General features: G+C 68.2%; 55 protein-coding genes and 1 tRNA gene (2 of these 56 running past the window's edge). 33 read left to right on the forward strand and 23 right to left on the reverse strand.

What is annotated here, in order from left to right; translation table 11 throughout:
- The 4 genes in view from dapF to ODR01_RS01035 are tightly spaced (at most 14 nt apart) and all read left to right on the forward strand, a layout consistent with a single transcriptional unit that may run on beyond the window.
- Positions 1 to 467: the 3' portion of a diaminopimelate epimerase gene (gene dapF / locus ODR01_RS01020; RefSeq protein ID WP_316975730.1), read on the forward strand. It extends 370 nt beyond the left edge of the window; the window shows 467 of its 837 coding nt (coding positions 371-837); its start codon lies beyond the left edge, outside the window; its stop codon occupies positions 465 to 467.
- Position 468: 1 nt separating this feature from the next.
- The gene (gene mtaB, locus ODR01_RS01025) at positions 469 to 1,728 is read left to right on the forward strand and encodes a tRNA (N(6)-L-threonylcarbamoyladenosine(37)-C(2))-methylthiotransferase MtaB (protein WP_316975731.1); all 1,260 of its coding nucleotides are present in this window, start codon (positions 469 to 471) and stop codon (positions 1,726 to 1,728) included.
- Positions 1,725 to 2,660 (forward strand): signal recognition particle-docking protein FtsY, encoded by a 936-nt coding sequence (ftsY, locus tag ODR01_RS01030; protein WP_316975732.1) that lies wholly within the window; start codon positions 1,725 to 1,727, stop codon positions 2,658 to 2,660. Before mtaB ends, ftsY begins: the two co-directional genes overlap by 4 nt.
- A 14-nt stretch (positions 2,661 to 2,674) precedes the next feature.
- On the forward strand, positions 2,675 to 3,523 hold the full coding sequence (locus tag ODR01_RS01035) for an EamA family transporter (protein WP_316975733.1): 849 nt from the start codon (positions 2,675 to 2,677) through the stop codon (positions 3,521 to 3,523).
- Between the two features lie 12 nt (positions 3,524 to 3,535).
- On the opposite strand, the gene ODR01_RS01040 is transcribed toward ODR01_RS01035, so the two are convergent.
- From ODR01_RS01040 to ODR01_RS01075, 8 genes are all read right to left on the reverse strand, one after another.
- Complete coding sequence (locus ODR01_RS01040; protein ID WP_316975734.1) at positions 3,536 to 3,727, reverse strand: hypothetical protein; 192 nt, start codon at positions 3,725 to 3,727, stop codon at positions 3,536 to 3,538.
- 76 nt (positions 3,728 to 3,803) lie between these two features.
- A complete protein-coding gene (locus tag ODR01_RS01045; protein ID WP_316975735.1) occupies positions 3,804 to 4,604 on the reverse strand; it encodes a YkgJ family cysteine cluster protein in 801 nt (266 codons plus the stop codon).
- A gap of 4 nt (positions 4,605 to 4,608) precedes the next feature.
- On the reverse strand, positions 4,609 to 5,091 hold the full coding sequence (locus tag ODR01_RS01050; protein WP_316975736.1) for a YchJ family protein: 483 nt from the start codon (positions 5,089 to 5,091) through the stop codon (positions 4,609 to 4,611).
- A 94-nt stretch (positions 5,092 to 5,185) separates the two neighbouring features.
- Positions 5,186 to 5,410, reverse strand: coding sequence for a hypothetical protein (locus tag ODR01_RS01055; RefSeq protein WP_316975737.1), 225 nt, complete (start codon positions 5,408 to 5,410; stop codon positions 5,186 to 5,188).
- A gap of 45 nt (positions 5,411 to 5,455) precedes the next feature.
- On the reverse strand, positions 5,456 to 5,995 hold the full coding sequence (locus tag ODR01_RS01060) for an NUDIX hydrolase (RefSeq protein WP_394356794.1): 540 nt from the start codon (positions 5,993 to 5,995) through the stop codon (positions 5,456 to 5,458).
- A gap of 58 nt (positions 5,996 to 6,053) precedes the next feature.
- Positions 6,054 to 7,157 carry an ABC transporter ATP-binding protein gene (locus tag ODR01_RS01065; protein WP_316975739.1) on the reverse strand — a complete coding sequence of 368 codons (1,104 nt, stop codon included), beginning with the start codon at positions 7,155 to 7,157 and terminating at the stop codon, positions 6,054 to 6,056.
- Positions 7,158 to 7,171: 14 nt separating this feature from the next.
- A complete protein-coding gene (locus tag ODR01_RS01070) occupies positions 7,172 to 8,902 on the reverse strand; it encodes an ABC transporter permease (RefSeq protein ID WP_316975740.1) in 1,731 nt (576 codons plus the stop codon).
- 78 nt (positions 8,903 to 8,980) lie between these two features.
- Positions 8,981 to 10,351: an ABC transporter substrate-binding protein gene (locus ODR01_RS01075; RefSeq protein WP_316975741.1), complete on the reverse strand. Its 1,371-nt coding sequence runs from the start codon at positions 10,349 to 10,351 to the stop codon at positions 8,981 to 8,983.
- Between the two features lie 241 nt (positions 10,352 to 10,592).
- Between ODR01_RS01075 and ODR01_RS01080 the strand changes: the two genes are divergently transcribed.
- Positions 10,593 to 12,485: a methyl-accepting chemotaxis protein gene (locus ODR01_RS01080; RefSeq protein ID WP_316975742.1), complete on the forward strand. Its 1,893-nt coding sequence runs from the start codon at positions 10,593 to 10,595 to the stop codon at positions 12,483 to 12,485.
- A gap of 16 nt (positions 12,486 to 12,501) precedes the next feature.
- Here ODR01_RS01080 and ODR01_RS01085 read toward each other — a convergent pair whose 3' ends face one another.
- Positions 12,502 to 13,698: a phosphoglycerate kinase gene (locus tag ODR01_RS01085; protein ID WP_316975743.1), complete on the reverse strand. Its 1,197-nt coding sequence runs from the start codon at positions 13,696 to 13,698 to the stop codon at positions 12,502 to 12,504.
- Positions 13,699 to 13,930: 232 nt separating this feature from the next.
- Here ODR01_RS01085 and ODR01_RS01090 point away from each other — a divergent pair, with 232 nt between their 5' ends.
- The 3 genes from ODR01_RS01090 to ODR01_RS01100 are packed head-to-tail and all read left to right on the forward strand — an operon-like array spanning position 13,931 to position 16,052.
- Positions 13,931 to 15,118, forward strand: a complete 1,188-nt coding sequence (locus ODR01_RS01090; protein ID WP_316975744.1) for a hypothetical protein — start codon at positions 13,931 to 13,933, stop codon at positions 15,116 to 15,118.
- The gene (locus ODR01_RS01095; RefSeq protein ID WP_316975745.1) at positions 15,096 to 15,482 is read left to right on the forward strand and encodes a hypothetical protein; all 387 of its coding nucleotides are present in this window, start codon (positions 15,096 to 15,098) and stop codon (positions 15,480 to 15,482) included. The genes ODR01_RS01090 and ODR01_RS01095 overlap by 23 nt, the downstream gene beginning before the upstream one ends.
- A gap of 51 nt (positions 15,483 to 15,533) precedes the next feature.
- A complete protein-coding gene (locus ODR01_RS01100) occupies positions 15,534 to 16,052 on the forward strand; it encodes a hypothetical protein (RefSeq protein WP_316975746.1) in 519 nt (172 codons plus the stop codon).
- Here ODR01_RS01100 and ODR01_RS01105 read toward each other — a convergent pair.
- Both ODR01_RS01105 and ODR01_RS01110 read right to left on the reverse strand, forming a co-directional pair.
- Positions 16,049 to 16,666 carry an indolepyruvate oxidoreductase subunit beta gene (locus ODR01_RS01105; protein WP_316975747.1) on the reverse strand — a complete coding sequence of 206 codons (618 nt, stop codon included), beginning with the start codon at positions 16,664 to 16,666 and terminating at the stop codon, positions 16,049 to 16,051. The genes ODR01_RS01100 and ODR01_RS01105 overlap by 4 nt on opposite strands.
- A complete protein-coding gene (locus ODR01_RS01110; protein WP_316975748.1) occupies positions 16,663 to 18,531 on the reverse strand; it encodes a thiamine pyrophosphate-dependent enzyme in 1,869 nt (622 codons plus the stop codon). Before ODR01_RS01110 ends, ODR01_RS01105 begins: the two co-directional genes overlap by 4 nt.
- Positions 18,532 to 18,736: 205 nt before the next feature.
- Between ODR01_RS01110 and ODR01_RS01115 the strand changes: the two genes are divergently transcribed.
- Positions 18,737 to 19,654, forward strand: coding sequence for a diguanylate cyclase (locus ODR01_RS01115; RefSeq protein WP_316975749.1), 918 nt, complete (start codon positions 18,737 to 18,739; stop codon positions 19,652 to 19,654).
- Positions 19,655 to 19,673: 19 nt separating this feature from the next.
- On the opposite strand, the gene ccmI is transcribed toward ODR01_RS01115, so the two are convergent.
- The 9 genes from ccmI to ccmA form a co-directional block, all read right to left on the reverse strand.
- Positions 19,674 to 20,813 (reverse strand): c-type cytochrome biogenesis protein CcmI, encoded by a 1,140-nt coding sequence (ccmI, locus tag ODR01_RS01120; protein ID WP_316975750.1) that lies wholly within the window; start codon positions 20,811 to 20,813, stop codon positions 19,674 to 19,676.
- Positions 20,810 to 21,283: a cytochrome c-type biogenesis protein gene (locus ODR01_RS01125; RefSeq protein ID WP_316975751.1), complete on the reverse strand. Its 474-nt coding sequence runs from the start codon at positions 21,281 to 21,283 to the stop codon at positions 20,810 to 20,812. The genes ccmI and ODR01_RS01125 overlap by 4 nt, the downstream gene beginning before the upstream one ends.
- On the reverse strand, positions 21,280 to 21,816 hold the full coding sequence (locus tag ODR01_RS01130; protein ID WP_316975752.1) for a DsbE family thiol:disulfide interchange protein: 537 nt from the start codon (positions 21,814 to 21,816) through the stop codon (positions 21,280 to 21,282). The genes ODR01_RS01125 and ODR01_RS01130 overlap by 4 nt, the downstream gene beginning before the upstream one ends.
- Positions 21,817 to 21,926: 110 nt before the next feature.
- Positions 21,927 to 23,915 carry a heme lyase CcmF/NrfE family subunit gene (locus tag ODR01_RS01135; protein WP_316975753.1) on the reverse strand — a complete coding sequence of 663 codons (1,989 nt, stop codon included), beginning with the start codon at positions 23,913 to 23,915 and terminating at the stop codon, positions 21,927 to 21,929.
- On the reverse strand, positions 23,912 to 24,394 hold the full coding sequence (gene ccmE, locus ODR01_RS01140) for a cytochrome c maturation protein CcmE (protein ID WP_316975754.1): 483 nt from the start codon (positions 24,392 to 24,394) through the stop codon (positions 23,912 to 23,914). The genes ODR01_RS01135 and ccmE overlap by 4 nt, the downstream gene beginning before the upstream one ends.
- On the reverse strand, positions 24,384 to 24,584 hold the full coding sequence (gene ccmD / locus ODR01_RS01145) for a heme exporter protein CcmD (protein ID WP_316975755.1): 201 nt from the start codon (positions 24,582 to 24,584) through the stop codon (positions 24,384 to 24,386). The genes ccmE and ccmD overlap by 11 nt, the downstream gene beginning before the upstream one ends.
- A 6-nt stretch (positions 24,585 to 24,590) precedes the next feature.
- Positions 24,591 to 25,358, reverse strand: coding sequence for a heme ABC transporter permease (locus ODR01_RS01150; protein ID WP_316975756.1), 768 nt, complete (start codon positions 25,356 to 25,358; stop codon positions 24,591 to 24,593).
- Between the two features lie 80 nt (positions 25,359 to 25,438).
- Entirely contained in the window at positions 25,439 to 26,104 is a 666-nt protein-coding gene (gene ccmB / locus ODR01_RS01155) for a heme exporter protein CcmB (RefSeq protein ID WP_316976198.1), read from the reverse strand.
- Positions 26,104 to 26,739 (reverse strand): heme ABC exporter ATP-binding protein CcmA, encoded by a 636-nt coding sequence (gene ccmA / locus ODR01_RS01160; RefSeq protein WP_316975757.1) that lies wholly within the window; start codon positions 26,737 to 26,739, stop codon positions 26,104 to 26,106. The genes ccmB and ccmA overlap by 1 nt, the downstream gene beginning before the upstream one ends.
- A 431-nt stretch (positions 26,740 to 27,170) precedes the next feature.
- Between ccmA and acnA the strand changes: the two genes are divergently transcribed.
- The 4 genes from acnA to ODR01_RS01180 all read left to right on the forward strand — a co-directional run bounded on the left by acnA (position 27,171) and on the right by ODR01_RS01180 (position 31,332).
- A complete protein-coding gene (gene acnA / locus ODR01_RS01165) occupies positions 27,171 to 29,867 on the forward strand; it encodes an aconitate hydratase AcnA (RefSeq protein WP_316975758.1) in 2,697 nt (898 codons plus the stop codon).
- A 103-nt stretch (positions 29,868 to 29,970) separates the two neighbouring features.
- On the forward strand, positions 29,971 to 30,219 hold the full coding sequence (locus ODR01_RS01170) for a type II toxin-antitoxin system ParD family antitoxin (RefSeq protein WP_316975759.1): 249 nt from the start codon (positions 29,971 to 29,973) through the stop codon (positions 30,217 to 30,219).
- A gap of 3 nt (positions 30,220 to 30,222) precedes the next feature.
- Entirely contained in the window at positions 30,223 to 30,528 is a 306-nt protein-coding gene (locus tag ODR01_RS01175) for a type II toxin-antitoxin system RelE/ParE family toxin (protein WP_316975760.1), read from the forward strand.
- A 78-nt stretch (positions 30,529 to 30,606) separates the two neighbouring features.
- On the forward strand, positions 30,607 to 31,332 hold the full coding sequence (locus ODR01_RS01180; protein WP_316975761.1) for a DUF1223 domain-containing protein: 726 nt from the start codon (positions 30,607 to 30,609) through the stop codon (positions 31,330 to 31,332).
- 4 nt (positions 31,333 to 31,336) lie between these two features.
- Here ODR01_RS01180 and htpG read toward each other — a convergent pair whose 3' ends face one another.
- Both htpG and ODR01_RS01190 read right to left on the reverse strand, forming a co-directional pair.
- Positions 31,337 to 33,244, reverse strand: a complete 1,908-nt coding sequence (gene htpG / locus ODR01_RS01185) for a molecular chaperone HtpG (protein ID WP_316975762.1) — start codon at positions 33,242 to 33,244, stop codon at positions 31,337 to 31,339.
- A gap of 112 nt (positions 33,245 to 33,356) precedes the next feature.
- On the reverse strand, positions 33,357 to 33,824 hold the full coding sequence (locus ODR01_RS01190; RefSeq protein WP_316975763.1) for a YbhB/YbcL family Raf kinase inhibitor-like protein: 468 nt from the start codon (positions 33,822 to 33,824) through the stop codon (positions 33,357 to 33,359).
- Between the two features lie 86 nt (positions 33,825 to 33,910).
- On the opposite strand from ODR01_RS01190, the gene ODR01_RS01195 reads away from it, so the two are divergent.
- From ODR01_RS01195 to ODR01_RS01255, 13 genes are all read left to right on the forward strand, one after another.
- Complete coding sequence (locus ODR01_RS01195; RefSeq protein WP_316975764.1) at positions 33,911 to 34,585, forward strand: protein-L-isoaspartate(D-aspartate) O-methyltransferase; 675 nt, start codon at positions 33,911 to 33,913, stop codon at positions 34,583 to 34,585.
- A 58-nt stretch (positions 34,586 to 34,643) separates the two neighbouring features.
- On the forward strand, positions 34,644 to 37,160 hold the full coding sequence (locus ODR01_RS01200; protein WP_316975765.1) for a helicase-related protein: 2,517 nt from the start codon (positions 34,644 to 34,646) through the stop codon (positions 37,158 to 37,160).
- Positions 37,157 to 37,540, forward strand: a complete 384-nt coding sequence (locus tag ODR01_RS01205; RefSeq protein ID WP_316975766.1) for an RNA-binding S4 domain-containing protein — start codon at positions 37,157 to 37,159, stop codon at positions 37,538 to 37,540. The genes ODR01_RS01200 and ODR01_RS01205 overlap by 4 nt, the downstream gene beginning before the upstream one ends.
- Positions 37,537 to 38,103, forward strand: a complete 567-nt coding sequence (locus ODR01_RS01210) for a hypothetical protein (protein WP_316975767.1) — start codon at positions 37,537 to 37,539, stop codon at positions 38,101 to 38,103. Before ODR01_RS01205 ends, ODR01_RS01210 begins: the two co-directional genes overlap by 4 nt.
- Before the next feature lie 37 nt (positions 38,104 to 38,140).
- Positions 38,141 to 38,608, forward strand: coding sequence for a tellurite resistance TerB family protein (locus tag ODR01_RS01215; RefSeq protein WP_316975768.1), 468 nt, complete (start codon positions 38,141 to 38,143; stop codon positions 38,606 to 38,608).
- 51 nt (positions 38,609 to 38,659) lie between these two features.
- A complete protein-coding gene (gene fdxA / locus ODR01_RS01220) occupies positions 38,660 to 39,001 on the forward strand; it encodes a ferredoxin FdxA (protein WP_316975769.1) in 342 nt (113 codons plus the stop codon).
- Positions 39,002 to 39,273: 272 nt separating this feature from the next.
- On the forward strand, positions 39,274 to 39,771 hold the full coding sequence (locus ODR01_RS01225; RefSeq protein WP_316975770.1) for a CarD family transcriptional regulator: 498 nt from the start codon (positions 39,274 to 39,276) through the stop codon (positions 39,769 to 39,771).
- Positions 39,772 to 39,872: 101 nt separating this feature from the next.
- The gene (locus ODR01_RS01230; RefSeq protein ID WP_316975771.1) at positions 39,873 to 40,673 is read left to right on the forward strand and encodes a metallophosphoesterase family protein; all 801 of its coding nucleotides are present in this window, start codon (positions 39,873 to 39,875) and stop codon (positions 40,671 to 40,673) included.
- A 127-nt stretch (positions 40,674 to 40,800) separates the two neighbouring features.
- A complete protein-coding gene (locus ODR01_RS01235; protein ID WP_316975772.1) occupies positions 40,801 to 41,934 on the forward strand; it encodes a DUF2336 domain-containing protein in 1,134 nt (377 codons plus the stop codon).
- Complete coding sequence (locus tag ODR01_RS01240) at positions 41,927 to 44,812, forward strand: EAL domain-containing protein (protein ID WP_316975773.1); 2,886 nt, start codon at positions 41,927 to 41,929, stop codon at positions 44,810 to 44,812. Before ODR01_RS01235 ends, ODR01_RS01240 begins: the two co-directional genes overlap by 8 nt.
- A complete protein-coding gene (gene pip, locus ODR01_RS01245; RefSeq protein WP_394356802.1) occupies positions 44,809 to 45,762 on the forward strand; it encodes a prolyl aminopeptidase in 954 nt (317 codons plus the stop codon). The genes ODR01_RS01240 and pip overlap by 4 nt, the downstream gene beginning before the upstream one ends.
- Before the next feature lie 97 nt (positions 45,763 to 45,859).
- Complete coding sequence (locus ODR01_RS01250; RefSeq protein WP_316975774.1) at positions 45,860 to 46,378, forward strand: acyloxyacyl hydrolase; 519 nt, start codon at positions 45,860 to 45,862, stop codon at positions 46,376 to 46,378.
- A 69-nt stretch (positions 46,379 to 46,447) separates the two neighbouring features.
- Positions 46,448 to 46,524, forward strand: a tRNA-Arg gene (locus ODR01_RS01255).
- Between the two features lie 54 nt (positions 46,525 to 46,578).
- On the opposite strand, the gene ODR01_RS01260 is transcribed toward ODR01_RS01255, so the two are convergent.
- On the reverse strand, positions 46,579 to 47,613 hold the full coding sequence (locus tag ODR01_RS01260) for an aldo/keto reductase (protein WP_316975775.1): 1,035 nt from the start codon (positions 47,611 to 47,613) through the stop codon (positions 46,579 to 46,581).
- Positions 47,614 to 48,012: 399 nt separating this feature from the next.
- On the opposite strand from ODR01_RS01260, the gene ccoN reads away from it, so the two are divergent.
- The 7 genes in view from ccoN to ODR01_RS01295 are tightly spaced (at most 27 nt apart) and all read left to right on the forward strand, a layout consistent with a single transcriptional unit that may run on beyond the window.
- A complete protein-coding gene (gene ccoN, locus ODR01_RS01265; protein ID WP_316975776.1) occupies positions 48,013 to 49,500 on the forward strand; it encodes a cytochrome-c oxidase, cbb3-type subunit I in 1,488 nt (495 codons plus the stop codon).
- Positions 49,501 to 49,511: 11 nt separating this feature from the next.
- Positions 49,512 to 50,234, forward strand: coding sequence for a cytochrome-c oxidase, cbb3-type subunit II (gene ccoO / locus ODR01_RS01270; RefSeq protein ID WP_316975777.1), 723 nt, complete (start codon positions 49,512 to 49,514; stop codon positions 50,232 to 50,234).
- 10 nt (positions 50,235 to 50,244) lie between these two features.
- The gene (locus ODR01_RS01275) at positions 50,245 to 50,406 is read left to right on the forward strand and encodes a cbb3-type cytochrome oxidase subunit 3 (RefSeq protein ID WP_316975778.1); all 162 of its coding nucleotides are present in this window, start codon (positions 50,245 to 50,247) and stop codon (positions 50,404 to 50,406) included.
- A gap of 3 nt (positions 50,407 to 50,409) precedes the next feature.
- Positions 50,410 to 51,267 carry a cytochrome-c oxidase, cbb3-type subunit III gene (gene ccoP, locus ODR01_RS01280; protein WP_316975779.1) on the forward strand — a complete coding sequence of 286 codons (858 nt, stop codon included), beginning with the start codon at positions 50,410 to 50,412 and terminating at the stop codon, positions 51,265 to 51,267.
- A 27-nt stretch (positions 51,268 to 51,294) separates the two neighbouring features.
- Positions 51,295 to 52,788: a cytochrome c oxidase accessory protein CcoG gene (gene ccoG, locus ODR01_RS01285; protein ID WP_316975780.1), complete on the forward strand. Its 1,494-nt coding sequence runs from the start codon at positions 51,295 to 51,297 to the stop codon at positions 52,786 to 52,788.
- Entirely contained in the window at positions 52,788 to 53,282 is a 495-nt protein-coding gene (locus ODR01_RS01290; protein WP_316975781.1) for a FixH family protein, read from the forward strand. Before ccoG ends, ODR01_RS01290 begins: the two co-directional genes overlap by 1 nt.
- A gap of 22 nt (positions 53,283 to 53,304) precedes the next feature.
- On the forward strand, positions 53,305 to 55,225 hold the 5' portion of the coding sequence (locus ODR01_RS01295) for a heavy metal translocating P-type ATPase (protein ID WP_316975782.1). 428 nt of this gene lie beyond the right edge of the window; only the first 1,921 of its 2,349 coding nucleotides appear in the window; it begins with the start codon at positions 53,305 to 53,307; its stop codon lies off the right edge, out of view.

The raw sequence follows: 55,225 nt of genomic DNA on the forward strand, positions 1-55,225 counted from the left end.
TGGAGTGGCAGCAGATCCCGCTGGCCGAGGCCCGCGATACCCTGCGCTTTGCCGTCGAGGCCGGGCCGCTTCACGAAGCCACGGCGGTCAACATGGGCAACCCGCACGCCGTCTTCTTCGTCGACGACGCCGAGGCGGTGGCGATGGAAACCTGGGGCCCGGTGGTCGAGCATCATCCGCTGTTCCCCGAGCGCACCAACGTCGAGGCGGTCGAGGTCATCGCGCCCGACCGCATCCGCATGCGGGTGTGGGAGCGCGGCACCGGCGTGACGCGGGCCTGCGGCACCGGCGCCTGCGCCTCGGTGGTGGCCGCCCACCGGCGCGGCTTCACCGGGCGCAAGGTTCATGTCGTGCTGGACGGCGGCACCCTGTTCATCGAATGGCGCGACGACGGGCGCGTGCGCATGACCGGCCCGGTGACGACCAGCTTCAAGGGCATGCTCGAACCCGCGCTGCTGGGGGGCTGACATGGCGCCGCCCAAGATCGTCACCCTGGGCTGCCGGCTCAACGCCTTCGAATCCGAGGTGATCCGCGAACGCGCGCTGGCCGCCGGAATTTCCAATACCGTCATCGTCAACACCTGCGCGGTGACCGCCGAGGCCGAACGCCAGGCCCGCCAGACCATCCGCAGGCTGCGCCGCGAGCATCCCGGCGCCCGCATCGTGGTCACCGGCTGCGCCGCGCAACTGGGCGCCGCCAAATTCGCCGCCATGCCCGAGGTCGACCAGGTGGTGGGCAACGCCGAGAAGCTCGATGCCGCCAACTTGGCCGAAGGCGCCGGGCGCATCCGCGTCACCGACATCATGACCATTCGCGAGACCGCCGGGCACCTGATCGACACCCCCCTGATCAGCGACTTCGGCGAGCGCACCCGGGCCTTCGTGCAGATCCAGCAGGGCTGCGATCACCGCTGCACCTTCTGCATCATCCCCTTCGCGCGCGGCCCCAACCGCTCGGTGCCGCCGGAGCGCATCGTCGAGCAGGTGCGGGCCTTGACCGCCCGCGGTTACGCCGAGGCGGTGCTGACCGGGGTCGACATCTGCTCCTATGGCGCCGACCTGCCGGAAGGGCCTAAGCTGGGCGACGCCGTGGCCGCCATCCTCGCCGAGGTGCCGGAGTTGAAGCGCCTGCGCCTCTCCTCGCTCGACCCCGCCGCCATGGACGACACCCTCTTCGCGCTGCTGGCCGGGGAGCCCCGGCTGATGCCGCACCTGCATCTCAGCCTCCAGGCCGCCGACGACCTGGTGCTCAAGCGCATGAAGCGGCGCCATTCGCGGGCCGGCGCCATATCGGTGTGCCAGCGGGCGCGGGCGGCCCGGCCCGACGTCGTCATCGGCGCCGACCTCATCGCCGGCTTCCCGACCGAGGACGAGGCGATGTTCGCAAATACCCTTTCCGCCGTCGCCGACATGGGCCTCACCTTCCTGCACGTCTTCCCGTTCTCGGCCCGCGCCGGCACGCCGGCCGCCCGCATGCCGCAGGTGCCGGGCGAGGTGCGCCGCGAGCGCGCCGCCCGCCTGCGCGAGGCCGGGGATGCCGCCTTGGCCGCCTATCTCGCCTCCCAGGTTGGCGGCACCGCCGAGGTGCTGGTCGAGAGCGGGGACGAGGGCCACACCCCCCATTACGCGAGGGTGCGCCTCGCCGGCGCGGCTCCGGCCGGCGCCGTCGTCGAGGTGCGCCTTGCCGAGGCCCGGGGCGATCACCTGCTGGGCGTTCCCCTGTCATGAGCGAGGCGGCCAACGGCGGCTGGCTCGGCCGCCTGAAAAAGGGTCTCAGCCGCTCGTCGTCGCGCCTCACCGGCGGCATCGCCGACCTGTTCACCAAGCGGCGCCTCGACGATGCGGCCATCGAGGAGCTGGAAGAGCTGCTGATCGGGGCCGACCTGGGGGTGACGACCGCCGCCCGCCTGGCCGCCGACTTCGCGCGCACCCGCTTCAACAAGGAAGTCGGCCCCGAGGAGGTCAAGGGCGCCCTGGCCGCCTCCATCGCCGAGGTGCTGGCCCCGGTGGCCCGCCCGCTCGCCATCGACGGCAGCCACCGGCCGCACGTCATCCTCATCTGCGGCGTCAACGGCAGCGGCAAGACCACCACCATCGCCAAGCTGGCCCGCCAGTTGCGCGGCGAGGGGAAATCCGTCTACCTCGCCGCCGCCGACACGTTTCGCGCCGCCGCCGTCGAGCAGTTGCAGGTGTGGGGCGAACGCACCGGCTGCCCGGTCATTTCCGGCGCCCCCGGGGCCGACGCCGCCGGGCTGGCCTATGGCGCCCTGGAGCGGGCCAGGGCCGAGGGGGCCGACGTGCTCGTCATCGACACCGCCGGGCGGCTGCAGAACAAGCAGGGGCTGATGGCCGAACTGCAGAAGATCGTGCGCGTGGTGAAAAAGCTCGACCCCGCGGCGCCGCACGACTGCCTGCTGGTCATGGACGCCACCGTCGGCCAGAACGCCCACAGCCAGGTCGAGACCTTCCGCGCCATGGTCGAGGTCAGCGGCCTGGTGGTCACCAAGCTGGACGGCTCGGCGAAGGGCGGCGTCGTGGTCGGTCTGGCCGAGCGCTTCGGCCTGCCGATCCACGCCATCGGCGTCGGCGAAGGCATGGACGACCTTAGGCCCTTCGAAGCCCAGGCCTTCGGCCGCGCCCTGATGGGCCTGGACGGCTAGGCGGGGCGGAACCCATGTCCCTTCAGCCGCACCTCGTGGTCCTGGTGCTGGCCGCCGCCCTCATGCACGCCTCCTGGAACGCGCTGGGCAAGGGCGGCGGCGACACGGTCGCCGTCTTCGCCGTCATCCAGGCGGCGGGAACGCTGGCCGGGGCCGCGGTGCTGCCCTTCCTGGCGCCGATGGCCGGCGAGGCGTGGCCCTTCGTGCTGGCCTCGGCGGTCATTCACAACGGCTATTTCTTCTTCCTGATGAAGGCCTATCAGAACGGCGACCTCGGCCACGTCTATCCGCTGGCCCGCGGTTCGGCGCCGCTGCTGGTGGCCGGGCTCACCGCGGCGTTGGCCGTCGAGACGCCAACCCTGGGCGGGATGGCCGGCATCGCGCTCATCTCGATCGGCATCGGCAGCCTCGCCCACACCGGGCGGCTGGCGCCGGGGGCCGGCCGAGCGGCGGTGCTGGCTTTCGTCACCGCGCTTTTCATCGCCGCCTATACCCTGGTCGACGGCTTGGGTGTGCGCGCCTCGGCGGCGCCGGTCACCTACGCGGCCTGGCTGTTTTTGCTGTCCGGCCTGCCGTTCGTCGCCATCACCGTCGCGTGGCGCCGCCATAGCCTCGGGCGCGATCTCGGCCTCGCCTGGCGGGCAGGTACCATGGCCGGCCTGCTGGCGGCGCTGGGCTACGCCATTGTGCTTTACGCCATGAGCCAGGGGGCGCTGGCCTACGTTGCGGCGCTGCGCGAAACCTCGGTGCTGTTTGCCGCGCTGATCGGCGCCATCGCTCTCAAGGAACCGTTCGGGGCGCGGCGCATCATTGCCGCGCTGGTCATCGCGGCCGGACTGATCGTCCTGCAAACGGCGGGATAGGCGGAAACGCCCTCAGTCGATGCCTTTGGCGTCGGGGTCGGTGCCGCCGGTCGGATCCTTGCTTACCAGTTCGGCCACCGTGTCGTAGGTGTCGGCGTTGGTCAGCATTTGCTCGCCGACTTCGGGATTCTGGGAAGCCACGTCGCGGAAGAACTTGGCCGCCGCCTTCAACAGGGTGGCGGCGATTTCAGCATGGGTGGGCATTCACGGGTTCCTGGCTCGGGTGGGTTCGCGGCCAGCCTAGCACGCCGGAACCGGCGGCGCCAAGGCGACGGCGCGGCTATTCGCCGCTGTTGCCGTTCGTTCCGGCTCCCTGGCTGTGCCGCGCAAGGAGCCGTTCCATTCCGGCGGCACTGTCGCGGTAATAGCGGTGAAACTCTCCGGCACCCGAAAGTCCGGCCGTCCTCGCCGCGAAGTCGCTCAACACCGGAAGCTGCCGGCGGGCGAAGGTGGCGACATCGATCTGCCCGAGCCGGGCCAGCACGGCGGAAAAACCGAGCACGACATAGCCGCCCTGCGGCTTGTTCGCGGCCTGCTCCAGCGCCGCCGTCACATTGGGCGCCATGGCCAGCAGCCTGTCGGCGTAGGCCTTGAGCACCGGCGCCTGCTCGACAAGATCTTGCCGTTCGCGGTCGAAGTCGCCACGGCCGACGATTTCATGATCCCGGTAGACGACGGGCGCCGCCTCCGAGGTGTCGCAGAGCCAGCCCGGCCGGGGCACCAGAAGGTCGGCCTGGTCCCGTTCCTCGCGGTAGGGATAAAACGGCATGGTCCGGCAGCGCAGCGGCTTTTCCGCGTGGATGGTGCAAAGAAGGCCGTCGGCGGCGAGCGCGGGACAGGCCATCAAGGGCGGCAAATAGGAAATGGGGGTGATCTGCACGGCGATCGGTTTGCGTTTTCCAAGCCTCACCTCCGTTCCGAGGCGGGCCGTCAGCGCAAAGGATTTCGCCCCCGGCCGGACGACCGTCCACAGCATTGCCAGGGGAAAGCGGCCGGCGTGGGCGAGCGCGTCCTTGAGGGTCAGCGGCAGCCGGCCGGAGCAACACTTGCCGCAGGCCGTGCACGCGAACCGCCGTTCCATCGCTTCAGACGCCGCAACACTTCTTGTACTTCTTGCCCGAACCGCACGGGCAGGGATCGTTGCGGCCGACCTTGACGACCTGGCGGGGCGGTTCTTTCGGATTCACCTCGCCGCCCGTACACCGCCACAGCCCACCCTCGCGGGCGAAGGTCGCCCGCTCGTGCTGCACGTGCTGCTGGCCGCGCAGGCTGAATCGCGCCATGAACTCCACCGTGCCGGCGTCGTCGGCCTCGCCGCCGCCGGTGACGGCTCGGATCTCCAGGCCCTGCCACTTCGCCGCGCCCGCCGTCTGTTCGGCCTCCACCTGATCGAACTCGTCGCGGATGTCGGCCGCCAGGGTTTCGGCGAGATAGCCGATGTCGCCCTTGACGTAGGCGGTATAGCGCGACCGCATCAAGGCCAGCGCCGTGGGCGCCGCGGCCCCGGCAAGAAAGGGCGCGCAACAGTCGTCGATGTCTTTGTGGGAACCGCAGGGGCACAGCGTCATGGAACGGGGTCCTTCTCAGGCGGCGACGTCGGGCCGACGCCGAATGCCGGCAGGGTACCCCCGTTTGCCGGAAGGCGAAACGGCCTTCGCTTGGCTAGACCAGGATGTTGACGTAGTAGCCGCGCGGCACCTCGCGGGTCAGCGGCTGGCCCGAGGTGAGCGCCTTGTCCAGGCGTTCGAGGGCGTTCTGCACGGCCGGCGAATCGCCGTTGCTGGCGACGCGGGCGCGGAAGCCGACTTCGCGGGCCTCGGCATAGACGCCGGGGCGTCTTCCCGAGGAGCTGACGGCGAGTCCGGAGAGGGTGGCGGCGTCTGTCATGGGCCACAGGCTAAGGGAAAAAGGTTAACGGACCGTCAAAGAAACTTAGTCGTCGAAGCCGCCATGCGGCCACGAATCGTCGGGGGCGACGGCCAGCGCGGGCCCGGCGCCGCTCGCCTGCTTCAGCGCCCAGACGACGCTGGGAAAGGCCAACTCGGCCCACGGCACGTCGTTCCAGGTAAACAGCGCCACCTCCTGGCTCTCGACGCCGGGGGCGAACTCGGGCGCCGCCAGCCGGGCGTGATAGAAGGCGTGAACCTGGCCGATGCGCGGCACCTCGTAGATGCCAAGCAGGCCGCTGATCTCGACCCGGGCGCAGGCCTCCTCCCAGGTTTCGCGCGCCGCGCCTTCGGCCATGCTCTCGCCCATCTCCAGGAAGCCGGCCGGCACCGTCCAGAAGCCGCGGCGGGGCTCGATGGCACGCCGGCACAGCAGCACCCGCTCGTCCAGCGTGCAGACGGCACCGACGACGACCTTGGGATTGTCATAGGCGATATAGCCGCAATCGGGGCACATCAGCCGTAGGCGGGTGTCGCCTTCGGGAACGCATTCGACCGAAGGCCCTGCTTTCCTCTGGGTTGGCATGGCGCCAGTGTGGCGCGGCCCCCTTTCGCGGGCAAGAATTAAAACGCCGGACAGCCGATCATTGCGTCAGGCCGATGATCAGGTCGTCGTTGAGGAAGAGATTGACCGGCGCCCCCTCCGCCATCGCCCCCTCGCCCCGCTGATGGGCCGAGTCGACCAGCACGAAATGGCCGCCGACGGCCACCCGGTAGCGCACGACCCCGCCCAGGAACTCGGCGTGATTCACGATGCCGGCCAGCCGGGTCATGCCGTCGGGAACCGGCGCGTCGGCGGGGCGGATCAACAGGTTCTGCGGACGGAAGACGATGTGGCTGGCGGCCCGGCCGGCCTCGCCGATCGGCACCCGGACGGCGCCGTCGCCGGACTTGAAAACCAGGCGCCCCGCCTCGTCGGCCACGGCGCCGGGCACGACGTTGGCGACGCCCAGGAAGTTGGCGACGAAAAGATTCGCCGGGTCGTCGTAAAGCTCGGTCGGCGAACCCACCTGCTGGACGATGCCGCTGTCGATGACGGCGATACGATCCGAGGTGGTGTTGGCTTCTTCCTGGTCGTGGGTGACGAAGATGGTGGTCAGCGACAGCTTGCGCTGCAGCTGGCGCAGCTCGCGGCGCATCTGCACGCGCAGCTTGGCGTCGAGGTTGGACAGCGGTTCGTCGAGCAGCAGCACCTGGGGCTCGATGACGATGGTGCGGGCCAGCGCCACCCGCTGCTGCTGGCCGCCCGACAGCTGCGACGGCCGTCGCTCGGCGTATTCCAGCAGGCCGACCAGTTCGAGCGCGGTATCCACACGCCGATTGATCTCGGCTCGCGGCACGCGCCGCTCCTCCAGCCCGAAGGCGACGTTCTTCCTCACCGTCATGTGCGGCCACAGGGCGTAGCTCTGGAACACCATGCCGACGTTGCGCCGCCACGGCGGCAGGTGGGCGACGTCGGCGCCGCCGATGACGACGCGCCCGGACTGGGCCGTTTCGAAGCCGGCGATCAGGCGCAAAAGGGTGGTCTTGCCGCAGCCCGAGGGACCGAGGAAGGCGAAGAACTCGCCGGGTTCGATGGCGAGATCGATGCCCTTCAGCACGTGGGTCTTGCCGAAGGACAGGTTGACGTCCTCGATCGTCACGCCTACCGCGGTTCCCCGTCCGGCCTGCTGCTGCGAGGTGGTCATCGTTCGATCCTCATTCATTTGGCGTGCGTCATGCCGAGCTTGCGCTGGCGACGATCGACGAAAAGGTGCGACAGGAAGGTACACAGGCCGACCACCAGCACGGCGAAGATGCCGAGCGCGGCGCCCGGTCCCCGTCCGGCGGCGCTTTGCATGTAGACGTAGATGCCGTAGGCGAGCGGGCCGTCGGAATGTTTCGACACCAGCATCAGGGTCATGCCCAGTTCCACCGCCGCGGTGGCGAAGCTGGTGACGAAGCCGGCCAGGATGCCGCCGGCCATCAGCGGCACGACGATGCGATAGACCGTCTTCATCTTGTTGGCGCCGAGGCTCTCGGCCGATTCCTCGAGCGACACGCTGACCTGCTGGAGCGCCGCCGAGCAGGCCCGCAGCGCATAGGGAAGGCGGCGGATCGCCAGCGCGATGACGATGGCCACCCACCAGGTGCCGAACGCCTGGCCGCCCAGGCCCGGCACCGGGACGTCGTAGAAGGCGCGCAGATAGCCGATGCCGATGACGAGGCCCGGTATCGCCACCGCCGACATCGCCAGATAGTCCAGCCACTGGCGGCCGGCGAGCTTGGTGCGCAGCACGATGTAGGCAATCGCGGTGCCCAGCACGACGTCGATCAGTCCGGCGAGCCCCGAGTAGAGCACGGTGTTGGTCATATACTCGGGCGTCTCGGCGAAGATCGCCCGGAAGTGGTTCAGCGTGAAGGCGTCGGGCACCACGCTGTAGGACCAGATGGTGCCGAAGGAAAGCAGCGTCAGCCCGAAATGCGGCGCCAACACCAGGGTCATGATCACCAGCACGATGATCCAGGCGAAGGCCATCTCGATGGGGCGCATCCGCCGCTTGGCGAGGCCGCCGCCACCCTTCTGCACGGTGGCGTAGTCCTTGCCGCGAAGCGCCAGGGTGGCCAGCCACATCGAGGCCAGCGCGATGACCACCAGGATGACCGAGATGACGTAGCCCATCGGGTCCTTGATGCCGATCGAGGCGATACGCAGGTAGGCCTGCGGCGCCAGCATCGAATTGACGTTGAGCAAGAGCGGCGTGCCCAAGTCGTCGAAGACCTTGAGGAAGACCAGCGAGGCCCCCGCCATGTAGCCCGGCATGGCCAGCGGCAGGACGATGCGGCGGTATAGACGGAGCCCCGAGCATCCCAGGTTCTGGGCCGATTCCTCCATGGCACGGTCGATGTTGTGGAGCGCCGCCGACAGGTTGATCAGGATGAACGGGAAGTAGTGCAGGCTTTCGACGAAGATGACGCCGTTGAGCCCCTCCATGAAAGGAATGTTGATGCCGAGATAGTCCTCGAGCAGCAGGTTGACGCTGCCGTTGCGCCCGAACAGCATCATCATGGCCACCGCGCCTACGAAGGGCGGCATGATCAGCGGGATGATGCCCAGGCCCTGGATGATGACGGCGCCGCGAAATTCGAAGCGCGAGGTAAAGTAGGCGAGCGGCATGGCAAAGGCCGAGGCCAATATCACCGACATGGCGCCAACGTAGATCGAATTCCAGAAGGATTCGCGAAACAGCGCGGTGTTGAAGAAGTCCTTGAAGTTGAGCAGGGTGAATTGGCCGGTGGAGGCGTCGAGGAAGGCGACGAACACCACCTGCACCACCGGCACCACCAGGAAGACCAGCAGGAACAGCGAGATCAGCGCCATCAGCGCCGCCTGGCCGGGATGCTTTCTGAACTCGGAAATCACGCCGAAGACCTCGCCCGACTGACGGCGCATGGACAGGACGCACCGCCGCTTCGCGCAGGCACCGGCCCGGCCCCCTCAGAGGGGCCGGGCCCGATGCCGGTGGTTGGCTTACTTCAGAAGGGCCAGTGCCTGTTCGGCCTTCTCCTTGGCGGCCTTGTAATTGGCCAGCGCGAAGGCGTCCCATTTCTCCTCGATCTCGGCCTGACGCGGCGGCACCTTGGTGTCCGCCTTCTTGCGCTCCTTGAAGGCGTCCGAGGTGAAGACGCCCGGGAATTTCTCATCGATCGCCTCGGCCTCGGAGATCGGCATCTTGTCCAACAATGCGCGGGCTTCCTTGACCAGGCCGGCGGCCTTGTCGTTCTTCTTCTTGGCCAGCGCCGCGTCGGCCGCGTGAATGGCCTTGGTGGCGGCGGTCAGATCGGCCAGCCGATAGGTGAACAACACGTCGAACAGGCTGTTGACGATGTTGTAGCGGGCCCCCGACTTGTCGACGTCGAACTTCACCGCGGCGCCGATCGACTTGTCGGCGAAGGGGTTGGGGAAACCGGCGGGCGCCTTGGCATAGGTCGCCGGGTTGACCGGCAGGCGCTGGATCGCCGGGTCGAGCAGCAGTTGCTGGCCGTCGACCGACAGCAGGTATTCGACGAAGGCCTCGGCCGCCTGGCCATGCGGCGGGTTCTTGATGATGCCGATGTTGGCGGGAACCAGGGTGGTTACCGTCGGGTAGACGAACTCCACCGGGAAGCCGGTGGCCTTCGACGAGAAGCCGAAGAAATCGATGACCAGCCCGATGCCGAAATCGCCGCTGTTGACCCCTTCGGGAACGCCGAAGCTGCGCTCGGTGACCATCTTGAAGTTGCCGGAGATTTCCTTCCAGGTGGCCCAGCCCTTGTCCCAGCCCTCGCCCTGCAGGACGGTCTCGACCGTCAGGTGGGTGGTGCCGGAACGCGACGGCGAGGACATGCCGACGTGCCCGAAATAGATGGCCTTCTTGAGGTCGTCCCATTCCTTGGCCACGGGCAGATCCTTGGCCTTGAGATACCGGGTATTCCACATGATGCCGTAGCCCGAAGCGGCGAAGCCCATGTAGAAGCCGTCGGGGTCATGGATCGGATAGGCCCCCACCTTGGCGGGGATGCCTTGCGCCTTGGGCGTGTACTTGGCCAGCAGCCCGGCCTTCTTCAGCACCTCGAAGGCATCGGGAGCCGACGCCCACATCAGGTCCACCGTGTTGCCCTTGGCGGTTTCCTGCAGATAGGTCACGGCCGCCGCGGTATTTTTCTGCAGAATCTCGACGGTCGTGCCGGGGAACTTGGCCTCGAACGCCTTCTTGTAGGGGCCGGTCAGGTCCTTGGGGAACGAGGTGACGATGACCACCTTGTCCTCCAGCGCAAGGGCCGGGCCGGGCGCCGCCAACACGCCTGCCGCGAAGCCGGCGGCCAGGAGAGCCGCGGCCGATTTCCACGCGAACCGTTTCATGGTCTTAGTCTCCCTGCTGTGTGAACCGTCCGTCCGGTTCACGGTCCCTGTGCCTCGTCTTTCGTTGCGAACGGAGTGTGTCGCGAGGCATGGATTCACGCTAGCCGGGGGCTCCCCACCGGTCAACTGAAATGGCGGCGCGAAAGCCGCGCCGTTCCGCGCCGCGCCGCGGTATGGTATGTGTGGACCCTGCGGCCGCTCGCCGCGGCCCGCCGGTTCCCGCAAGAAAGCCGTTTTACCCATGATCCACGCCGTTGCCTCGTTCTTCCGCGATCTCAGCGTCGGCACCCGGCTTTCCCTTCTGATCGGCTTCGGGCTGATGGCCATCGCCGCCGCCGCCGGCGTTTTCGCCGTCGCCGACGTGCGCACGCAGGCGGCCCTGGAACGCCGCGACGTCCTGGCCCGCATCCTTGATCTTTCCCACGAAACCGAAACCGCCCAAGCCCGGTTGCGGGCCCGCGCCTCGGTTTTCCTGATGCGTGGCGACCGCAGCTCGGCCGAGACCTATGCCCAGCAGTCGGCCCGCCTGCTGGCGGTGCTGGCCATGCTGGACGACATGCCGGAAACCGCCGTCATCCGCCGCCACATCCAGACGGTACGCGACGGCATCGCCGAGCATGCCAACGAATTCAGGAAAATCGCCGACCTCGAAGGGGACGGGCCGCCGATCCGTCTCGACAAGCTGACGACGGCCACCGAGGAAGCCCTGGCCGCCGTCGGCGCCACGCTTTCAGCCCCCGGGCGCGAGGCGCTGGCCGTCAAGTTGCTCGCCGTCAACCTGCACGCGCGACGGGTGCTGGCGGGAGACGCGCAGGCCGGGCTCGACATGGTGCAGGCCCGCCACGACGGGTTCGACCGCGAACTCGCCCAGGCCCGTCTCGGCGACTGGACGACGGTCGAGATCGCCGAGCGCATGAACGTCTACGTCTCGGCGATTCTCGACGAAGCGGCGGAACGCGGCCGGCAAAAGAGGGCGGCCGCCCGCCTCGACGAGATCCTCGACTACCTGCAGCCGGGCCTGGAGGCGATCGCCGCCTTCCGCGACGAGGCCGACGCCGCCATCGTCGAGGCCGTCGGCAAGCGGCAACAGGCGAGGCTTCTGATGTATGCGGGGGCGGCCGGCGCCGGCGCCGCCTTCCTCATCCTGGGCCTGCTGATGGCACTGGGCATCAGCCGGCCGCTGCGCAGCCTCGCCTTGGCCGGCCGCCGGCTGGCCGACGGCGATCGCGCCGCCTTCATCCCGATCAGCACGGCCGAAGACGAGGTGGGCGACCTGGCCCGGGCCTTGCGGGCGGTGCGCGACGCCGCCACCGAGACGGACACCCATCTCAGGGCCCGCGATCTGCGCGAGAAGGCCCTTCTGTTGCAGAGCCAAGCCAGCCGGAAGCTGCTGCTCGACGAAATCGAGACCCGCGTGCGCGACGCCGCCGCCGCCATCGCCGATGCCGCCGCCGAGATCCGCCGGCTGGCCGCGGCCGCCGGCCAGGCCGCCACCGATACCGGCCGGCACGCCGGCGACATCGCCGCCGCCTCCGGCGAAACCACCGCCAGCCTGCGCCGGCTGGCGACCGTCGCCTCCACGCTGCACGCCTCGGTCGCCGAAACCCACCGGCGGCTTAGCGTGCTCGAGCCTGCGGCCGGCGCCGAGGCCGGGCTGCCGGCCGACGCCGCCGCCGTTGGCCAGCGCGTCGCCTACATCGGCCGCCTCGCCCTGCGCACCCGTCTGATGGCGCTCAACAGCGTCATCGGCACCGCCCGCGCCGGCGAGCGCGACGCCGAGCCGGAGGTCGAGATGATCGCCGCCGAGATCGGCGCCCTGGCCCGGCAGGTTGCCGAAGAGAGCGCCGCCTTCGAGGCGCTCGGCACGGCGATGGAGGCGGTGCGCGCACCCTTCGGCATGGCGGCCCAATCGGGCCGCGACGAGAATGCCCTCACCCGCGACATCCTGCGCAACGCCGAAGGCGCGGTGGCCGCCATCCTGACGCTGTCGAACGCCATCTCGCGGATCACCCGGACGGCCGGCGAAACCGGCCGCGTCGCCGAAGCCATGCGCGCCACCGCCGAGGCGGCCGCCGAGCGGTCGGACCGCCTGCGCAACGACATCGACGGGCTGCTCGCCCGCCTGCGCCAATAGAACTGAGGCTGCGGGCTCAGCCGGCCCGCAGCACGGCGACGCCCGGCAGGTCCTTGCCTTCCAGCCATTCGAGGAAGGCCCCCCCGGCGGTCGAGACGTAGGAGAAGTCCTCCTCGACGCCGGCCTTGGCCAGCGCCGCCACGGTATCGCCGCCGCCAGCCACCGACAGCAGCTTGCCGGCCTTGGTCAGCTTCGCCGCCTCGCCGGCCACCGCGTTGGTGCCGGCGTCGAACGGCGCCACCTCGAAGGCGCCGAGCGGCCCGTTCCACACCAGCGTCTTCATGCCGGCCAGCAGCGCCTTCAAATCGGCCGTCGATTTCGGGCCGATATCGAGGATCATGGCGCCGTCCGGCACCTTGTCGATGGCCACCGTCTCGGTCTTGACGCCCTCGGCCAGCCGATCGGCGATGACGGCGTCGACCGGCAGCACGATCTCGCAGCCGTTGCCGGAGGCCGCCGCCATGATGGCGCGCGCGCTGTCGGCCATGTCGCGCTCGCACAGCGACTTGCCGACGTTGACCCCCTTGGCGTTGAGGAAGGTGTTGGCCATGCCGCCGCCGATGACCAGCTTGTCGACCTTCTTCGTCAGGTTGCCGAGAAGGTCGAGCTTGGTCGAGATCTTGGCGCCGCCGACCAGGGCGACCACAGGGTGCTTGGGGTGATCGAGCGCGGCGGTCAGGGCCTCCAGTTCGGCCTGCATCAGGCGGCCGGCGGCGGCCGGCAGCAGGCGGGCCACCGCCTCGGTCGAGGCATGCGCCCGGTGGGCACAGGAAAAGGCGTCGGTTACATAGACGTCGGCCAAGGCCGCCAGCTTCTTGGCGAATTCGAGGTCGTTCTTCTCCTCCTCGGCGTGGAAGCGCAGGTTCTCCAGCATCGCGATGTCGCCGGCCTTCATGGCAGCCACCAGACGCTCCGCCTCCGGGCCGACGCAGTCGCCGGCGAAAGCGACCGGGCGCTTGCAGGCCCTGGCCAGAGCCTCGGCCACCGGCTTCAGCGAGAACTCCGGCGCCACCTTGCCCTTGGGGCGGCCCAGGTGGGTGACGACGACGACCCGCGCGCCCTTGTCCGCCAGCTCGATTAGCGTGGGAACCGTGCGCTCGATGCGCGTCGCGTCGGTGACCTTGCCGTCCTTCATGGGAACGTTGAGGTCGGCCCGCACCAGGACCCGTTTTCCGGACACGTCGAAACCGTCAAGCGTCTTGTACTTTGCCATTTCGGACTTCCATTGGCTTGAGAACCGGAGAAGCGGGACGACCAAGCGGAGGCCCGCCCCGAGCCCAACCGTTATGCAATCGGCCGAACGGGAAGGCAAGGGAGGATTGACGGCCGTCTGGCAGGAAAAGAACAAAGAACGAACATTTTTGTTGAGGGCGGGCAAAAATAGGTATATAAGCATATCCTGGAATCGACCCATTGCGATGTCCCTGCCCGGAGAGACGGTTTCCATGCCTGATTTCTTCCGACTGAAGAACGCCATCGGCCCCGCCCGCGAAATCGCCCCCGAGGATGCCGTCGCCGCCAAGACGGCGCTAGCCGAACTGGGCCACTACCAGATCCCGGATTTCGGGATGACGCCCTATCCCGACGGCGCGCTTTTCGAAGGGGTGAGAAAGTTCCAGCGCGAAGAGGGGCTGGAAGTGGACGGCCTGATGAACCCCAACGGCCCCACCGCCCAACGTCTGGATGCCGTGCTGGCGGAACGGCAAGCCGCGGCCCGGACGGCGGCCCCGGCAAGGTCCGAACCCCCTGACGCGCGGCCTGCCGCCACGGCGGAGCAGGCGGCGGCCAACACGCGCACCCTCGACGGCCTGCTGAAATCCACCGACGACGGCGCCCTGGCACAACTTTTCGCCCGGGCGCTGGCGGAAGGAGGCCCTTCCTCCCGCGCCGAATACGACGACTTCCTGCGCCAGCTTTCGGCCCGCGCCCCGGAGCGCCTGGACCGCTTTCGGAAGACGGTGATGAGCGCCGTTCCCGACGAAACGCGGCAAACGCCTGCCGCACCGACCGCCGAAAAGATACCCGCATCGCGCCACAATGACGCCACAAACACAACCGAAGATCGACCCACCATTAACGAGGAAAAGGCGCGAATTCAGAATATCATCGAGGATAAGCCGGCGCGCTTCCAGATCCGCCGAAACCCGGAGGCCGATGGCAGGTGGCGTCTTCATGAAGACCCGGTACTCGGTTCGGAGGCAGTCATGGAACGTGATCCCATCATCCGCGAGATGGCCGAGAAACACGGTGTCGATCCAGACCTGATCCGCGCCGTCATGTGGGCGGAGAACGCCAGGGGAAACAAGGGCGGAGTCAATGCTCTAGCTGACCTCGTTGGGAAGTCCAACTCGCCGCTGCCCATGAACATGAACAAAGAAACCGGTGCCAAGCTGCTGGGAAAGCAGCCCGAAGACCTTTACGACGCCCGCAACAATATCGAGGCGGCGACGATCTTCCTGAAACGCATCCGCGGCCGCATCGACGCCCCCAATCCGACGCCCGCCCAGATCGGCTCCATGTGGCTGTTCACGGGGAGCGAACAAACAAACGACTGGGGCGAGTTCATTCAACGAGTTTACGATGAGAAACCCTGGGAAAGAAAGTTGCGTCATGCACCCGGAGAACACTTCTGAATCGCCGGAATCTTCCGGCAGAACCAAGCCGAAGAAGGCGGGTTCGTCGTACACCCCGGTAAAGTACGCCGCCATGCTGCTCGGCGGGCTGTGGCTGTACATCACCGCGTTGGCCCTCTATGACCCGATCGGCCACAATCCCCAGGGAGAATACTGCGACCCTGTCGAACCCGGCGAGCCCTATCACTTGGTCCATGACGGGTATCCCTGTCGGCTGACCTCGCAGCTGTTTCTCGAACTCGGCCTCGGCCTGTCACTCACGGCAGCCTTCCTCCAGATCCCGACCTTGATTCTCTGGGCCACCATCGCCCACCGGAACTGGCGGCGAAAGAATGGGCAGGGAGGAGGAGCGGTGGTTGAGTAACCGCCCTCGCCAGGTCCGTCCGACGAAGAAACCCGCGGATGAGAGCACGCAATGACGACGCCCGGCGCGACCCAACCTACAGACACGGACGACACGGACGACAACCGCCGCTCGCCCTATCGGCCGGCGAAGATGTTGGGGATCGCCATCTTCGCCATGACTTTTTGGTGGGTGGCGGTGGGCACCTATCTTGGGTTCGTCGAGAACACCAATCAGGAATACTGCGACTACGTCGGCCCCGGCGAACCCTATCACCTTGTCATTTACGATATGCCGTGCCGAATCACGTGGACAGCGGTCATCGAACCGTTCCTGTTTCTGATCGCCGCCAACATCCCGCTCCAGTCCCCGACGCTGATTCTGTGGGTTACAATTGCCGGTCGGGAGCGAAGGAAAAGACGCCAACAATCCATGGCGAACGCCGCGGCCCATGCCGGGAATTTCGCAGAATTCATCCGGACTCTGCGACACGGGAGTCCAGGAGAAGAAGGAGAGACGGAAGGCGGGCAGGCCCCGCCGGCCAGCGAGGAAGAGTCCCCGGCTGCACCCGACGCCGCGGCTCGGCCCTAAGCCGGCACGGCCGCCTTCGAGGCGGCGCGGCCGGCCTCGAAGGCCCGCGCGTTGAGGTCGGCCACGGCGGGCTTCCTGGCCCTGAAACCCGCGACGATGATCTCCTTCAGCGTTTCCGCCGGGAACGGCAGGAAGCCGGCGATGGCCCCCAGCATGATGGTGTTGACCAGGCGCGGCTCGCCCATCTCCTTGGCAATCGTACCGGCGTCGAAATCGAACACCTTGACGCCGGCGGCGCGCATCGCGCCGATGGGATCGTCCGGGTATTTGTAGAGGCCCATGTTGACCACCGGCGGCGGCTGGCGCAGCGTGTTGACCATGGCCACGCCTTCCCGGCGCAGATAGCCGCACCAGCGCAGCGCCTCGGCCGGCTCGAAGCCGACCAGGATGTCGGCCTCGCCCTGGGCGATGGAAGAAGACAGCACCTTCGGCCCGAAGCGCAGATGCGAGGTGACGACCCCGCCCCGCTGGGCCATGCCGGCCACTTCGGTCTTCTTGACGTCATAGCCCAGCGACAGCGCCGCCTGGGCCAGAATCTCGGAGGCCGTCATCACTCCCTGGCCGCCCATGCCGACGACCATGATGTTGGTGATCGCCTTCGTTGCGCCGTTCATCGTGCCGCTCCCGCGCCCGGACCTGCCACCACGTTGCCCGCCCTGACGATGGCGCCCGGGCCGCAGGTCGATTGGCACAGGCCGCAGCCGGTGCAGGCGGCGGTGTCGATCTTCACCCACTTGCGCTCGATGTCCTTGCCCTTGCCCGATTTCTCGACGCCGGTGCGGATGACCTGGATGGCCGGGCAACCGACGTTGAGGCAGTTGGAGCAGCCGGTGCAGTCTTCCTCGACCACCCGGAAGGGGGTGTCCTTGCAGAAGCAGTCGATCAGCGTGCACGGCCGGTTGGTGATGATCACCGAGGGCTCCGGCGTGGCGATCTCCTCCTTCAGTGTCTTGAAAAGGACCGGCATCTCGGCGGGATCGACCCGGCGGATGCGCTCCGGCTTCACGCCGAAGGCCTCGACCAGCTTGCCGAAGTCGACGCGCGGCGCGGCGTCGCCCCTGAGGTTGTGGCCGGTGCCGGGATGCTCCTGGCCGCCGGTCATGCCGGTGGCCCGGTTGTCCAGGATCAGCACGGTGACGTTGCCGCCCTCGTAGACGATGTTGAGCAATCCGGGCATGCCCATGTGCAGGAAGGTCGAATCGCCGATCACGGCAACGATGCCCCTGTCCTTGTCGGTCTCGCCGCGCCCGAGGTCCATGCCCAGCGCCATGCCCATGGACCCGCCCATGCAGGTGCAGGTGTCGAGCGCGTTCCACGGATGGCCGGCGCCCAGCGTGTAGCAGCCGATGTCGCCGGCGATGTTGACCTGCTTCTTGAGGCGCGACAGGCAGTAATAGACCGCGAGATGTGGGCAGCCGACGCACATGGTCGGCGGCCTAGGAAAGACGTCGGCCTTGAGCGGAGCCACGGTTTCAACCGCCTCGCCCAGGAAGCGGCGCACCGCCGGGCCGACAACGTTGGGCGTCAGCTCGTCGGTGGCCGGCAGGATGTCCTTGCCGTGCGCCGCGATGCCGGCCGCCCGCAGTTCCTTCTCGATCAGCGGTTCGGTCTCCTCGGCGACGATCAGCGCATCGACGGTGGCGGCGAACGCCCGGATGCGCTCGATAGGCAGCGGATAGCCAAGGCCCAGCTTGAAGACCGGGGCGTCGGGAAAGGCCTCGCGCAGATGCAGGTAGGCCGGGCCCGAGGTGACGAAGCCGACCCGCCTGTCGGCGCCCGCCTCGACGCGGTTGAAATCGCAGGTCTCGGCGTAGGCGGCGAGTTGGCGATCGCGCACCGCCTGATCGCCCAGGCGGCGCTTGGCGACGGCGGGCACCAGCACCCAGCGGGCCGGGTTCTTCTCGAAGCCCTTGGCCGCGTGTTCGATCCGCTCGCCGACGGTGACGACGCTTTTGACGTGGCTGACCCGGGTGGTGACGCGCAGCAGCACCGGCACCTGGAACCGTTCGGAAAGATCGAAGGCCGCCTTGGCCATCTCGTAGGCTTCCTGCGAATCGCAGGGTTCCAGGATGGGCAAGTGGGCGAAGCGGCCCCAGTAGCGTGAATCCTGCTCGTTCTGCGAAGACGACAGGCCGACGTCGTCGGCCACCGCGATGACCAAGCCGCCGGCCACGCCGGCCAGGGTCTGCGACATCAGGGCGTCGGAGGCGACGTTGACGCCGACGTGCTTCATCGCCGAGAAGGCCCGCGAGCCGGCCAGAGAGGCGCCGATGGCGATTTCCAGCGAAACCTTCTCGTTGACCGCCCAGTTGGCCCGAATGCCGGGGTAGCGGGCGAGGCTTTCGAGGATTTCTGTGGACGGCGTGCCGGGATAGGCGGCGGCCACCCGGGCACCCGCTTCCCACACGCCGCGGGCCACCGCGTCGTTTCCCGAGAGCAACTGCGGCCGGTTTTCCCCGGCTTCGGCTAGGCGTTTCACGCGTCTTCGTCCCTTCGAAAAGAAAGACGCTTCCGACCGTGCGGAAGCGCCGCGATGCGATCGGCGCCAGCATAAGCCAAGAGGCGCGAGATTGCCAAGCGGCGGCACCGCCGCCGGGACCATATTCAATCGCCCTTTGTTTTGCCGGCGATTCGGGGCATTCTAGGTGGTACGGATCGGGCCTCGACAATAAGGGGGGGGTAGGGTGCCTGACGATCTGGAGTTGCCGCCGATAACCGTGACCGCCGCCGAGACGGTGGTCTACGACCTGGAACGGGCGCTGGACGCGCACCGTACCTGGCTTCGCCGCTTCATGGCCACGCTGGTCTGCCGCACGCGGCCGCGGCCGGCCGATCTTTCCGAGAAAAGCCACCTGAAGGACGAGTTCGGGCACTGGTACTACCAGGACAGCAACGACTATCTGCGTCCCCATCCCGACTTCGTGGCGGTCGGCCGCTATCACCAGGAAATGCACGTGGCCTCGCGCCGGCTGGCGGCCATCGTCGCCACCGGCGAGCGCATCACGCCAGCCCGCTTCCGCGCCTTCCAGCGCCGCATCCAGCGGTTCCGCGAGCGCGTCGGCGCCCTCATCGACGAGGCCCAGAAGCTTTTGCGCTATACCGATCCCTTGACCGGCATCTCGACGCGCTTCGCCATGCTGCCCAGGCTGGAGCAGGAGCGCGAACGGGCCGCCCGATCGACCGAGCCCTGCAGCGTCGGCATGGTCGACCTCGACCACTTCAAGGCGGTCAACGACACCCACGGCCACAACGCCGGGGACGTGGTGCTGCGTGAGGTGGCGCGCTATCTGCTCAAGAACGTGCGCCAGTACGACCAGATCTGCCGCTACGGCGGCGAGGAATTCCTGATGTTGCTGCCCGGCACCGATCCCCAGCGCGCCAAGTACGTGCTCGACCGCCTGCGGCGCGGCCTCAAGCGCCGTCGCATCGACATCGGCAACGGCAAGACGATCTCGGTCAGCGCCTCGTTCGGCATCGCGGCGCTCGATCCCGAGCAGTCGGTGACGGTCGCCATCGACCACGCCGATCAGGCGATGTATGCCGCCAAGAAGGCCGGCCGCAACCGGGTGTGCATCTGGGCCGGCGACGATCGCCAGGCATAAGCGCCCCCCGCAGTCCGGATCAGGGCTTGGCCTTCTTCTCCGCCGCCTCGGCTTGGGTCAGGGCTTCCTTGGCTTTCTCGGGTTCGCCCAACACTTCGTAGGCCCGCGCCAGGCGCCGCCAGCCGTCGGCGTCGTCGGGCTGGGCCTTGAGCCGTTCGGCCAGCCCTTCCACCATGCCGCGGATCATGGCGTCGCGCTCGGCCGGCGACATCTCGGCCGCCGCCTTGGCGTCCTCGGCGCTGGGGCCGTGCGCCGCCGGAGCGGAAAGGCCGGTCGTCGGCGCGAGGGTTTTGGCGTCTATCCCGGCCGCCGCGGCGACGCCCTGGATCTCACGGCGGATGTCGGTGAGCCAGGGGGCGTCGGGCGGCGATACGGCGATGAGGTCGACCCAGTCCTGCAGCGCGGCGCGGGGATCGCCCTGCTGGGCCTTGGCCAAACCCAGGTAATAGCGGGCGCGCGGCTCGGCGGGGACGGCCTTTAGCGTCTCCTCGAACACCCGCCGGGCCGGCTCGGCGACCCGACCGCCGTGGGCGAGGACCAGGAGTTCGCCGTATTCAGACAGCACGTCGGGGGCCCGCCCAGTCAGCGCCAGCGCCCGTTCGAAGGCCCGCATCGCCTCATCATAGTTGGCGATGGTGCGCAGCGACCGGCCGAGAAGCAGCCAGCCGTCGACGCGATCGGGCTGTTTTTCCATCTGCTGGGCCAGGCGCGCCGTCAGGCGTTCCATCTCGGCCCGCTCCTGGGCCGCCGTCCGGGTGGCGACGGAACGCGCGGCCAGCGGCTGATCGGGCACGGTGGGCGAGCCCACCAGCAGATAAAGGCCGATGGAGGCCGCCGGCACCAGCACCACCATGAGGGCCAGCATGGCGCCGCGCCAGGCCGGTGCCACCGTGCCCGCCGCCGGCGCCACCGTTTGCGAGTCCGCACCGCCTGCCGCCGCCAGCATCCGCCGCTTGATTTCCAGGCGCGTCGCCTCGGCCAGGTCGGAAGCCAGAATGCCGCGCTCGACATCGCGCTCGACCTCGTCCAGCTGGCTGCGGTAGACGGCAAGGTCGTAATCGCCCCGCGCCACCGCCGACGGCCGGGCGCGCAGGAACGCACCCAGCAGGGCGGCAAGGGTGAGCGCGATCAGCCCGCCGGCGGCGATCCACAGCGTCATGCCCGCCCGTCCCCGTCCAGCAACCGCTCGAGGCGGCGGCTTTCCTCGGCCGACAACGGCACCGGCGCGGCCTCGGACAGGCCGGCGCGACGCCGGTAGAAGGCGAAGACGGCCAGCAGGCCGCCCGCGAAAATGACCGCCGGGCCGATCCACAGCGCATAGGTCGAGAGCTTGAAGGGCGGCTTCAGCAGCACGAAGTCGCCATAGCGCGACACCACGTAGTCGACGACTTCCTCGTTCGTGCTGCCGGCAGCCAGCCGTTGGCGTACCAGGACCCGAAGGTCGCGGGCCAATTGCGCGTCCGAATCGTCGATCGACTGGTTCTGGCAGACCAGGCAGCGCAGGTCCTTGCTGATGTCGCGCGCCCGCGCCTCCAGCGCCGGGTCGGCCAGCATCTCGCCGGGATCGACGGCGGCGGCCGGCATGGCCCAGGCCAGCAGCAGCAGGACGAGGGCGGCGAGCCTTCTCATTGCCGGCGCAACTCCTCGATCATCGGGCCGATGGTCCGCTCCCAGGCTTCCGGCGTCAACGGCCCGATGTGCTTGTAGCGAATGAAGCCGCGCTTATCGACGACGAAGGTCTCGGGCGCCCCGGTGACGCCGAAGGCGATGGCCGCCACGCTGCGCGGATCGTCGCCGATCAGGGTATAGGGATCGCCGAAGCGGGCCAGCCAGGCGGGGCCGGCCTCGGGGCTTTCTTCCCGCCAGTCGATGCCGTGCAAGGGGACCCTGCCCTCCTCCTTGATGCGCATGAGGAAGGGGTGCTCGATGCGGCAGGCGACGCACCACGAGCCGAAGATGTTGACCAGCGACACCTGGCCCGGCAGGTCGTCGCGCCGGAACCCCGCCTCGCGGCCCCTGATCGGCGGCAGGTCGAACGGCGGCACCTCCTGGTCGATCAGCACCGAGGGCAGCACGTGCGGGTCCTTGGTCAGGCCGAGGGCCAGGTAGCCGGCCAGCACGACGAAGGCGAAAAGCGGCAGCAGGAAGAGAAGGCGTTTCACCGGCAATCTTCCCCGCGGTAATTAGTAGACATTGCCCCTCTCCGCCCCCGGGGGCGGAGAGGGGGTGATTGAACGCGCGCAATTCCCTGTCGAGCCATCAAGGCACCCCGCTAGGCCTCGGCCGTCGCCGCGTCGGCGGCGAGCGGACGCCGGCCGGGGGCGCCGATGCGATGGCGGCGATCGGACAGGCTGGCGACGCCGCCCGCCACCATCAGCAGGATGCCGGCCCAGATCCATGGCACCAGGGGATTGAAATAGAGCCGCGTCACGAAGCCACCCTCCTTGCCGTCGGCGTCGCCGATGACGGCGTAGAGGTCGCCCAGGAAGGTGGAGTGGATGGCCGCCTCGGTGGTCGGCCGCTGCTGAACCGGGTAGAGCCGCTTCTCGGGTTCGAGCACGACGAAGGGCTTGCCGTCGCTGGTCACTGTGAAACGGCCGCGGACGGCCGAGTAATTGGGCCCCTGCACGTCGCGCGCCCCTTCGAAGCGATACGCATAGCCGGCCACCTCGACGGTGTCGCCGGGCCGCATGGTCTGGATCTTCTCGATCTTCCAGGCGCTCGACGCCGTCACCCCGGCGACCAGCACGGCCAGGCCCAGGTGCGCCAGCGTCATGCCCCAGGCGGCACGCGGCAGGCCGAGAAGCCGGCGCAGGCTCGCCACCGGCGCCATCCTTAGCAGGTGGATGCGCCCGGCGATCTCGACCAGGACGCCGACGGCCAACCAGGCCGCCAAGCCCAATCCCAGCACCGCCAGTACCGAGCCGCGGTCGACGACGAACCAGATCCCCAAAACCACCGCCGCAGCCAGCCCGAAGGCCAGCTTGAGGCGCCCCAGCGCGCCGGCCAGGTCGCCGCGCTTCCACGGCAACAGCGGGCCCACCGCCAGGGCGGCGATGAGCGGCACCATCAGGGGCACGAACACGGAATCGAAGAAAGGCGGACCGACCGACACCTTGGCGCCGCCAACCGCGTCGATGAACAGCGGATAGAGGGTGCCCAACAGGACCACCGCCGCCGCCGTCGCCAGCAGCAGATTGTTGAGCAGGAGCGCGCCTTCCCGCGACACCGGGCGGAACAGGCCGCCAGGCATCAGCGCCGGGCCCCGCCAGGCGAACAGCGCGAACGAGCCGCCGATGGCGACCAGCAGCAGGACCAGGATAAAGACGCCGCGCGCCGGATCGACGGCAAAGGCGTGCACCGAGGTCAGCACGCCCGAGCGCACCAGGAAGGTGCCGAGCAGGCTCAGCGAAAAGGCGACGATGGCAAGGAAGATGGTCCAGCCCTTCAGCGTGTCGCGCTTCTCGACAACCACCGCCGAATGCAGAAGGGCGGTGCCGGCCAGCCATGGCATGAACGAGGCATTCTCGACCGGGTCCCAGTACCACCAGCCGCCCCAGCCCAGTTCGTAATAGGCCCACCACGAGCCCAGCCCGATGCCGGCGGTCAGGAACGTCCAGGCGGCCAGCGTCCACGGCCGCACCCAGCGCGCCCAGGCGGCGTCGACCCGGCCTTCCAGCAGGGCGGCGATGGCGAACGAGAAGGCCACCGAGAAACCGACGTAGCCGAGATAGAGGAACGGCGGATGGAAGGCGAGGCCGGGGTCCTGCAGCAGCGGGTTGAGGTCGCGCCCGTCGGCCGGCGGCGCCACCACCCGCTCGAACGGGTTGGAGGTGAAGACGATGAACAGCAGGAAGCCGCAGGCGATCAAGGCTTGCACCGAAAGAGCCCGGGCGGCGAGCCCCGGCGGCAGATGGCGCCCGAAGACGGCGACCGCCGAGCCGAAGGCGGCGAGGATGAGGACCCACAGCAGCATCGAGCCCTCGTGGTTCCCCCACACGCCGGAAATCTTGTAGATCAGCGGCTTGGTCGAATGGGAGTTGTTGACGACGTTGAGCACCGAGAAGTCCGACGTCACGTAGGCGTGCATCAGGGCTCCGAAGGCCAGCGCCACCAGCACCGCCTGGGTCAGCGCGGCGGGGCGCGCCACGGCCATCCAAAGGACGTCCCCCCGATGGGCCCCGATCAGCGGCACGGTGCCCTGCACGAAGGCGACCACCAGGGCCAGGACGAGGGCGAAGTGGCCGATCTCGACGATCATTTCGCCGCTTCCCCGGGGATCTGGCCGGCGCCCTGCATGGCGTCCTTCATGTGCTCCCACTGGCCGGACTTCTTCAGCGCGTCGGCCACCTCGGGCGGCATGTAGTTCTCGTCGTGCTTGGCCAGCACCTCGTCGGCCTTGAGCACGCCGTCCTGAAAGCGCCCCTGTGCGACCACGCCCTGCCCCTCGCGGAAGAGGTCGGGCAGGATGCCGGTGTAGGTGACGGCGATGGTCTCCGCGAGGTCGGTGATCCGAAAGGTGACCGTACCGCCGCCGGTGGTCTTTTCCAGGCTGCCCTCCTCGACCAGGCCGCCGACCCGGATGCGCTGCTCGGCCGGCAACGCCTTGGCGTGGATTTCGGTGGGGCTGTAGAAAAAGACGATGGAATCGCGGAAGGCCGCCAGCACCAGGGCGGCGGCGACGCCCAGCAGGCCCATGCCGATGAGCACGAAGGTAAGGCGCCGGCGCTTAGGCTTCATCGGCCGTATCCGCCGGGTCGAAGCGGCCGGGCGCGGCCGATTGCAGCGCCGCCAGTTCGGCCTCGGCCCCCTTGAGCGCGCGCCAACTGACGATCAGCAACCCGACCAGCACGACCGCGGTGAGCCCGAAGCTCGGCCACACGAAGCGGGCGTAGCCACCCATGTCGAGGAATTGGGCGAAGCTTTCCATGGCCCTCTATCCTTCCGCCCCCAGCGGCGCGGCGCCCGACGGCTGGGCGGGGGCGCCGGAGCGCACCTGGCGCAGGCGCAGGGCGCGCACCTTGGCGGCGACGATCTCGGTGCGCAGGCGCAGCATCAGCACCCACAGGAAATAGACGGTGAAGCCCGCCCCCATCAGCAGCAGCGGCGCCAGCATGCTGGGGTCGATCGCGGGTCCGTCCGCCTTGAACACGCTGGCCGGCTGATGGAGCGTGTTCCACCAATCGACCGAGAACTTGATGATCGGTACGTTGACGAAGCCGACCAGGGCCAGGATGGCCGCCGCCTTGAGCCCCCGCGTCGGGTCGTCGAAGGCGTTGATCAGCGCGATGTAGCCGAGATAGAGAAAGAAGAGGACCAATACCGAGGTGAGGCGGGCGTCCCACACCCACCAGGCGCCCCACATCGGCTTGCCCCACAAGGACCCGGTGACCAGGGCCAGCAGGGTGAAGCAGGCGCCGACCGGCGCCGTCGCCTTGGCCGCCAGATCGGCCAGCGGGTGCTTCCAGATCAGGCCGACGGCGCTGGCCGCCGCCATGACGGTATAGCAGAACATGGCCATCCACGCCGACGGCACGTGAACGTACATGATGCGCACGCTTTCGCCCTGCTGATAGTCGGCCGGCGAGCCCAGCAGCGCCAGGTAGAGGCCGGCCGCGATCAATGCCACGGCGGTGCCGGCCGTCCACGGCAGCAGGGCCGCGCTCAAGCGCATGAAGCGGGTCGGGTTGGCGAAGCGATGCATCGTGTTTCCTGTCCGGCGCCCCTCTATTTATCTCTCGACCCCGTCATTTTCCATAGCGGGCCTGTATTTTCGTCCCCGCCTCAGCCCAACGCCTGGCGAAGCGCCGCCCCGCTGGCCCACGGACAGAGCGCCAGTGCGGCCAGCAGCATGCCGCCCAGGATCAGCAGCGGCGAGCGGAAGGCGAAACCGGCGATCGCCCCGTCCACCGCGGCTACCCCGAACACCAGCACCGGGATGAAGAGCGGCAGCACCAGCAGCGACAGCAGCACACCGCCGCGCCGCGAGCCCAGCACCAAGCCCGCCCCGACGGCGCCGATCAGGCTCAGCGTCGGGGTACCGATCAGTAGCGCCGCCACCAAAACGGCGAAGCCCGCCCCGTTCATGTTGAGCAGCACGGCCAGCAGCGGCGCCGCCACGATCAGCGGCAGCCCGGTGGTCAGCCAGTGGGCCGCCACCTTGGCCAGCACCACCAGTTCCAGCGGCAACGGCGCCAGCAACAGCAGTTCCAGCGAGCCGTCCTCGTAGTCGGTCTGGAACAGCCGTTCGAGCGACAGCATCGAGGCCAAGAGCGCCGCCACCCAGATGACGCCGGCGGCGATGCGGGCCAGGATGTTGGGTTCGGGGCCGACACCGAAGGGAAACAGCACCACGGCGATGATGAAGAAGACCACCGCCAGCAGGCTGTCGAAGCCGTGGCGCTGGGCCAGGTGGAGATCGCGGCCGAGAAGGCTCAAGAAGCGGGCCATCATGCTGCCGCCTCCGTCTCGAAGGCGCCGAGGTCGAGGGTTTGGGCGCCACCCAGGGCCAGCGGCGCATGAGTCGCCGCCACCACCATGCCGCCCGCCTGGCGGTGACGCGCCATTGCCGCCTCGAGTGCGGCGATGGCGGCGCGATCGAGCGCCGTGGTCGGCTCGTCCAGCAGCCACAGCGGCGCTGGGGCCGCCAGGATGCGGGCCAGGTTGACACGGCGGCGCTGGCCGGCCGACAGGAACCGCCCCGGCACCCCCGCCAAGTGCGCGATCCCGAAGGCGGCGAGCGCGTCGTGCGCCGCCGCCCGTCCGCCGCCCGGCCTCAAGGTGGCCCAGAAAGCCACGTTTTCGAGCACGCTCAGCACCGGCTTGACGGCATCCAGATGGCCGACGTAGTGCAGCCGCCCGCCATGCGCCTCGCGGTCCGCCGCCACCGCCTCGCCGTTCCAGGCGAGCGTGCCGGCCGCCGGGGACAGCAAGCCGGCCATCAGGCGCAGCAGGCTGGACTTGCCGCTGCCGTTGGGGCCGGCGAGCACGAGGGCGCCGCCCGATTCGAGCGTGAAGCCGAGCCCGGAAAAGACCAGCCGCTCGCCGCGGATGCAGGTGAGATCGTGCCCGATGAAACGATCCATGCTTGCCGACGCCCCTGCCGCCCTTGCGAATCCGCCTGCGACCGTATCGCAACGATCCCCAAAAAAGAAGAGCCGGAAGAAGCGGCGGACCCGGCCATAAAGAAACGGCCGGATGGTCCATATGGATCACCCGGCCGCGGAGCCCGGCAACAGTGCCGGTCAGGGGACCAGAGGCGTTGGGGGGGGATGGTGCCTCTGGCTATAAACGAGGGGGTTTGTTTATGGGTTTGATTTAAGCCCCCAATTGTGGCGATTTTATGCCCAAAATCGCTTTTATCGCGTCGCAGTCTCGTTTTTCGGCTGGCAAAGTGGCCGGCTGCGTTTATCTAATGGAAGCTCGATTCGCGGTCGGGTTCCGCAAGGGATAGCCAGAACCTCAGGGGGAGGAGGCGGCCCGCGACGGGTTTGTTTGCCAGGTGAGGAGGATAGCCGTGTCTCGTTCCGGTCACGATAGTCTGAACGCGCGCCGCACGCTTGCCGTCGGCGGCCAGAGCTATGAGTATTTCAGCCTTCCGGCCGCCGCCGCGGCCGGGCTGGGCGACGTCTCGCGCCTTCCGTATTCGCTGAAGGTGCTGCTGGAGAACCTGCTGCGCCACATCGACGGCCGCTCGGTGACGGCGGACGACTGCAAGGCGCTGGCCGCCTGGCTTGACGAGCGGCGCTCCGACCGCGAGATCGCCTTCCGCCCGGCCCGCGTGCTGATGCAGGACTTCACCGGCGTGCCGGCGGTGGTCGATCTGGCGGCCATGCGCGACGCCATGGTCAAGCTGGGCGGCGATCCCAAGAAGATCAACCCGCTGTCCCCGGTCGACCTGGTCATCGACCATTCGGTGACGGTCGACTTTTCGGCCACCGGCGACGCCATGCGCCGCAACACCGACCTGGAATTCAAGCGCAACATGGAGCGCTACAAATTTTTGCGCTGGGGCCAAAAAGCCTTCGACAACTTCCGGGTGGTACCGCCGGGCACCGGCATTTGCCACCAGGTGAACCTCGAATACCTTTCGCAGGTGGTCTGGCGGGGCGGCAAGGACGGGCGCACGATCTATCCCGACACCGTGGTCGGCACCGACAGCCACACCACCATGGTCAATGGCCTGGGCGTGCTGGGCTGGGGTGTGGGCGGCATCGAGGCCGAGGCCGCCATGCTGGGCCAGCCCATTTCGATGCTGATCCCCGAAGTGGTCGGCTTCCACTTGACCGGCAAGATGACCGAGGGAACCACCGCCACCGACCTGGTGCTGACCGTTGTGCAGATGCTGCGCGCCAAGGGGGTGGTCGGCAAGTTCGTCGAATTCTATGGCCCCGGCCTCGAGAACCTGTCGCTGCCGGACCGTGCCACCATCGCCAACATGGGTCCCGAGTACGGCGCCACCTGCGGCATCTTCCCGATCGACGCCGAGACGCTGCGCTATCTGGCCTTCACCGGCCGCGAGCCCGAACAGGTCGCCCTGGTCGAGGCCTACGCCAAGGAACAGGGCATGTGGCACGATGCCAGCAGCGTCGATCCGGTATTCAGCGACACGCTGGAACTCGACATCTCGACGGTGGAGCCCAGCCTGGCCGGGCCAAAGCGCCCGCAGGACCGCATCGCGCTGTCGGCCGCTACCAAGACTTTCGCCAAGGTGCTGCCGAACCTGGCCGCCGGCGTCGACAAGCCGCGCGAGGTCGAGACGTCGGGCGCCGACTACGGCCTCAGGGACGGCGATGTGGTGATCGCCGCCATCACCAGCTGCACCAACACCTCGAACCCCAGCGTGCTGATCGCCGCCGGGCTGGTGGCCCGCAACGCCCACGCCAAGGGCCTGACCGTCAAGCCGTGGGTCAAGACTTCGCTGGCCCCCGGTTCGCAGGTGGTCGAGGACTACCTGCGCGAGGCCGGCCTGCAGCCCCATCTCGACGCGCTCGGCTTCAACATCGCCGGCTTCGGCTGCACCACCTGCATCGGCAACTCCGGGCCGCTGAAGCCGCCGGTCGCCAAGGCGGTGGAGGACAACGACCTGGTGGTCGCCGCCGTGCTGTCGGGCAACCGCAACTTCGAGGGCCGCGTCCACGCCCAGGTCAAGGCCAATTTCCTGGCCTCGCCGCCGCTGGTGGTGGCCTATGCGCTGGCCGGTTCGATGACCGTCGACCTCTATACCGACCCGTTGGGCACCGACACGGACGGCAAGCCGGTCTTCCTCAAGGACATCTGGCCCACCAACGCCGAAATCCAGGAAACCATCGCCCGGGTGGTGACGCCCGAGATGTTCCGCGCCCGCTACGCCAACGTCTTCGAGGGACCGGCCGAATGGAAGTCGGTCGAGGCCACGGCCGATGTCACCTACAAGTGGAACATCGGTTCCACCTACGTGCAGAACCCACCCTATTTCCACGGCCTGGGCGACCTCGCCGCCGAGGCGCGGCCGATCGTCGACATCAGGGGCGCGCGGCCGCTGGCGCAGCTGGGCGATTCCGTGACCACCGACCACATCTCGCCGGCCGGCTCGATCAAGGAGAAGGGGCCGGCGGGCGAATACCTGATCGGCCATCAGGTGCCGGTGCGCGAGTTCAACTCCTACGGCAGCCGGCGCGGCAACCACCAGGTGATGATGCGCGGCACCTTCGCCAACATCCGCATCAAGAACGAGATGGCGCCCGGCACCGAGGGCGGCGTCACCCGCCACATGCCGGACGGCACGGTGATGCCGATCTACGACGCCGCCATGAAATACCAGGCCGAGGGCGTGCCGCTGATCGTCATCGGCGGCAAGGAGTACGGCACCGGCTCGTCGCGCGACTGGGCGGCCAAGGGGGTCCTGCTCCTGGGCGTCAAGGCGGTGGTGGTGGAAACCTTCGAGCGCATCCACCGCTCCAACCTGGTCGGCATGGGCGTCCTGCCCCTGGAGTTCCAGGAAGGAACCAACCGCAAGTCCTTGAAGCTCGACGGCACAGAAACCTTCGACATCCTGGGCCTCTCCGAAGGCATCAAGCCCGGCATGACGCTGCGCCTGGTCATCCACCGCGCCGACGGCTCGGTGGGCGAGGTGCCGGTGATCTGCCGCATCGATACGCTGGACGAGGTCGAATACTTCAAGGCCGGCGGCATCCTGCAATACGTGCTCAAGAATCTGAAGGACGCGGCGTAGGGTCGGAAGCCGCGCCGCTTCACGCGGCGCGGCTGGCCCGCTTGCTTTTGCCGTGGGCCTCGCCTATCTTCCATATGTCAATCTTTGACATATGGAGGCCGCGGTGGCAACCAACGTACATCTCACACCCGACCTGGAACGCTTCGCCCGTCAATGCGTCGAGGGCGGGCGCTACAACAACATGAGCGAAGTCGTCCGCTCGGGCCTGCGGCTGTTGCAGGAGGCGGAGGATCGTCGCCTGCGATTCCAGGCGATGCTGCATGCCACCGAGGCGGAGGCCGACCGCGAGGGCACCTTCCCCCTCGACGAGGTCGTGGCGGAGATCGACGGCATTATCGACGCCAGCCGGTAAGCGATGACAAAAGCGGTCTTGTCGCCCCAGGCCCGGCGCGACCTGCTTGACGCCATTCGCTGGATCGCAAAAGACAATCCTGCTGCGGCGCGAGCCTTGCGCGACGGCGTGGCAACGGCGGCGACGCGCATCGGCAAGCATGGCCATATAGGCTCGCTCCGCCCCGAGTTGGCCGATGAGCCCTACCGGTTCGTCACCTTGACCGGCTTTAATTATGTCATCGTTTACAATGCCGAACGTCGGCCGCCGCTGATCGTGCGAATTCTGCACGGCGCCCGCGATCTGCCGGAGGTGTTGAGGGAGTCCTGACCGACTGGATCGGACCGCGCGCCCGCCTCACCGCCATGTGATTGGCGCGCGAGCGGGCGCCGGGCTTATGTGGAGGACATGCGCAAAATCCTCAAAACCCTCGTTTCCGCCTGTGCCGTAATGGCCGTTGTCCAGCCGGCCGCGCGCGCCGATCAACTCATCGTGGTCGAGTTGTTCACCTCGCAGGGCTGTTCGTCGTGCCCGCCGGCCGATGCGCTGCTGACCGAGCTTTCCCAGCGGGACGACGTGCTGGCGCTGTCGTTGCACGTCAACTATTGGGACTACATCGGCTGGAAGGATCCCTTCGCCAGCGTCGCCGCCACCGAGCGCCAGCGCGGCTACACCCGTCCCTTCGGTCTCGGCTACGTCTACACCCCGCAGATGGTGATCCAGGGGCGCCGCCAGATGACCGGATCGGACCGCCGGGGGGTGCTGGAAGCCATCGACCGCGAAGCCGCCGTGGCGCGCATGACGGTGAAGATCGAAGGCGACGCCGGTACCGCCACGGCGGTATTGCCGGCCCGCGACGGCGCCGAAGCATCGACGCTGTGGGCCGTCGCCTTCGACTCCGCGCACACCACCCGCGTCGAGCGCGGCGAGAACGGCGGCCGGACGCTTGCCTATTCCAACGTGGTGCGCGACATCCGCAAGATCGGCGCCTGGCGCGGCGAGGCCACCCGGGTGCCGCTGCCGATGGGCGAATTGGCCCCCGGCCACGACGCCGTCGCCCTCCTGGTGCAGGCCGATACCAGCGGCGCCATCCTCGGCGCCGCCGTGCTCGACTTGGCCCGCCGCAGGCCGTAGCGCTTCAGCCCGCGAAGCCCCTTTCCATCACGCTAGACAGGCGTTTAGCGAAGGCGGCGGGGTCGGCCACCGGCTCACCCTCCTGGATGCGCGCCTGATCAAGCAGCAGCAGGGCGGCGTCCTTGATGACGTCGGCCCCGGCGGCACCGGTATCCTTGACCTGTTCCGCCAGACGGCCGATCAGCGGGTGCTTGGGGTTCACCTCGAGCACCCGGGTCGGGACGGCCTCGGCGCCGTGGCGGGCTTGGCGCAGCATGCGCTCCAGGCGCAGGTCGACGTCGCCCTCGGCGGCAACCAGGCACACCGCGCTGTCGGTCAGACGGGCCGACGCCCGGACGTCCTTCACCGTATCACCCAGCGCCACCTTGAAGGCGGCGACCAACTGGTCGATGGCCGGCGCATCGGCCGGCTTGGCGGCATCCTCGCCTTTGTCGCCATCGGCCAACGGGATCTTGTCGAGGTCGGCGGCACCCCGCGTCACCGACTTGAACGGCTTGTCGCGGTGGCGGCCGATCGAGGGTAGCCAGAACTCGTCAATGGCGTCCGTGAGCAGCAACACGTCAAGGCCGCGCGCCTTGTAGCCTTCGATCTGCGGGCTGGCCCGCAACACATCGATGTCCTCGCCGCTGATGTAGTAGATGGCCTCCTGGCCCTCCTTCATGGCGTCGACATAGGCGTCCAGCGTGATCAGCCCATCGCCGGCGGTGCTGCGGAAGCGGCAGAGCGGCAACAGGGATTCGCGGCTGGCGAAATCCTCGTAGAGGCCTTCCTTGAGGACGGCGCCGAAGTTTTCCCAGAACTTGGCGTAACCCTCCGGCTCCTTTTCCGCCGCCTTCTTGAGGTCGCCCAACACGCGCTTGACGAGACCGGCCTTGATTCTGGCCAGCTTGGGGTCCTTCTGAAGCATCTCGCGGCTGACGTTGAGCGACAGGTCCTCGGAATCGACGATACCGCGCACGAAGCGCAGGTAGGACGGCAGCAGCGCCTCGCTGTCGTCGGTGATAAAGACGCGCTTGACGTAAAGCTTGGCTCTGGGCTTGCGATCGGGATCGAACAGGTCGAAGGGCCGCGACGAGGGAATGAACAACAGGTTGGTATAGGAGAGCACCCCTTCGACGCGGTTGTGCAGCACCTTCCACGGTTCGTCGAAGACGTGGCCGACGTGGTGGTAGAACTCCTTGTACTGCTCGGGGGTGATGCCTTTGGCCGGCCGTGTCCACAGGGCCGAGCCGTCGTTTATCGTCTCGTCCTTGCCGTCGTGCACCAGAACGATCGGCACCCCGATGTGGTCGGAATAGGTCTTGACGATGGTGCGCAACCGGAAGGGGTCGAGATACTCGTCCTCTCCCTTGTTCACGTGCAGCACAACCGACGTGCCCGCGGCCTCGCGCGTGGCGTCCGTGATGGTGAATTCGCCCCTGCCGTCGGAGCGCCATGTCCAGGCGGCATCCTCGCCGGCCCGTCGGCTGGTCACCTCGACCCGATCCGCCACCATGAAGGCCGAATAGAAGCCGACCCCGAACTGGCCGATCAGCGCCACGTCGCCGTTGCCGCTCTTGTCCTTGCCGTCGCCGCCCTTGGCCTTGACCTGCTCGACGAACGCCTGGGTCCCCGAACGGGCGATGGTGCCAAGGTTGTCGGCCAGTTCCTGGCGGTTCATGCCGATGCCGTTGTCGGCAACCGTCAGCGTACGGGCCTTCTTGTCGATGTCGAGCGTGATGCGGAAGCCGCCGCCGCCGTCGCCGATCAGATTAGGCTCCGTCAGGGCCGCGTAGCGCAGGCGGTCGCAGGCATCCGAGGCGTTGGAGATCAGTTCCCGAAGAAAGATCTCCTTGTGGCTGTAGAGCGAGTGGGCAACGATGTCGAGGAGCTTGCTGACCTCGGCCTGGAAGGCGAATTTTTCCTCCGTCATGGCGTCATCCGTTTCCGTTCGTTGAACCGTCCGCGATTGGACCGGGCTGATATGCGTCGACGCGCGCGCGGCTGCAAGCCCCGAAACGGCGCGCGCGGCGGCAAAGCGGTATTCAGTCCCGGGAATAGACGCCGGTCAGCGTGCATTCCGCCAGCAGGTGGCGGCCGGCCTCGGCCTCGACGTCGCGGCAGTCGGGCGAGGCGGCGACGACCAAACGCTCGACATCCACCGCCATCAGCCGGAAGCGATAGTGATGCGTCCCGTGGCCGCGCGGCGGGCACGGCCCGCCATATCCGGTGCGCCGGAAATCGGTGACCGCTTGGCGGATATCGCCGACCCGGCCATCGGTGGGAAAGTCCTCATCCAGGCGGCGGGTGACCGCCGGGATGTCGAAGACGGCCCAGTGATACCAGGTGCCGACCGGCGCGTCGGGATCGCTGCAGACGAGGGTGAAGGCGCGGGTTCCCGGCGGCGCGCCGTCCCAGGCCAGCAGCGGCGAGGCGTCGCCGCCCTCGCAGGTGTGTCGGGTGGGGATGCGCCCCCCTTCGGCGAAGGCGGGGCTGGTCAGACTGAACGCCATGGCACCTCCTCGTTCGCTGGGAGCGATGACGACAAGCTTGACGCAATCGGCCGCCCTTCGCAAGTTACCCTAAAGGGAAGGGTCCGATGGACGACGCATCATTCGCCAAGGCGCGCCGGCGGCTCATGACCGAGATCGAGGTGGAGGCGCGCGAGACCCACTTCTGGACCGGCCGCGCCCACTTTTCCGAACGCGTGATGGCGGCCCTCGAAAAGGTGCCGCGCCACGAATTCGTGCTGCCCGAGGATCAGCCCCACGCCTACGTCAACCGGCCGCGCGGCATCGGCCACGGCCAGACCATCTCGCAGCCCTACATCGTCGCCCTGATGACCGATCTGCTCGATCTCGAACCGGCCCACCGGGTGCTGGAGATCGGCAGCGGGTGCGGCTATCAGGCGGCAGTACTGGCCGAACTCGCCGGCCGCGTCTTCACCGTCGAAACCTTCGAGGAACTGGCCCACACCGCCGCCGCCCGCCTGGCCCGCCTCGGCTATCGCAACGTCGAGGTTCGCCACGGCGAGGGTTACGAAGGCTGGCCCGAGGAAGCGCCGTTCGACGCCATCATCGTCACCGCGGCGCCGATCGCCGTGCCGCCGGCCCTATTGGACCAACTGGCGACGGGCGGCCGCATGGTGGTTCCGGTCGGCAAGCCCGGAGACACCCAGATCCTGACCCTCTGCCGCAAGGACGCGGAAGGACACGTCGAGCGCGACGGTCTGCTGCCGGTTTCCTTCGTGCCGATGGTCCGCCGCGACCGCTGACATCTGGATTCGGCGGGCGGCAGTTGCAATCGCCCGCCAAAGCCGCGATCTTCCCCCTATGCAGATCTCGTCGGCCAAGCCCCGCGTCGTCGCCGTTCTCGGCCCTACCAACACCGGCAAGACGCACCTCGCCATGGAGCGGATGCTCGGGCACGATTCGGGCATGATCGGCTTTCCGTTGCGCCTGCTGGCGCGCGAGAACTACGACCGGGCGGTGCGCATCCGCGGCGCCGGCCAGGTGGCGCTGATCACCGGCGAGGAAAAGATCGTCCCGCCCCACGCCCGCTATTTCCTGTGCACCGTCGAATCGATGCCGCTGGAGCGCAGCGTGTCGTTCCTGGGCGTCGACGAGATCCAGATGTGCGCCGACCCCGACCGCGGCCACATCTTCACGGAACGCCTGCTTTCCGCCCGCGGCGGTTCGGAAACCATGTTCATGGGGGCCGAGACCATCAAGCCGATGATCCGTCGGCTGGTCCCGGGAACGGAATTCATGACGCGGCCGCGCTTCTCGACGCTGCGCTACATCGGCAGCCAGAAGATCACCCGCCTGCCGGCCCGTTCGGCCATCGTCGCCTTCTCGGCCGCCGACGTCTACGCCATCGCCGAACTGGTGCGTCGGCACCGCGGCGGCGCGGCGGTTGTGCTGGGGGCGCTTTCCCCCCGCACCCGCAACGCCCAGGTCGCCATGTACCAGGCCGGCGAGGTCGACTACCTGGTGGCCACCGACGCCATCGGCATGGGGCTCAACATGGACGTCGACCATGTCGCCTTCGCTCAGACCCGCAAGTTCGACGGCCGGGTGCCACGCGCCCTGACGCCGGCCGAGATGGCCCAGATCGCCGGACGGGCCGGCCGCCACATGAACAACGGCACCTTCGGCACCACCACTGACGTCGCCCCCTTCGACCCCGAACTGGTTGCCCGCATCGAGAACCACGACTTCGAGATGCTGCGCGCGCTGTACTGGCGCAACGCCCGCCTGCGTTTCACGTCGCTGGCGGCGCTCAGGGCCAGCCTGAGCCAACCATCCACCGAAGCCGGCCTGGTGCGGGCCCGCACCGCCGACGACGAGATGGCCCTGGAGACCCTGGCCAAGGATCCCGTCATCGCCGCCCTGGCCACGTCGCCCGCCGCCGTCTCCCTGCTGTGGCACGTCTGCCAGGTGCCTGATTTCGGCAAGGTGCTGAGCGACGCCCACACCCGGTTGCTGGGGCGCATCTACACCTACCTGATGACCAAGGACGGTCGGCTGCCGGAAGACTGGATCGCCGCCCAGGTCGAGCGGGTGGACCGCACCGACGGCGACATCGACACCCTGGCCCAGCGCATCGCCAACGTCCGCACCTGGACCTACGTGTCGTTCCAGGCCCAATGGCTGGACGATCCTGCCGGCTGGCAGGAGCGCACGCGCGCCGTCGAGGACCGGCTGTCGGACGCTCTCCACGAGCGCCTGACCCGGCGCTTCGTCGACAGGCGAACCGCCGTGCTGGTGCGGCGCATGAAGGACAGCGCCGAGATGACGGCCGCGGTGACCCGCAAGGGCGAGGTCGTGGTCGAGGGCCAGTTCGTCGGCCGCCTGGCCGGCTTCCGCTTCGCCGCCGACGCCGAGGAGACCGATCCCAATGCCCGGCGCGCCGTCACCAGCGCGGCGCTCAGGGCCCTGCGCGGCGAAACCGACAGCCGGGTCGCCCGCGTCGAGGGCGAAGCCGACGCCGCCTTCGCGCTCGATCCGGCCACCGCCCGCATCCTGTGGCAGGGCGACCCGGTGGCCCAGCTCACGGCCGGCGCCGGCATCCTGGCCCCGGCCGTCGAGCCGTTGGCCAGCGACCTGCTGGAAACCGCCCAGCGCGAGCGCATCCGGGTCCGCCTGAAGACCTGGCTGGACGGCCGCATCGAGGCCGGTTTGGGCGCCCTGATGAAGGTCCGCCGGGCCGATCTGCCGGGTCCCGCCCGCGGCCTGGTCTTTCAGGTGAGCGAGACGCTGGGCTCGGCGCCCCGCCTGGACCTCGAGCCGCAGATCCAGGCGCTTGACGCCGCCAGCCGGCGGTCGCTGCGACGCTTAGGGTTCCGTCTGGGCCGCGTCGGCGTCTTCCTGCCCGCCCTACTGCGGCCGGCCGCCGTCGAATTGCGGGCCGTGCTGTGGACCGTTCATGCCGGCCTCGACGCGCCGCCGATCGTGGTGCCGCCGGGCCGCGTCTCGGTACCGCTGGAAGCCGCGGCGCCGGCCGCCTTCTACCGCGCCATCGGCTACTGGCCGGCCGGCGGCCTGGCGGTACGCATCGACATGCTGGAGCGGGTGGCGGAGGAGGCCTGGAAGCGGCTGGCCGACGGCCCCTTCCAGCCCGGCCCCGACATGCTGGCCCTGGCCGGCTGCAGCGCCGAGGACATGGCCGGCATCCTCGACTCCCTGGGATTCCGCCGCCGGCAGCAGGATGGCCAGGATCGGTTCGCAGCCCCCACCCGCAAAAGGAAGCCCCCCACCGATGCCGGCTCGCGGACCGCCGGCCGCCGCCGCGCCAAGACCGACGACTCGCCGTTTGCCGGCCTGCGCAACCTGGTCCAGCCGCGATGACCGAACCCACCCTGCGCATCGACAAATGGCTGTGGTTTGCCCGCTTCTTCAAGAGCCGGACGCTGGCCGCCAAGGTGTGCGGCGGCGGCCGCCTGCGGGTCAATGGCGAGCCCATCGGCAAGGCCCACCAGATGGTGAGGACCGGCGACGTGCTGACCTTTCCGCAAGGCCACGACATCCGCGTCGTGCGGGTGCTCGCCCTGGGAACGCGCCGCGGCCCGGCGCCCGAGGCCCGCGCGCTTTACGACGACCTGGAGCCGCCGGTGGCCCGCTCCCGGGCGGTCGAAGACGGCGCGCTGTTTGCATGGCGCGATCCCGGAAGCGGCCGGCCAACCAAGTCGGAGCGGCGCGCCATCGACCGCCTGAAGGGCGAGCCATGAACGGGCGGCGCCCGAGCCGCACCCTCCGCCGGCTGGTGATGGCCGGGGGCGCGGCGCTCGCCCTGACGACGGGCTGCACGACCGCCGGCGCCGAGCCCGGCTACGTGTTCTACTACCACGCCTTCGGCGACTGGACGGTCATCTGCGCGCTGGACGAGCCGACCGGCCGCAAGGATTGCCGGCTGGGCGCCCCCGACCCCAGCGCGACCGGAACGGCCGCCGGGGCCGACGTCACGGTCGACATCGTCGATGCGCCCGACGGTGAAACTGCGGTCGTGCTTCGCATCCGGGGAGCCGTCGAGACCGGGCGCCCCGCCTTGCTGAAGGCCGACGGTGGCGCCCGCCACCAGGCGGCCCTGACGCGCACCGGCGAAGCGGTGTGGCGCGGCGCCGAGGCGCGCACCATTGTCGACGAAATGGTGGCCGGACAAGCCGTTTCCATCCGCTTCATCCGGCAGGGCGAGTTGAAAGAGACCGAACGCCGGTTCTCGCTGGTTGGCTTTGCCCTCGCCCGCCAGACATACCGCCAGCGGCTTGCCGCCATCGCCGCGGAGTCGCGATGAACGCACAATTTCCCGCGCCGAACGAAAGGCATTTACCATGATTCGTAGACTGAAGGCCTGGCTGCTGGGCGAAACCGTTGACGACGACGGCCCCGACGATCCCCTTCACCTGGCGGCGGCGGCCCTGCTGGTGGAGGCGGCGTCGCTGGATGACGATTTCGACGACAGCGAACGACGGACCATCGCGGCCGTTCTCGAATCGCGGTTCGGGCTGGCGCCCGACGAGGTCGAGACGCTGATCGGCCGGGCCTCGTCGGCGGTCGCCGAATCGGCCCAGCTTTACGGCTTCACCCGCACCCTCAAGGACCGTCTGCAGCCGGAGGAACGGGTCCGCGTCATCGAAATGCTGTGGGAGGTGGCCTGCGCCGACGGCGAGGTCGATTCCTACGAATCGGGGCTGGTGCGGCGCGTGGCCGGCCTGCTGTTCGTCCCCGACAAGGAAAGCGGCGAGGCGCGCCAGCGGGTGCTCGCGCGGCTTGACTTAAGGCCCGCTTCGCCTAACTAATTCGGGTTACGTAGTTTCAACACCTATTTTTTGGATTTCAGCGGGATACCCATGGCCTACGTCGTTACCGAAAATTGCATTAAGTGCAAGTTCATGGATTGTGTCGAAGTCTGCCCCGTCGACTGCTTCTACGAGGGGGAGAACTTCCTGGCAATCAATCCGGACGAATGCATCGATTGTGGCGTCTGCGAGCCGGAATGCCCAGCCGAGGCCATCGTCCCCGACACCGAGCCGGGGGTCGAGGATTGGCTGGAGCGCAACCGCGTCTTCACCCAGGAAAAGGCATGGCCGAACATCACCCGCAAGGGCAACCCTCTGCCGGATTCCGAGGAGTGGAAGGACAAGCCCGGCAAGCTGCAATATTTGAGCGAAGAGCCCGGAAAAGGGTCGTAATTCGACCCCCCGGAGCGATCCGACGCCCCAGTATCCCGTCACGGGGCTAGGTTTTTTGACAATTTTGTGTTATAAAGGTGGTCATGAACTGGCCCTTGCGGGGCCGGTTTGACTGTGGGGCTCGTCGAGCGGGCCCTCGAAGGACGGCTTCCGGTGGCAAATCGCAAGTGGGAGGACGCATCGGTCTTATTCAGGCCGTGAGCGTAAGGCGCGTTGACACGCGAGCGCACCGTAGGTGGCTTTTGCTGTATGGGCAGAATACGAGAATCCGAATGATCGAGAAGATGGACTTTAAGGCTGGCGACATGGTCGTCTATCCGACGCACGGCGTCGGACGTGTCGAAGGGGTCGAGCCGCAGGAGATCGCGGGCCACCGCCTGGATCTGGTGGTGATTTCCTTTCCGCGCGACCGCATGACCCTTCGGGTTCCGTTGGCCAAGGCGGCCACGTCGGGATTGCGCAAGCTGAGCACCCAGAAGGTCATGAAGGACGCCCTGACGCGACTGAAGGGGCGGGCGCGGGTCAAGCGCGCCATGTGGAGCCGGCGCGCCCAGGAATACGAGGCGAAGATCAATTCGGGCGATCCCATCTCGATCGCCGAGGTGGTCCGCGACCTGCACCGCAAGGTGGACCAGCCCGATCAGTCCTTCAGCGAACGCCAGATCTACGAGGCCGCGCTGGACCGGCTGGCCTGCGAACTGGCGGCCGTCGAAAAAATCGATCGCGAAAAGGCGGCGGAAAGACTGGAAGAACTGCTGATGGCGGCTTAGGCGCCTTGAACCTGCTTTCCTGAAGATCCAGAATAAGGGCCGGGCGCTCCGCGTGATTTCGATCCGGAGCGCTTTTGGTATAAGGAAAAAAGGCGCCTCGGATGCCGGAACAGGACGTTTTCGCGACCTTCCCCGCGGGTCGCCGGACGTGGGCCGTCGGCTCGGTCCACGGCGAGGTGAACCGGCTGCAGGCCCTGCATTCCCAGTTGCAGGAACGCATCCGAGTCGGCGACAGCCTGATCTACCTCGGCAACCTGGTCGGGCGCGGCCCCCGCGTTTTCGAAACCATTCAGCACGTCCTGCTGTTTCGGCGCGCCCTGCTGGCGCGTCCCGGCGCCAATTGCGCCGACATCGTCTTCCTGCGCGGCAGCCAGGAAGAGATGTGGCACCGGCTTCTGCAGATCCAGTTCGCGGTCAATCCGAAGCAGGTCCTGAAATGGATGCTGGACCACGGCATCGAATCGACCATCGCGGCCTACGGCTCGACGGCGGCCGAGGGCCTGTTCGCGGCCTCGAAGGGTGCCGTGGCGCTGACCGAATGGACCAGCCGCCTGCGCGCCGCCATGCGGGTGGCAGACGGCCATAACGCCCTGATGAGCGCGCTGCGCCGCGCCGCCTACACCGAGGACCAGACGCTGCTTTTCGTCAACGCCGGCGTCGACGTCTCGCGGCCCCTTTCCCAGCAGTTCGACAGCTTCTGGTGGGGCGCCACCTCCTTCGATGCCATCACCGCGCCCTTCAACAACTTCCGCCGCGTGGTGCGTGGCTTCGATTCGCGCCACCGCGGCGTCGTCATCGGCGAGACGACGGCCTCGGTGGACGGCGGCTGCGGCCGCGGCGGCCCGCTTCATGCCGTCTGCTTCGATGCGGCGGGCGACCCCGCCGAGACGCTGGAAGCCTAGGTCGCGGGCGCGCCCCGCTGGCCGAAGAGCCCCGTCCCACGGCCTCCGCCAGGAACCGTTTGGGCGGACGGCCGAATTGCGCTACTATCCGGCCGGGGTTTCTTCAAGAACAAAAAGCGTCTGACGAATGGCCGGAAAGAACGACCTGGATATCCAGGATCTCTATCGCCTCGCCCGGCAAAAATCGGTGGAAGGCAGAACCACGCTGGCAGCGACGGTGACCGATTTTTTTTCGTCGGAATCCAAGGTACTGACCCCCCGGGAACGTTCCCTCATGTTCGACATCCTCCATCGCATCATCCGCGATGTCGAGATGTCGGTCCGCAAGAAGGTCGGCGAGTACATCGCCACCACGCCGGACGCACCGGAAGAGCTAGTCAACCTGATCGCCAACGACACCATCGAGGTGGCCTACCCGGTCCTCATCAAGAGCCCGGTGCTCAGGGACAACGACCTCGTCGAGGTGATCCGCAACCGGACGCTGGAACACCAGCTGGCGATCGCCATCCGCCAGGACGTCAGCGAGGTGGTCTCCGACGCCCTGGTCGAGCACGGCAACGAAGGGGTCATCTGCACGCTGCTGAAGAACCCGAACGCCCGCGTCTCGAAGGCGACGATGGAAGCCCTGGTCGAGCAGTCCCGACGGATCGACACCTTCCGCGAACCTGTCCTCGGGCGGCGCGAACTGGGACCGGAGCTTGCCAAACGCATGTTCCTTTGGGTTTCCGCCGCCCTGCGCCAGGTCATCCTTCAGAAATTCGACATCGACGCCGATACCGTCGACGACCTCCTCGAAAAGGCGGTCTTCGAAGAGCTTCAGTCCGCCGAGGCGGATATCCGCAAACCCGAAAAGCGCGCCGAGCTGGCCGAAGCCCTGCTGGCCAGCCAGGAGGTCACGCCCAAGCTGCTGGTTTCCATCCTTGAGGAAGGCGAGGTCGCTTTGTTCGTATCGGTCTTTCGCAAAATGACGGACCTCAAGGAAAAGCTGGTCATGCGCATGCTCTTCGAGCCCGGCGGCGAGGGGCTGGCCATCGCCTGCCGGGCAGTCGGCCTGGAAAAGGTCATCTTCACGTCCATCTTCTCGCTGTCGCGCAAGGCGCGTCCGAACCTGCGCTCCACGGCGCAGCGCGACCTGCGCCGGACCCTCGGCCTCTACGACCAGATGAGCGGGGACGCCGCCCGCAAGGTGCTGCGGCTGTGGCAGCGCAATACGGGCTATCTGGCCGCCATCCGCGAACTCGAGATTTCCTCCCATGCGTAACGACGACGGCCTCAAAAGGGATGCCCGCGAGCCGTCGGCGGAAGCCGCCTTTTCCGGCGATCGCCCCACCATGGCGCCGGGCGACGCGCTGCGGCGGCTGGACGACATCACGCGCCTGGTGTCGGACTGGGTGTGGGAAACCGACGACACGCTCAAGCTCACCTATCTGTCGTTCCGCATTTTCGAGGTGCTGGGCTTCCATTCACTGGAACTGATGGGCCGCCGGCTGTCCGACCTTGGCACGTTCATGGCCGAGGACGGCACGCCGATCGGGATAAACTGGCAGACGCCGTTCCGCGACGTCGCCTTCGAGATGGCCGACCGCGACGGCAACCGCAAATACTTCCTGGTCAGCGGCCTGCCGGTCTATTCGACGGAAACCGGCGTTTTCACCGGCGTGCGGGGCACGGCGCGCGACATCACGCCGCGTCGCCGCGCGGAAATGGCGCTGCGCGACAGCGAGCAACGCCTGCTGGCCGTCATCGGCAACCTTCCGGTCGTCCTCTTCTCGCTGGACGCCGCCGGCGTGTTCACCCTCTGCGAGGGCAAGGAGCCGGAGGCGCTGGGCCTCAAGTCCGAGCAGGTCATCGGCAAAAGCGCCTTCGACATCTATGCCGGCTATCCCGGCCTCGTGGCCGACATCCGCCGTGCCCTGGCCGGTGAGGCGGTGGTTTCCCCCCTCCAGATCGACGACCGCTCCTTCGAATGCGCCTTTTCGCCGGTGCGCAACGACACCGCCGTCACCGGCGTCATCGGCGTCGCCATCAACATCACCAGGCGGGCGCGGGCCCAGAAGGAGTTGCACGAAAGCGAGGAGCGCTTCCGCAACCTGATCGAGGGCTCGCTGCTCGGCATCGTCATCCATCGGGCCGGCAAACCGATCTTCGCCAACCAGGCCTACGCCACCATCTTCGGCTACGACACGCCCGAGGAAATCCTGCGCCTGCCGCTGCTCGACCCCCTCTGTCACCTCGACGACAGGCAGCGCTTCGTTCGCTATCGCCTGGACCAGATGCAGGGACGCCCCTCTCCCGCCCGCTATGAATTCCAGGGCTGCCGGCGGGATGGCACGCGGATTCTGGTGGAAGCCCAGGTCAGGGTCGTCACCTGGAAAGGGAAGCCGGCGGTCCAGTCGACGATCATCGACGTCACCGAACACCGCCGCACGGTGGAGAACCTGCGCAAGCTGTCCCAGGCGGTGGAGCAAAGCCCGGCGTCGGTCATCATCACCGACACGACGGGGGCCATCGAATACGTCAACCCGAAGTTCGTCGAGGTGTCCGGATATGCGCTGGAAGACGTCAGCGGCAAAAACCCCCGTATCCTGAAATCGGGCAAAACGCCCGAGGACGTCTACGACGCGCTGTGGCAAACCATCACCGCCGGCCAGGAATGGCGGGGCGAGATGATGAACCGCAAGAAGAACGGCGATCTGTACTGGGAGTCGGTATCCATTTCGCCGATCAAGACGCAGAACGGCGCCATCACCCACTTCCTCGCCGTCAAAGAGGACATCAGCCTCCGCAAGGAATACGAAAAGCGCCTCATCCAGCAGGCCAACTTCGACGAGGTGACCGGACTGCCCAACCGCGTCCTCGCGCTGGACCGGCTGGAGCAGGCGCTGGCCCGCGGGCTGCGCCAGAACCACAAGGTCGGCCTGCTGTTCATCGACCTCGACCGTTTCAAGTACGTCAACGACACCCTGGGCCACCACACCGGAGACCACATCCTTAAGGAGGCGGGGGCCCGCATCCGCCACTGCCTGCGCGCCGCCGACACCGTGGCCCGGCTGGGCGGCGACGAATTCACGGTCATCGTCCCCGACCTTCAGGTGGGAATCGACGTCGAACCGGTGGCCCAGAAGATCCTGGAATCCTTCGGCCAGCCGTTCCACCTGGGCGGCCGCGAGATTTTCCTGACCCCCAGCATCGGCATCACCATCTGGCCCGACGACGGCGGCTTCCCCGACGAGCTGATGCGCAACGCCGATACCGCCATGTACCGGGCCAAGGAAATGGGCCGCAACAACTTCCGCTTCTTCACCCCGGAACTGAACGAGCGGGCGCTGGCGCGGGCGCGCATGGAGCATCAGATCCGCCACGCGCTGGAGCGCAACGAGTTCGACCTGCACTACCAGCCCCTGATCGACCTGGCGACGGGGCGGATCGTGCGCGCCGAGGCCCTGCTGAGATGGTGCAACCCCGAACTGGGCCAGGTCAGCCCCGATGAATTCATCCCGCTCGCCGAGGAGATCGGCCTGATCACGCCGATCGGCGAATGGGTGCTGCGCACCGCCTGCCGGCAGGCCATGGTGTGGCGCCGCGAGGGGCTGTGCCCGGAGCGCATATCGGTCAACGTCTCCAGCCGCCAGTTCCGGGGCCTTTCGCTCTTCGATACCGTGGTCGGCATCCTCGAGGAGACCGGCATGCCGCCCACCGGCCTCGAATTGGAAATCACCGAAAACCTGCTGATGGCCGACATTCCCGAGGTGGTCGACAGCCTGCGCCGGCTGGACGACCTCGGCATCAGCCTGTCGGTCGACGATTTCGGCACCGGCTATTCGTCATTGAGCTATCTCCGGCGCTTTCCGGTCAGCGTGCTCAAGATCGACAAGTCGTTCGTAAAGGACGTCGCCACCGATTCGGACAACGCCACCCTGGTCGAGGCCATCATCACCATGGGCCGCAGTCTCAAGCTGGAGGTGGTGGCCGAAGGGGTGGAAACCGGCGCGCAAATGGGCTTTTTGCGCCAGCGTGGCTGCGACTATGCCCAGGGCTATTACTACAGCCGGCCGGCCCCGACCGCCGATTTCCGGCGGCTGATGCAGGACTGGCGGCCATCGCCCCTGGTCGACGGCCTCGCGGAGAGCGACACCTGAGCGGCCACCGGCCGTTCCCGACCGCCCCGGTCGCCGCCTGCGGATTCCTGGACCGCGACGGCGGGCACCGACTTTACTGGGAACAATCGGGGCGCCCCGACGGCATGCCGGCGATTTTCCTGCATGGCGGCACCGGTGCCGGGTCGGCACCGGTGCATCGGCAGTTCTTCGACCCCGGCCACTACCGCATCGTCCTTTTCGACCAGCGCGGCGCCGGGCGCTCGACGCCCGCCGCCGGCATCGAGGCCAACACCACCTGGCATCTGGTCGACGACATGGAGGCCCTGCGCCGCCACCTGGGCATCGAGCGCTGGCTGGTGTTCGGGGGTTCCTGGGGCGCCACCCTGGCGCTGGCCTATGGCATCCGCCACCCGGAACGCTGCGCCGGCTTCGTACTGCGTGGCGTCTTCCTCGGGCGCGACGAGGAAGTCGAGTGGTTCCTTCACGGCATGGGCCGGTTCTTCCCCGAGGCCGGGCGGGCCTTCGCCGAGTTTCTGCCGGCGGCCGAACGGGGCGACCTGCTGGGGGCCTACCACGCGCGGCTGACCGACCCCGATCCCGACCGCCACCAGCCGGCGGCCCTGGCCTGGGCGGCCTACGAGACGGCGTGCTCGACCCTGCTGCCGGCGCCGGCCGGCGGCGTCCCGCTGGCGCTGAGCGGGGCGGCAGCGCTGTCGCTGGCCCGCCTCAGCGCGCACTATTTCCGCCACCGTCTGTTCCTCGCCGCCTCGCCCCTTCTCGAAAACCTGGCGGCGATCCGGCATCTGCCCGGCATCATCGTCCAAGGCCGCTACGACGTGGTCTGCCCCATCGCCACCGCCGAGGCCCTGCACCGCGCCTGGCCGGGCAGCGAACTGGTGGTGGTACCCGACGCCGGCCATTCGGCCTTCGAGCCGGGCATCCGCGCCGCCCTGGTGGCCGCCACCGAGCGCATGAAGCGCGTTGCCTGACCCAGGCAAGACGGATATTTCGCGCGGATAGGCTTGCAACGCCCGGCCCTTTCCGTAAGATGCTGGGCAAACAAGGGCGCTGTTGGGGGGCTTCAAGGTGCTGAGGGGAATCGTTGCGGCGGCCGTGGTGGCCGGCTGGGGATGGTTGGGGACCCCGACGGTTGTTCAGGCGGCCGACGATCCGGATTTCCTGTCCTTCGGCGCCGGCTATTTCGATTTCAACCGCCAAAAGGACGAGGGCGCCGAGTTTCGCCTCGAATACCGTTCCGACTACAAGCTCTGGCAACTCAAACCCTTCGTCGCCGCGGCCGGGGCGACCGGCGGCCACGGTTTCGTCGGGGTCGGCCTTTTGATGGACATCTACTTCGGCCGGCGCTTCGTGGTCACCCCCAGCTTCGCGCCGCACTTCTACTTCGGCGGCAACGACAAGCTCGACCTCGACTACCCGCTGGAATTCCGCTCGCAGGTGGAATTCGCCTACCGCTTCGACGACCGCTCGCGGCTGGGCCTGGCGGTATCGCACTATTCCAACGCCAGCCTCGGCGACAGCAACCCCGGCACCGAGTCGGTCACCCTCTACTACTCGGTGCCGTTCGCCACCCTTCTGGGCAAGTAAAGCCCGGCAAGCCGGTCCGCGACGGGGGTGACGCGCCCCCCCGCAGGTGTGTTATAAAATCCCCGCAGCGTCCCCGTAGCTCAGTAGGATAGAGCAACGGATTCCTAATCCGTAGGTCGTGAGTTCGAATCTCGCCGGGGACGCCAATTTTCTTGATCCAATCCATCCTCATGCCATAAGCCGCACTGCCGCCGCGCCGGTCACACCGGCGGCGGGTTCAGCCGTGCGAAGCCTTCCTGGCGCCGGTAGGGGGAGTAGGGATAGGGCGCCGTCACTTCGCTGGCGGCATCGAGCCGCGCCACCTGCTCGGGCGTCAGCGACCAGCCCACGGCGCCGAGGTTCTGGCGCAACTGCTCCTCGTTGCGGGCCCCGACGATGACGGAGGCGACGGTGGGCCGACGCAGCAGCCAGTTGAGGGCGATCTGCGGCACCGTTTTGCCCGTCTCCCTGGCGATTTCGTCGATCGCTTCGACAACGCCGAAGAGACGGTCGTCGTCGACCGGCGGGCCGAAGTCCGCGGTTTGATGCAGGCGACTGGTCTCGGGAAGCGGCTGGCCGCGGCGGACCTTGCCGGTCAGGCGGCCCCAGCCGAGCGGGCTCCACACCAGGGCGCCGACCCCCTGGTCGAGGCCGAGCGGCATCAGTTCCCACTCGTAGTCGCGGCCGATCAGCGAATAGTAGGCCTGATGCGCCACATAGCGCGGATAGCCGTACCTCTCGGCGACCGCCAGCGACTTCATCAACTGCCAGCCCGAAAAATTGGATACCCCGACGTAGCGGACCTTGCCGGCGCGCACCAGGGTATCGAGCGTCGAGAGCACCTCCTCGATCGGCGTGCCGGCGTCGAAGGCGTGAAGCTGCAAGAGGTCGATGTAGTCGGTTCCCAGCCGGCGCAGCGCCGCCTCGCAGGCCTTGATCAGGCGGGCGCGGGACGAGCCGGCATCGTTCGGCCCGTCGCCGGTCGGCAGGGTCGTCTTGGTGGAGAGGATCACCCGGTCGCGGCGGCCCTTGACGGCCGCGCCCAGCACCTCTTCCGAGGCGCCGTCGGAATAGACGTCGGCGGTGTCGAAGAGCGTGACGCCGGCCTCCAGGCAGATGTCCACCAGCCGGCGCGCCTCTGTTGCGTCGGTGTTGCCCCAGGCGGCGAACAGCGGCCCCCGGCCGGCGAAGGTGCCGGCCCCGAAACTCAGGGCCGGCACCTTCAGGCCCGAAGCGCCCAGGCGTCTGTATTCCATGATCGAACTCCCGTTGCGGCCGATTGAAACCCGAACCCTGAAGATGGAAATTCCCCCACCCCGATTCACGCGGTTTCCTGGGCCTGGAGGGACCATCCGCCGGCCCGGCTGCGTGCCATCGTCGATTGCCTTGAGCGATGCCGACCGGACCGCCCCCTTGGCGCGGCCGGAGGGTACCCGCATTTTCAATGCGGTTAATTTCGTTTGAACGGCTCTATTTTGTCTGCTAAGAACTGGAATTAACAAACTAACCGGTCGGGCATCAAGGGACCGGAGAACCGTACCGGGAACGTCTGCACCCTCTACGGACTCTAAAGCCGATATCCCTTGGGTCTTTCCGTCCTCGGAAAGGGCGCCGCCGGTGTGTGTGGGGCCTTCTGGAGCGAAGGGAATCGGGAGATGAGTCCAGCGACCGCGGGCGTTGCCGTCCAGGCCGACGTCGTGTCCTATGAAGAGGACGTCATCCGCAAATTCGTGATCGCCGCCACCTTCTGGGCGATCGTCGGCCTGCTGATGGGAGTGATCATCGCCCTTCAGCTGGCCTATCCCGTCCTCAACCCGCCGCTCGAATGGTTCACTTTCGGGCGCCTGCGGCCGGTCCACACCTCGGCGGTCATCTTCGCCTTCGGCGGCAACGTGCTGATCGGCACCTCGTTCTATTCGGTGCAGCGCACCTGCCGGGCCGGCCTGTTCGGCGGCCGCGACCTCGCCAATTTCGTGTTCTGGGGCTACCAGATGTTCATCGTGCTGGCCGCTTCCGGCTATGTGCTGGGCATCACCCAGAGCAAGGAATACGCCGAGCCCGAATGGTACGTCGACCTGTGGCTGACCATCGTCTGGGTGGCTTACCTGGTGGCCTTCGCCGGCACGCTGTTCAAGCGCCGCGAGCCGCACATCTACGTCTCCAACTGGTTCTTCCTGGCCTTCATCCTGACCATCGCCATGCTGCACATCGTCAACAACCTGGCGGTGCCGGTGTCGTGGACCGGGGCCAAGAGCTACATCGTCTGGGCCGGCGTTCAGGACGCCATGACCCAGTGGTGGTACGGCCACAACGCGGTCGGCTTTTTCCTGACCGCCGGCTTCCTCGGCCTGATGTACTACTTCATCCCCAAGCAGGCGGAACGCCCGGTCTATTCCTACCGCCTTTCCATCATCCATTTCTGGGCGCTGATCTTCCTCTACATCTGGGCCGGGCCGCATCATCTGCACTACACGTCGCTGCCCGACTGGGCGCAGACGCTGGGCATGACCTTCTCGGTGATGCTGTGGATGCCCTCCTGGGGCGGCATGATCAACGGCATCATGACGTTGTCGGGCGCCTGGCACAAACTGCGCACCGATCCGGTGCTGCGCTTCCTGGTGGTGTCGGTCGGCTTTTACGGCATGAGCACCTTCGAGGGGCCGCTGATGTCGATCAAGGCGGTCAATTCCTTGAGCCACTACACCGACTGGACCATCGGCCACGTCCATTCCGGGGCGCTGGGCTGGGTCGCCTTCGTCAGCTTTGGCGCCCTTTACTTTCTGACGCCGCGCCTGTGGAACCGCCCGCGGCTCTACAGTTTGCAGTTGGTCTCCTACCACTTCTGGATCTGCACCATCGGCATCGTCGTCTACATCTCGGCGATGTGGATCTCGGGCATCATGCAGGGGCTGATGTGGCGCTCCTACGACCACCTGGGTTTCCTGCAGTATTCGTTCCTCGAAACGGTCGACGCCATGCACCCCTACTACGTGATCCGCGCCTTCGGCGGCATCCTGTTCCTGCTGGGCTCGCTGATCATGGTCTACAACCTGTGGCGCACCGCCCAGGGCCGGCTTCGCAATGAGGCCGCCTTCGGCGAACTGCCCGGCGCCCCGGGCGTCGCCCCGGCCGCCGCCGAGTGAGGGAGAGGGCCATGAATCACAAGATGTTCGAGCGCAACGTCGTCATCCTGGCCATCGCCATCCTGATCACGGTGTCGATCGGCGGTCTGGTGCAGCTGGTCCCCCTCTATACCATGGAGGTGACCATCGAGAAGGTCGACGGCATGCGTCCCTATTCGCCGCTGGAACTGGCCGGGCGCAACATCTACGTCCGCGAGGGATGCTATCTGTGCCACAGCCAGCAGATCCGCCCCTTCCGCGACGAGGTGGAACGCTATGGCCACTACAGCCTGGCCGCCGAAAGCATGTACGACCACCCCTTCCAGTGGGGCTCCAAGCGCACCGGGCCAGACCTCGCCCGCGTCGGCGGTAAGTATTCCAACGAATGGCACGTCCAGCACCTGGCGGCGCCGCGCAGCCTGGTGCCGGAATCGGTAATGCCGGGCTATGCCTTCCTGGCCAGGAACGAACTGCATGCCGGCGACATCGCCGATCACATGAAGACGCTTCGTGTCGTCGGCGTGCCCTATGCCGACGAGCAGATCGCCAACGCCAAGGCCGACCTGGCGGCCCAGGCCGGCGCCGCCGCCGGCGACGTCGAGGGGCTGCAGGAGCGTTACGCCAAGGCGGCGTTGGGCGACTTCGACGGCAATCCCGCCCGCGTCACCGAGATGGACGCCGTGGTCGCCTATCTGCAGATGCTGGGCACGCTGGTCGACTTCACCACCTTCAAGCCCGAGTACGGGCGGCGTTAGGAGGGACGGCATGGACATCGTCGCGCTCTGGGACGCCGTCCGGCCATGGTGGCTGGTGTGGCTGGTGATCCTGTTCGGCGCCATCGTGTTCTGGGCCCTGCGGCCCCGAAACAAGCGGCGCTTCGAGGAAGACGCGGAGATTCCCTTCAGGGATGGAAGGAATGGAGGCTGAGCCATGGCGGATCGGGAAACGGACGTCCTGACCGGTACCGAAACGACCGGCCACGAATGGGACGGCATCAAGGAGTTGAACACCCCCCTGCCGAAGTGGTGGCTTTACACCTTCTATGCGACCATCGTGTGGGCCTTCGGCTATTTCGTGCTCTATCCGGCGTGGCCCTCCCTCGGTGGCTTCACCAAGGGCATGCTGGGCTATTCGTCGCGGGCCGAGATCGCCGAAACCATGGATCAGGTAACGGCCGGCCGCGCCGCCTGGGCGGAAAAGTTCGCCAACACCCCGGTGGAGGAGATCGTCGCTGACCGCGAGCTTCTCGACTTCGCCATGGCCGGCGGCAAGGCCATCTTCGCCGACAACTGCCAGCCCTGCCACGGCGCGTCGGGGTCAGGCGCCCTCAGCTATCCGGTGCTGGCCGACGACGACTGGCTGTGGGGCGGTGCCATCGAGACCATCTACGCGACGGTTCAGCACGGCATCCGCTCGGCGGACGGGGATACCCGCGTCTCCGAGATGCCGCGTTTCGGCGCCGATAACACCCTGACGCCCAAGGAGATCGCCACGGTGGCCGACTACGTGCTGTCGCTGTCGGGCACCGGAAAGGCGCCCGAGGAGGGCGCCACGCTGTTCGCCGACAACTGCGCCGCCTGCCACGCCGAGGACGGCAAGGGAATGGCCGAACTGGGCGCCCCCAACCTGACCGACGGCATCTGGCTTTACGGCGGCGGCAAAGCCGCCGTCGTCGCCCAGGTGACGGCCCCCCGCCACGGGGTGATGCCGGCCTGGGGCGGCCGGCTCAACGACGTGTCGATCAAGCAGGTGTCCATTTACGTCCATTCGCTGGGCGGCGGCCAGTAAGGCCGCCCGGCGGCGGAAGATGTTCGCATGACCGAAACCGCAATCCTTCCCTCGCGGGACAAGACGGCGAAAGCGGCGTCCACGGCATCGCCGCTCTACGCTGCCCACGAGTGGGTCTATTCGCGCAGCGTCAAGGGTCCGTTCCGCCGCCTCAAGTGGGCGGTGCTGGGCGTGCTGCTCGGCCTCTACTACCTGGGCCCGTGGCTGCGCTGGGATCGCGGTCCCGGCGCCCCCGACCAGGCGCTGCTCATCGACATGCCGGCCAGGCGCGCCTACTTATTCGCCATCGAGATCTGGCCGCAGGAAATCTATTACCTGACCGGCCTCTTGATCCTGGGCGCCATCGGCCTTTTCTTCGTCACCGCGCTGGCCGGCCGCGTGTGGTGCGGCTTCGCCTGTCCGCAGACGGTGTGGACCGACCTGTTCCTGTGGGCCGAACGGCTGATCGAGGGCGACCGTGCGGCCCGCATGCGCCTCGACGCCGCCCCCCTGTCGGTGGCGAAGGCGGCCAGGAAAGCGCTGAAGCACGGGGTCTGGCTGGTCATTTCGGTGGCCACCGGCGGCGCCTGGATCCTTTACTTCGAAGACGCCTTCACGGTGACGCCCCGTATCTTCGCCGGCGAGGCGTCGATGACCGTCTATTTCTTCATCGGCCTGTTCACCGCCACCACCTACCTGCTGGCCGGCTGGGCGCGCGAGCAGGTGTGCATCTACATGTGCCCGTGGCCGCGCTTCCAAAGCGCCATGTTCGACGAGCACTCGCTGATCGTCACCTACGAGGCGTGGCGCGGCGAGCCGCGCGGCCGGGCCCGGCTGGGCGACACCTTCGCGGGCCGCGGCCATTGCGTCGACTGCGGGCTGTGCCATCAGGTGTGCCCCACCGGCGTCGACATCCGCAAGGGCCAGCAGTTGGCCTGCATCGGCTGCGCGCTGTGCGTCGACGCCTGTCGGGGGGTGATGGACCGCTTTGGGTTGCCGCGCGGCCTGATCACCTATGACTCCATCGCCAACCAGGCGGCCCGCGCCGCCGGTTTGCCGCGGCACCTGCGGCTGGTGCGGCCGCGCACGCTCGCCTATGTCGCCGTCCTCTTGGCGGTGGCGGCGGTGATGGCGGCGGCCCTGACCACCCGCGCCCGCGTCGACGTCAGCGTCCTGCACGACCGCGCGCCGTTGTTCGTGCGCCTGTCGGACGGCGCCGTCAGCAACGGCTTCACCTACAAGATCCTCAACATGGAGCGCCAGCCCAAGACCTTCAGGCTGGAACTTGCCGGCGTCGCGGGCGCCCGCCTGAAGGTGGTCGGCGTCGCCGCCGACTGGGTCGAGGCGGTCGATCTGCCGGTGGCGGGCGACGACATCGGCACCTTCCGGGTGCTGGTGCGCGTCGAGCCCGACCGGCTGCACGGCCGCTCCACCGGCATGGTCTTCCGGCTGAAGGACCAGATCACCGGGCAGACGCACAACCACGAGGTCGCCTTTTCGGGGCCGGGAGCCGCGTCGTCGACGGCGGCGGGAGTTCCGTGATGGCCAGGGCCCGCGCCGACGGCTGGTGGTATCCCTGGATCTTCGTTGCCGCCATGGGCGTGGTGGTGCTGGTCAATGGCGCCCTGGTCGCCTTCGCCCTGGAGAGCTGGACCGGCCTGGAAACCGTAGGCCATTACGAAAAGGGCCTGGCCTACAACCGCGACCTGGCGGCCGCCCAGGCCCAGGCCGAGCGCGGTTGGCGATTCGCCTTCGCGCTCGACGGCATCGCCGGCACCGGCGACACCCGCACGGGCACGCTGTCGGCCACCTTTGCCGATCGCGACGGCACCCCGCTGACCGATCTCGAGGTACGGGCCGTCATCCGCCGGCCGATCGCCGAGGGATACGATCGGGAGGTGACGCTCGCCTCCGCCGGCCATGGCCGCTACGGCGCCCCCGCCGTCTTCCCCCTGCCCGGCCAGTGGGAGGTGCGCATCCACGCCTATCGGGGCGACACCGTCTTCCAGGAGAGCCGCCGGGTGAGCCTGCCATGAGCGGTCCCGTCCCGGCCGCCCGATGACCGCCTGCCGGCATTGCGGACTGGAGATCGCAGGCGGCTCCGGCGCGCCGGCCGGTTTCTGCTGCGCCGGCTGCGAGGCCGCCTACCACCTGGTTTCCGGGCTCGGCCTCGCGCGCTATTACGAGCGGCGCACCCTCGATCCGGCGGCCCGTCCGCTGCGCCCCGACGCCGCCGGCCCGCCGGTCGACTACGCCCGCCACGCCCATGTGGACGAAGACGGAACCTGCATCCTTCACCTGATGGTCGAAGGCCTGCATTGCGCCGCCTGCGTGTGGCTGATCGAATCGGTGCTGGCCGCCCAGCCGGGGGTGATCTCGGCGCGCGTCAACATGACGACGCGGCGCCTCGTGCTCATCTGGCGGGGCGGGGCGGAGACGGCGGATTCCCTGATCGCGCCGGTCGGCCGGCTGGGCTACCGGCTGATGCCGTTCGCCCCCCATCTGCTCGACGCCGAAAGCCGCCTGCGCGAGCGTGAACTGCTGCGCGCCCTGGCGGTGGCCGGCTTTGCCGCCGGCAACGTCATGCTGCTGTCGGTGTCGGTGTGGGCCGGCCACTTTCAGGGCATGGGGCCGGCCACCCGCGATCTCCTGCATTGGCTGTCGGCGCTCGTCGCCCTGCCCGCCATCGCCTACGCGGGGCTGCCCTTCTTCCGCTCCGCCGTGGCCGCGCTGAGGTCCGGCCGCACCAACATGGACGTGCCCATCTCGCTGGCCGTCGTGCTGGCCGCCGGCATGAGCCTCGCCGACACCCTCGGCGGGCGCGAGCACGCCTACTTCGATTCGGCGGTGACGCTGCTGTTCTTCCTGCTGATCGGCCGCTACCTCGACCAGCGGGCCCGCGGCAAGGCGCGCTCGGCCGCCGAGCACCTGCTGGCGCTTTCCGCCACCGCCGTCACCATCATCGAGGCCTCGGGCACCCAGCGGGTGGTATCGCCGGCCCTGGTGGCACCGGGGGCGCGGGTCTTCGTCGCCGCCGGCGAGCGCATCGCCATCGACGGCCGCGTCGTCGAGGGTTCCGGCGACGTCGACGCCAGCCTGATCAACGGCGAGAGCCTGCCGGCGGCGGTGGCGCCGGGCAGCCCGGTGTTCGCCGGCACGCTGAACCTGACGGCGCCGCTGGTCCTGGAGGTCAGCGCCGTCGGCGAGGGCACCCTGCTGGCCGAGATCGTTCGCCTGGTCGAGGTCGCCGAACAGGGCCGGGCCCGCTACGTGACGCTGGCCGACCGCGTCGCCCGCTGGTACGCACCGACCGTCCATACGCTGGCCGCCCTCACCTTCCTGGGCTGGCTGACGGTGGGCGGCGTTCCGTGGCGGGACGCCCTGATCACCGCCATCGCCGTGCTTATCGTCACCTGCCCGTGCGCCCTCGGCCTGGCGGTGCCGGTGGTGCAGGTCATCACGTCGGGACGGCTGCTGCGCCGGGGCATCCTGGTCAAGTCCGGCACCGCGCTGGAGCGCCTGGCCGCCGTCGATACCGTCGTCTTCGACAAGACCGGCACCCTGACCGAGGGACGGATGGCGCCGGTCGACCTCGCGGCCATCGCGCCCGGGGACGTCGGCCTTGCCGCCTCGCTGGCGGCGGCGAGCCGCCATCCGCTGGCCCGCGCGCTTACCGCCACAGCACCGGCCGTGGCGGCGGCGCCGGGCGTGCGCGAAGAGGCCGGGCGGGGCCTGGCCCTGACGACCCCCGCCGGCGAAGTGCGCCTCGGCGGCCGCGACTGGTGCGGCGACGCCTCGGCGCCCGAGGACGGCCGGCCCGAGATGTGGCTGGCCCGCCCCGGCGCCGCCCCCGTCCGCTTCGCCTTCGCCGACCGCCCGCGCGCCGACGCGGGCCAGGTCGCCGCCGCCCTGCGGGAAAAGGGCTACGCTTTGGAAATCCTCTCCGGCGACCGGCCGGCGGCGGTGGCCGCCGTCGCCG

This window comes from Shumkonia mesophila, from assembly GCF_026163695.1.
Classification (GTDB): Bacteria; Pseudomonadota; Alphaproteobacteria; order Rhodospirillales; family Shumkoniaceae; genus Shumkonia; species Shumkonia mesophila.

What these genes read in the sequence shown, in the direction of transcription:
- mtaB (WP_316975731.1), top strand. Translation starts at nt 469, where the DNA reads ATGGCGCCGCCCAAGATCGTCACCCTGGGCTGCCGGCTCAACGCCTTC.
- ftsY (WP_316975732.1), top strand. Translation starts at nt 1,725, where the DNA reads ATGAGCGAGGCGGCCAACGGCGGCTGGCTCGGCCGCCTGAAAAAGGGT.
- ODR01_RS01035 (WP_316975733.1), top strand. Translation starts at nt 2,675, where the DNA reads ATGTCCCTTCAGCCGCACCTCGTGGTCCTGGTGCTGGCCGCCGCCCTC.
- ODR01_RS01040 (WP_316975734.1), bottom strand. Translation starts at nt 3,727, where the DNA reads ATGCCCACCCATGCTGAAATCGCCGCCACCCTGTTGAAGGCGGCGGCC.
- ODR01_RS01045 (WP_316975735.1), bottom strand. Translation starts at nt 4,604, where the DNA reads ATGGAACGGCGGTTCGCGTGCACGGCCTGCGGCAAGTGTTGCTCCGGC.
- ODR01_RS01050 (WP_316975736.1), bottom strand. Translation starts at nt 5,091, where the DNA reads ATGACGCTGTGCCCCTGCGGTTCCCACAAAGACATCGACGACTGTTGC.
- ODR01_RS01055 (WP_316975737.1), bottom strand. Translation starts at nt 5,410, where the DNA reads ATGACAGACGCCGCCACCCTCTCCGGACTCGCCGTCAGCTCCTCGGGA.
- ODR01_RS01060 (WP_394356794.1), bottom strand. Translation starts at nt 5,995, where the DNA reads ATGCCAACCCAGAGGAAAGCAGGGCCTTCGGTCGAATGCGTTCCCGAA.
- ODR01_RS01065 (WP_316975739.1), bottom strand. Translation starts at nt 7,157, where the DNA reads ATGACCACCTCGCAGCAGCAGGCCGGACGGGGAACCGCGGTAGGCGTG.
- ODR01_RS01070 (WP_316975740.1), bottom strand. Translation starts at nt 8,902, where the DNA reads ATGCGCCGTCAGTCGGGCGAGGTCTTCGGCGTGATTTCCGAGTTCAGA.
- ODR01_RS01075 (WP_316975741.1), bottom strand. Translation starts at nt 10,351, where the DNA reads ATGAAACGGTTCGCGTGGAAATCGGCCGCGGCTCTCCTGGCCGCCGGC.
- ODR01_RS01080 (WP_316975742.1), top strand. Translation starts at nt 10,593, where the DNA reads ATGATCCACGCCGTTGCCTCGTTCTTCCGCGATCTCAGCGTCGGCACC.
- ODR01_RS01085 (WP_316975743.1), bottom strand. Translation starts at nt 13,698, where the DNA reads ATGGCAAAGTACAAGACGCTTGACGGTTTCGACGTGTCCGGAAAACGG.
- ODR01_RS01090 (WP_316975744.1), top strand. Translation starts at nt 13,931, where the DNA reads ATGCCTGATTTCTTCCGACTGAAGAACGCCATCGGCCCCGCCCGCGAA.
- ODR01_RS01095 (WP_316975745.1), top strand. Translation starts at nt 15,096, where the DNA reads ATGCACCCGGAGAACACTTCTGAATCGCCGGAATCTTCCGGCAGAACC.
- ODR01_RS01100 (WP_316975746.1), top strand. Translation starts at nt 15,534, where the DNA reads ATGACGACGCCCGGCGCGACCCAACCTACAGACACGGACGACACGGAC.
- ODR01_RS01105 (WP_316975747.1), bottom strand. Translation starts at nt 16,666, where the DNA reads ATGAACGGCGCAACGAAGGCGATCACCAACATCATGGTCGTCGGCATG.
- ccmI (WP_316975750.1), bottom strand. Translation starts at nt 20,813, where the DNA reads ATGACGCTGTGGATCGCCGCCGGCGGGCTGATCGCGCTCACCCTTGCC.
- ODR01_RS01125 (WP_316975751.1), bottom strand. Translation starts at nt 21,283, where the DNA reads ATGAGAAGGCTCGCCGCCCTCGTCCTGCTGCTGCTGGCCTGGGCCATG.
- ODR01_RS01135 (WP_316975753.1), bottom strand. Translation starts at nt 23,915, where the DNA reads ATGATCGTCGAGATCGGCCACTTCGCCCTCGTCCTGGCCCTGGTGGTC.
- ccmE (WP_316975754.1), bottom strand. Translation starts at nt 24,394, where the DNA reads ATGAAGCCTAAGCGCCGGCGCCTTACCTTCGTGCTCATCGGCATGGGC.
- ccmD (WP_316975755.1), bottom strand. Translation starts at nt 24,584, where the DNA reads ATGGAAAGCTTCGCCCAATTCCTCGACATGGGTGGCTACGCCCGCTTC.
- ODR01_RS01150 (WP_316975756.1), bottom strand. Translation starts at nt 25,358, where the DNA reads ATGCATCGCTTCGCCAACCCGACCCGCTTCATGCGCTTGAGCGCGGCC.
- ccmB (WP_316976198.1), bottom strand. Translation starts at nt 26,104, where the DNA reads ATGGCCCGCTTCTTGAGCCTTCTCGGCCGCGATCTCCACCTGGCCCAG.
- ccmA (WP_316975757.1), bottom strand. Translation starts at nt 26,739, where the DNA reads ATGGATCGTTTCATCGGGCACGATCTCACCTGCATCCGCGGCGAGCGG.
- ODR01_RS01175 (WP_316975760.1), top strand. Translation starts at nt 30,223, where the DNA reads ATGACAAAAGCGGTCTTGTCGCCCCAGGCCCGGCGCGACCTGCTTGAC.
- ODR01_RS01180 (WP_316975761.1), top strand. Translation starts at nt 30,607, where the DNA reads ATGCGCAAAATCCTCAAAACCCTCGTTTCCGCCTGTGCCGTAATGGCC.
- htpG (WP_316975762.1), bottom strand. Translation starts at nt 33,244, where the DNA reads ATGACGGAGGAAAAATTCGCCTTCCAGGCCGAGGTCAGCAAGCTCCTC.
- ODR01_RS01190 (WP_316975763.1), bottom strand. Translation starts at nt 33,824, where the DNA reads ATGGCGTTCAGTCTGACCAGCCCCGCCTTCGCCGAAGGGGGGCGCATC.
- ODR01_RS01195 (WP_316975764.1), top strand. Translation starts at nt 33,911, where the DNA reads ATGGACGACGCATCATTCGCCAAGGCGCGCCGGCGGCTCATGACCGAG.
- ODR01_RS01200 (WP_316975765.1), top strand. Translation starts at nt 34,644, where the DNA reads ATGCAGATCTCGTCGGCCAAGCCCCGCGTCGTCGCCGTTCTCGGCCCT.
- ODR01_RS01205 (WP_316975766.1), top strand. Translation starts at nt 37,157, where the DNA reads ATGACCGAACCCACCCTGCGCATCGACAAATGGCTGTGGTTTGCCCGC.
- ODR01_RS01210 (WP_316975767.1), top strand. Translation starts at nt 37,537, where the DNA reads ATGAACGGGCGGCGCCCGAGCCGCACCCTCCGCCGGCTGGTGATGGCC.
- ODR01_RS01215 (WP_316975768.1), top strand. Translation starts at nt 38,141, where the DNA reads ATGATTCGTAGACTGAAGGCCTGGCTGCTGGGCGAAACCGTTGACGAC.
- fdxA (WP_316975769.1), top strand. Translation starts at nt 38,660, where the DNA reads ATGGCCTACGTCGTTACCGAAAATTGCATTAAGTGCAAGTTCATGGAT.
- ODR01_RS01225 (WP_316975770.1), top strand. Translation starts at nt 39,274, where the DNA reads ATGATCGAGAAGATGGACTTTAAGGCTGGCGACATGGTCGTCTATCCG.
- ODR01_RS01230 (WP_316975771.1), top strand. Translation starts at nt 39,873, where the DNA reads ATGCCGGAACAGGACGTTTTCGCGACCTTCCCCGCGGGTCGCCGGACG.
- ODR01_RS01235 (WP_316975772.1), top strand. Translation starts at nt 40,801, where the DNA reads ATGGCCGGAAAGAACGACCTGGATATCCAGGATCTCTATCGCCTCGCC.
- ODR01_RS01240 (WP_316975773.1), top strand. Translation starts at nt 41,927, where the DNA reads ATGCGTAACGACGACGGCCTCAAAAGGGATGCCCGCGAGCCGTCGGCG.
- ODR01_RS01260 (WP_316975775.1), bottom strand. Translation starts at nt 47,613, where the DNA reads ATGGAATACAGACGCCTGGGCGCTTCGGGCCTGAAGGTGCCGGCCCTG.
- ccoN (WP_316975776.1), top strand. Translation starts at nt 48,013, where the DNA reads ATGAGTCCAGCGACCGCGGGCGTTGCCGTCCAGGCCGACGTCGTGTCC.
- ccoO (WP_316975777.1), top strand. Translation starts at nt 49,512, where the DNA reads ATGAATCACAAGATGTTCGAGCGCAACGTCGTCATCCTGGCCATCGCC.
- ODR01_RS01275 (WP_316975778.1), top strand. Translation starts at nt 50,245, where the DNA reads ATGGACATCGTCGCGCTCTGGGACGCCGTCCGGCCATGGTGGCTGGTG.
- ccoP (WP_316975779.1), top strand. Translation starts at nt 50,410, where the DNA reads ATGGCGGATCGGGAAACGGACGTCCTGACCGGTACCGAAACGACCGGC.
- ccoG (WP_316975780.1), top strand. Translation starts at nt 51,295, where the DNA reads ATGACCGAAACCGCAATCCTTCCCTCGCGGGACAAGACGGCGAAAGCG.
- ODR01_RS01290 (WP_316975781.1), top strand. Translation starts at nt 52,788, where the DNA reads ATGGCCAGGGCCCGCGCCGACGGCTGGTGGTATCCCTGGATCTTCGTT.